Origin of the sequence: Dactylosporangium sp. NPDC049525, assembly GCF_040676755.1 — a bacterium.
Classification (GTDB): domain Bacteria; phylum Actinomycetota; class Actinomycetes; order Mycobacteriales; family Micromonosporaceae; genus Dactylosporangium.
In genome coordinates this window covers 338,811-395,257 of the sequence record NZ_JBFAPO010000003.1, presented here as the reverse complement: position 1 = coordinate 395,257, position 56,447 = coordinate 338,811, and the positions used below count along the sequence as shown (strand labels likewise).

At 72.5% G+C, this 56,447-nt stretch carries 50 protein-coding genes and 1 pseudogene (1 of these 51 only partly in view); 28 read left to right on the top strand and 23 right to left on the bottom strand.

The window, feature by feature from the left end:
- Positions 1-1,439 carry the 3' portion of a PLP-dependent aminotransferase family protein gene (locus tag AB0K00_RS08550; protein ID WP_363517441.1) on the top strand. It extends 25 nt beyond the left edge of the window, so only the last 1,439 of its 1,464 coding nucleotides appear in the window; its start codon lies beyond the left edge, outside the window; it ends in the stop codon at positions 1,437-1,439.
- Between the two features lie 322 nt (positions 1,440-1,761).
- Here AB0K00_RS08550 and AB0K00_RS08545 read toward each other — a convergent pair whose 3' ends face one another.
- Both AB0K00_RS08545 and AB0K00_RS08540 read right to left on the bottom strand, forming a co-directional pair.
- On the bottom strand, positions 1,762-3,597 hold the full coding sequence (locus tag AB0K00_RS08545; RefSeq protein ID WP_363517439.1) for a long-chain fatty acid--CoA ligase: 1,836 nt from the start codon (positions 3,595-3,597) through the stop codon (positions 1,762-1,764).
- A 171-nt stretch (positions 3,598-3,768) separates the two neighbouring features.
- Complete coding sequence (locus AB0K00_RS08540) at positions 3,769-4,392, bottom strand: TIGR03085 family metal-binding protein (protein ID WP_363517437.1); 624 nt, start codon at positions 4,390-4,392, stop codon at positions 3,769-3,771.
- Between the two features lie 124 nt (positions 4,393-4,516).
- On the opposite strand from AB0K00_RS08540, the gene AB0K00_RS08535 reads away from it, so the two are divergent.
- The 3 genes from AB0K00_RS08535 to AB0K00_RS08525 all read left to right on the top strand — a co-directional run bounded on the left by AB0K00_RS08535 (position 4,517) and on the right by AB0K00_RS08525 (position 9,440).
- Positions 4,517-6,346, top strand: a complete 1,830-nt coding sequence (locus AB0K00_RS08535; protein WP_363517651.1) for an ABC transporter ATP-binding protein — start codon at positions 4,517-4,519, stop codon at positions 6,344-6,346.
- On the top strand, positions 6,343-8,127 hold the full coding sequence (locus AB0K00_RS08530) for an ABC transporter ATP-binding protein (RefSeq protein ID WP_363517435.1): 1,785 nt from the start codon (positions 6,343-6,345) through the stop codon (positions 8,125-8,127). The genes AB0K00_RS08535 and AB0K00_RS08530 overlap by 4 nt, the downstream gene beginning before the upstream one ends.
- A gap of 875 nt (positions 8,128-9,002) precedes the next feature.
- Positions 9,003-9,440: a hypothetical protein gene (locus AB0K00_RS08525; protein ID WP_363517432.1), complete on the top strand. Its 438-nt coding sequence runs from the start codon at positions 9,003-9,005 to the stop codon at positions 9,438-9,440.
- Here AB0K00_RS08525 and AB0K00_RS08520 read toward each other — a convergent pair.
- The 4 genes from AB0K00_RS08520 to AB0K00_RS08505 all read right to left on the bottom strand — a co-directional run bounded on the left by AB0K00_RS08520 (position 9,437) and on the right by AB0K00_RS08505 (position 14,837).
- Positions 9,437-10,051, bottom strand: a complete 615-nt coding sequence (locus tag AB0K00_RS08520; protein ID WP_363517429.1) for a TetR family transcriptional regulator — start codon at positions 10,049-10,051, stop codon at positions 9,437-9,439. The two genes, AB0K00_RS08525 and AB0K00_RS08520, sit on opposite strands and share 4 nt — an antisense overlap.
- A 33-nt stretch (positions 10,052-10,084) precedes the next feature.
- On the bottom strand, positions 10,085-10,822 hold the full coding sequence (locus tag AB0K00_RS08515; RefSeq protein ID WP_363517426.1) for an ABC transporter permease: 738 nt from the start codon (positions 10,820-10,822) through the stop codon (positions 10,085-10,087).
- A 3-nt stretch (positions 10,823-10,825) separates the two neighbouring features.
- Entirely contained in the window at positions 10,826-11,569 is a 744-nt protein-coding gene (locus tag AB0K00_RS08510) for an ABC transporter ATP-binding protein (protein WP_363517423.1), read from the bottom strand.
- Between the two features lie 139 nt (positions 11,570-11,708).
- Positions 11,709-14,837 (bottom strand): hypothetical protein, encoded by a 3,129-nt coding sequence (locus AB0K00_RS08505; protein ID WP_363517420.1) that lies wholly within the window; start codon positions 14,835-14,837, stop codon positions 11,709-11,711.
- 290 nt (positions 14,838-15,127) lie between these two features.
- Between AB0K00_RS08505 and hisI the strand changes: the two genes are divergently transcribed.
- The 4 genes from hisI to ligD are packed head-to-tail and all read left to right on the top strand — an operon-like array spanning position 15,128 to position 18,809.
- Positions 15,128-15,481, top strand: a complete 354-nt coding sequence (hisI, locus tag AB0K00_RS08500; protein WP_363517417.1) for a phosphoribosyl-AMP cyclohydrolase — start codon at positions 15,128-15,130, stop codon at positions 15,479-15,481.
- Entirely contained in the window at positions 15,478-17,013 is a 1,536-nt protein-coding gene (locus AB0K00_RS08495; protein WP_363517414.1) for an anthranilate synthase component I, read from the top strand. The genes hisI and AB0K00_RS08495 overlap by 4 nt, the downstream gene beginning before the upstream one ends.
- Positions 17,010-17,534 carry a Trp biosynthesis-associated membrane protein gene (locus AB0K00_RS08490; RefSeq protein ID WP_363517411.1) on the top strand — a complete coding sequence of 175 codons (525 nt, stop codon included), beginning with the start codon at positions 17,010-17,012 and terminating at the stop codon, positions 17,532-17,534. The genes AB0K00_RS08495 and AB0K00_RS08490 overlap by 4 nt, the downstream gene beginning before the upstream one ends.
- 9 nt (positions 17,535-17,543) lie before the next feature.
- Positions 17,544-18,809: a non-homologous end-joining DNA ligase gene (ligD, locus tag AB0K00_RS08485; RefSeq protein WP_363517409.1), complete on the top strand. Its 1,266-nt coding sequence runs from the start codon at positions 17,544-17,546 to the stop codon at positions 18,807-18,809.
- Here ligD and AB0K00_RS08480 read toward each other — a convergent pair.
- Genes AB0K00_RS08480 through AB0K00_RS08470 form a run of 3 tightly spaced genes read right to left on the bottom strand, consistent with a single transcriptional unit; the run spans position 18,806 to position 22,348 of the window.
- On the bottom strand, positions 18,806-20,146 hold the full coding sequence (locus tag AB0K00_RS08480) for a hypothetical protein (RefSeq protein WP_363517407.1): 1,341 nt from the start codon (positions 20,144-20,146) through the stop codon (positions 18,806-18,808). The two genes, ligD and AB0K00_RS08480, sit on opposite strands and share 4 nt — an antisense overlap.
- Positions 20,147-20,150: 4 nt before the next feature.
- Entirely contained in the window at positions 20,151-21,248 is a 1,098-nt protein-coding gene (locus tag AB0K00_RS08475; RefSeq protein ID WP_363517404.1) for a serpin family protein, read from the bottom strand.
- Positions 21,249-21,262: 14 nt separating this feature from the next.
- On the bottom strand, positions 21,263-22,348 hold the full coding sequence (locus AB0K00_RS08470; RefSeq protein WP_363517401.1) for a serpin family protein: 1,086 nt from the start codon (positions 22,346-22,348) through the stop codon (positions 21,263-21,265).
- A 154-nt stretch (positions 22,349-22,502) separates the two neighbouring features.
- Here AB0K00_RS08470 and trpC point away from each other — a divergent pair, with 154 nt between their 5' ends.
- From trpC to metG, 5 genes are all read left to right on the top strand, one after another.
- Positions 22,503-23,306: an indole-3-glycerol phosphate synthase TrpC gene (gene trpC, locus AB0K00_RS08465; protein ID WP_363517648.1), complete on the top strand. Its 804-nt coding sequence runs from the start codon at positions 22,503-22,505 to the stop codon at positions 23,304-23,306.
- Complete coding sequence (gene trpB / locus AB0K00_RS08460; protein ID WP_363517398.1) at positions 23,303-24,520, top strand: tryptophan synthase subunit beta; 1,218 nt, start codon at positions 23,303-23,305, stop codon at positions 24,518-24,520. Before trpC ends, trpB begins: the two co-directional genes overlap by 4 nt.
- A 5-nt stretch (positions 24,521-24,525) precedes the next feature.
- The gene (trpA, locus tag AB0K00_RS08455; protein ID WP_363517395.1) at positions 24,526-25,323 is read left to right on the top strand and encodes a tryptophan synthase subunit alpha; all 798 of its coding nucleotides are present in this window, start codon (positions 24,526-24,528) and stop codon (positions 25,321-25,323) included.
- A gap of 84 nt (positions 25,324-25,407) precedes the next feature.
- Positions 25,408-26,646: a PQQ-binding-like beta-propeller repeat protein gene (locus tag AB0K00_RS08450; RefSeq protein WP_363517392.1), complete on the top strand. Its 1,239-nt coding sequence runs from the start codon at positions 25,408-25,410 to the stop codon at positions 26,644-26,646.
- A 150-nt stretch (positions 26,647-26,796) separates the two neighbouring features.
- Positions 26,797-28,290 (top strand): methionine--tRNA ligase, encoded by a 1,494-nt coding sequence (metG, locus tag AB0K00_RS08445; RefSeq protein WP_363517389.1) that lies wholly within the window; start codon positions 26,797-26,799, stop codon positions 28,288-28,290.
- A 17-nt stretch (positions 28,291-28,307) separates the two neighbouring features.
- Here the strand turns inward: metG and AB0K00_RS08440 are convergent, their stop codons facing one another.
- Together AB0K00_RS08440 and AB0K00_RS08435 are read right to left on the bottom strand one after the other, a co-directional pair.
- A complete protein-coding gene (locus AB0K00_RS08440) occupies positions 28,308-28,967 on the bottom strand; it encodes a GDSL-type esterase/lipase family protein (RefSeq protein WP_363517386.1) in 660 nt (219 codons plus the stop codon).
- 35 nt (positions 28,968-29,002) lie between these two features.
- Positions 29,003-29,491: an NUDIX hydrolase gene (locus AB0K00_RS08435; RefSeq protein WP_363517383.1), complete on the bottom strand. Its 489-nt coding sequence runs from the start codon at positions 29,489-29,491 to the stop codon at positions 29,003-29,005.
- 152 nt (positions 29,492-29,643) lie between these two features.
- On the opposite strand from AB0K00_RS08435, the gene lgt reads away from it, so the two are divergent.
- Both lgt and AB0K00_RS08425 read left to right on the top strand, forming a co-directional pair.
- Entirely contained in the window at positions 29,644-30,678 is a 1,035-nt protein-coding gene (lgt, locus tag AB0K00_RS08430; protein WP_363517380.1) for a prolipoprotein diacylglyceryl transferase, read from the top strand.
- A gap of 12 nt (positions 30,679-30,690) precedes the next feature.
- Positions 30,691-31,902 carry an NAD(P)/FAD-dependent oxidoreductase gene (locus AB0K00_RS08425; RefSeq protein WP_363517377.1) on the top strand — a complete coding sequence of 404 codons (1,212 nt, stop codon included), beginning with the start codon at positions 30,691-30,693 and terminating at the stop codon, positions 31,900-31,902.
- 70 nt (positions 31,903-31,972) lie between these two features.
- On the opposite strand, the gene AB0K00_RS08420 is transcribed toward AB0K00_RS08425, so the two are convergent.
- Both AB0K00_RS08420 and bioB read right to left on the bottom strand, forming a co-directional pair.
- Entirely contained in the window at positions 31,973-32,182 is a 210-nt protein-coding gene (locus AB0K00_RS08420) for a hypothetical protein (RefSeq protein ID WP_363517667.1), read from the bottom strand.
- Positions 32,179-33,162 (bottom strand): biotin synthase BioB, encoded by a 984-nt coding sequence (bioB, locus tag AB0K00_RS08415; RefSeq protein ID WP_363517375.1) that lies wholly within the window; start codon positions 33,160-33,162, stop codon positions 32,179-32,181. Before bioB ends, AB0K00_RS08420 begins: the two co-directional genes overlap by 4 nt.
- A gap of 107 nt (positions 33,163-33,269) precedes the next feature.
- Between bioB and AB0K00_RS08410 the strand changes: the two genes are divergently transcribed.
- From AB0K00_RS08410 to AB0K00_RS08395, 4 genes are all read left to right on the top strand, one after another.
- A complete protein-coding gene (locus AB0K00_RS08410; RefSeq protein ID WP_363517373.1) occupies positions 33,270-34,442 on the top strand; it encodes an 8-amino-7-oxononanoate synthase in 1,173 nt (390 codons plus the stop codon).
- A gap of 140 nt (positions 34,443-34,582) precedes the next feature.
- Positions 34,583-35,293 carry a dethiobiotin synthase gene (gene bioD / locus AB0K00_RS08405; protein ID WP_363517646.1) on the top strand — a complete coding sequence of 237 codons (711 nt, stop codon included), beginning with the start codon at positions 34,583-34,585 and terminating at the stop codon, positions 35,291-35,293.
- 94 nt (positions 35,294-35,387) lie between these two features.
- A complete protein-coding gene (locus AB0K00_RS08400; protein ID WP_363517370.1) occupies positions 35,388-35,552 on the top strand; it encodes a hypothetical protein in 165 nt (54 codons plus the stop codon).
- Positions 35,549-35,947, top strand: a complete 399-nt coding sequence (locus AB0K00_RS08395) for a PIN domain-containing protein (protein ID WP_363517367.1) — start codon at positions 35,549-35,551, stop codon at positions 35,945-35,947. The genes AB0K00_RS08400 and AB0K00_RS08395 overlap by 4 nt, the downstream gene beginning before the upstream one ends.
- A gap of 14 nt (positions 35,948-35,961) precedes the next feature.
- Here AB0K00_RS08395 and AB0K00_RS08390 read toward each other — a convergent pair whose 3' ends face one another.
- The 4 genes from AB0K00_RS08390 to AB0K00_RS08375 form a co-directional block, all read right to left on the bottom strand.
- Positions 35,962-36,657, bottom strand: a complete 696-nt coding sequence (locus AB0K00_RS08390; RefSeq protein WP_363517364.1) for a histidine kinase dimerization/phospho-acceptor domain-containing protein — start codon at positions 36,655-36,657, stop codon at positions 35,962-35,964.
- Between the two features lie 81 nt (positions 36,658-36,738).
- Positions 36,739-37,374 (bottom strand): dTMP kinase, encoded by a 636-nt coding sequence (locus tag AB0K00_RS08385; protein WP_363517361.1) that lies wholly within the window; start codon positions 37,372-37,374, stop codon positions 36,739-36,741.
- Between the two features lie 114 nt (positions 37,375-37,488).
- Positions 37,489-38,349 (bottom strand): L,D-transpeptidase, encoded by an 861-nt coding sequence (locus tag AB0K00_RS08380; protein WP_363517358.1) that lies wholly within the window; start codon positions 38,347-38,349, stop codon positions 37,489-37,491.
- 34 nt (positions 38,350-38,383) lie between these two features.
- A complete protein-coding gene (locus tag AB0K00_RS08375; protein WP_363517355.1) occupies positions 38,384-39,814 on the bottom strand; it encodes a PLP-dependent aminotransferase family protein in 1,431 nt (476 codons plus the stop codon).
- Between AB0K00_RS08375 and AB0K00_RS08370 the strand changes: the two are divergent.
- Positions 39,803-41,062, top strand: a pseudogene (locus AB0K00_RS08370) (amino acid permease); the annotation flags it as partial. The gene AB0K00_RS08375 and the pseudogene AB0K00_RS08370 overlap by 12 nt on opposite strands.
- Positions 41,063-41,139: 77 nt before the next feature.
- Here AB0K00_RS08370 and AB0K00_RS08365 read toward each other — a convergent pair.
- The 5 genes from AB0K00_RS08365 to AB0K00_RS08345 form a co-directional block, all read right to left on the bottom strand.
- Positions 41,140-41,583, bottom strand: coding sequence for a DUF5709 domain-containing protein (locus AB0K00_RS08365; protein ID WP_363517352.1), 444 nt, complete (start codon positions 41,581-41,583; stop codon positions 41,140-41,142).
- Between the two features lie 71 nt (positions 41,584-41,654).
- On the bottom strand, positions 41,655-43,025 hold the full coding sequence (locus tag AB0K00_RS08360) for a GH1 family beta-glucosidase (protein ID WP_363517349.1): 1,371 nt from the start codon (positions 43,023-43,025) through the stop codon (positions 41,655-41,657).
- A gap of 63 nt (positions 43,026-43,088) precedes the next feature.
- Positions 43,089-43,928, bottom strand: coding sequence for a carbohydrate ABC transporter permease (locus AB0K00_RS08355; protein WP_363517346.1), 840 nt, complete (start codon positions 43,926-43,928; stop codon positions 43,089-43,091).
- Positions 43,921-45,006, bottom strand: coding sequence for a sugar ABC transporter permease (locus AB0K00_RS08350; RefSeq protein ID WP_363517343.1), 1,086 nt, complete (start codon positions 45,004-45,006; stop codon positions 43,921-43,923). Before AB0K00_RS08350 ends, AB0K00_RS08355 begins: the two co-directional genes overlap by 8 nt.
- Positions 45,003-46,265 carry a sugar ABC transporter substrate-binding protein gene (locus AB0K00_RS08345; protein ID WP_363517340.1) on the bottom strand — a complete coding sequence of 421 codons (1,263 nt, stop codon included), beginning with the start codon at positions 46,263-46,265 and terminating at the stop codon, positions 45,003-45,005. The genes AB0K00_RS08350 and AB0K00_RS08345 overlap by 4 nt, the downstream gene beginning before the upstream one ends.
- A gap of 633 nt (positions 46,266-46,898) precedes the next feature.
- On the opposite strand from AB0K00_RS08345, the gene AB0K00_RS08340 reads away from it, so the two are divergent.
- The 5 genes from AB0K00_RS08340 (at position 46,899) to AB0K00_RS08320 (ending at position 53,078) form a co-directional block, all read left to right on the top strand.
- Positions 46,899-49,496: a discoidin domain-containing protein gene (locus AB0K00_RS08340; protein WP_363517644.1), complete on the top strand. Its 2,598-nt coding sequence runs from the start codon at positions 46,899-46,901 to the stop codon at positions 49,494-49,496.
- A gap of 144 nt (positions 49,497-49,640) precedes the next feature.
- Positions 49,641-50,468: an ABC transporter ATP-binding protein gene (locus tag AB0K00_RS08335; RefSeq protein ID WP_363517337.1), complete on the top strand. Its 828-nt coding sequence runs from the start codon at positions 49,641-49,643 to the stop codon at positions 50,466-50,468.
- Positions 50,465-51,253 (top strand): ABC transporter permease, encoded by a 789-nt coding sequence (locus tag AB0K00_RS08330; RefSeq protein ID WP_363517334.1) that lies wholly within the window; start codon positions 50,465-50,467, stop codon positions 51,251-51,253. Before AB0K00_RS08335 ends, AB0K00_RS08330 begins: the two co-directional genes overlap by 4 nt.
- Positions 51,250-52,398 (top strand): sensor histidine kinase, encoded by a 1,149-nt coding sequence (locus AB0K00_RS08325; protein ID WP_363517331.1) that lies wholly within the window; start codon positions 51,250-51,252, stop codon positions 52,396-52,398. The genes AB0K00_RS08330 and AB0K00_RS08325 overlap by 4 nt, the downstream gene beginning before the upstream one ends.
- 32 nt (positions 52,399-52,430) lie before the next feature.
- Complete coding sequence (locus tag AB0K00_RS08320) at positions 52,431-53,078, top strand: response regulator transcription factor (RefSeq protein ID WP_363517328.1); 648 nt, start codon at positions 52,431-52,433, stop codon at positions 53,076-53,078.
- A gap of 68 nt (positions 53,079-53,146) precedes the next feature.
- On the opposite strand, the gene AB0K00_RS08315 is transcribed toward AB0K00_RS08320, so the two are convergent.
- A complete protein-coding gene (locus tag AB0K00_RS08315) occupies positions 53,147-54,292 on the bottom strand; it encodes a low temperature requirement protein A (RefSeq protein WP_363517325.1) in 1,146 nt (381 codons plus the stop codon).
- 77 nt (positions 54,293-54,369) lie between these two features.
- On the opposite strand from AB0K00_RS08315, the gene AB0K00_RS08310 reads away from it, so the two are divergent.
- The 3 genes from AB0K00_RS08310 to AB0K00_RS08300 are packed head-to-tail and all read left to right on the top strand — an operon-like array spanning position 54,370 to position 56,287.
- Positions 54,370-55,041 carry a helix-turn-helix domain-containing protein gene (locus AB0K00_RS08310; protein ID WP_363517322.1) on the top strand — a complete coding sequence of 224 codons (672 nt, stop codon included), beginning with the start codon at positions 54,370-54,372 and terminating at the stop codon, positions 55,039-55,041.
- A 1-nt stretch (position 55,042) separates the two neighbouring features.
- Positions 55,043-55,777 carry an SRPBCC domain-containing protein gene (locus AB0K00_RS08305; RefSeq protein ID WP_363517319.1) on the top strand — a complete coding sequence of 245 codons (735 nt, stop codon included), beginning with the start codon at positions 55,043-55,045 and terminating at the stop codon, positions 55,775-55,777.
- A gap of 57 nt (positions 55,778-55,834) precedes the next feature.
- Positions 55,835-56,287, top strand: coding sequence for an SRPBCC domain-containing protein (locus AB0K00_RS08300; protein ID WP_363517316.1), 453 nt, complete (start codon positions 55,835-55,837; stop codon positions 56,285-56,287).
- Positions 56,288-56,447: the final 160 nt, after the last annotated feature.

Genomic DNA, 56,447 nt, shown 5'->3' with positions numbered 1-56,447 from the left:
AACTGGCCCGCATGCTCAACGCCTGGCAGGTCGCCGTCGGCGTCCGCGGCCCCGCCGGCCGCCGCCCCGAATACGTGGTGCTCGCCAACGCCGTCCGTGGCCTGCTCATCGACGGCCGCCTGGCACTGGGCGTGCGGCTGCCCGCGGAGCGGGAGCTCGCCGCCGCGCTCGGCATCAGCCGGACCACGGTCACCGCCGCCTACCGTGAGCTGCGCGACAGCGGCCACCTCAGCAGCCGCCGCGGCGCCGGCAGCTGGACCGCGCTGCCCGCCGGCCACCGCGTCGGCACGTCCGGACTGTGGACGCCGAGCGACGACGCCGACCTCATCGACCTCGGCTGCGCCGCGATGCCCGCCCCCGCGGAGCTCGCCGAGGCCGCCACCGAGGCGGTCGCCGCCCTCGCCCCTTACACACTCGGCGCCGGATACCAGCCGATGGGCCTGCCGGTGCTGCGGGAGGCGATCGCACAGTGCTACACCGAGCGGGGCCTGCCGACCGACCCTGACCAGGTCATGGTCACCGGCGGCGTGCAGCAGGCCCTCGACCTGCTGCTACGCCTGCTCGTCGCGCCCGGGCAGCGGGCCCTGGTCGAGACACCCACGTATCCGAACGCGTTGAGCGCGTTCACCGCCAGCCGGGCCCGGATCAGCGCCTACGCGATCGGCCCCGACGGCTGGGAGGAGGACCTGCTGCTGTCGACGGTCCGGGCGGCGCAGGCGCGCGTCGCGTACCTCATCCCGGACTTCCACAACCCGACCGGCCACCTCATGCCGACGGCCCTGCGGGAGCGGCTGCCGTCCGCCGCGCACGCCGCCGGCACGGACCTGATCATCGACGAGTCGTTCGTCGACCTTGCCCTCGACGATGTCACGATGCCGCCGTCGGTGGCCGCGTTCGACCGCAGCGCGCGGGTCCTCACGATCGGCGGGATGAGCAAGCCGTACTGGGGTGGCCTGCGCATCGGCTGGGTGCGTGGCGCGGCGCCGCTGATCGCCCGGCTCGCCGCCGCCCGGGTCGGCGTCGACATGGCCTCGCCGGTGCTCGACCAGCTCGTCGCCGTGCAGCTGCTGCGCCGCCGGGAGGCGATCGTCGCCGCGCGTCGCCGGCAGCTCCTGGCCCGCCGGGACACGCTCGCCGCCGCGCTGCGTGCCGAGGTGCCGGACTGGCGGTTCGTGCTGCCGGGCGGTGGCATGGTGCTGTGGGTCGAGCTGGACGCGCCGGTGTCCAGTGCCCTCGCCCGGGCCGCGGAGGAGCTCGGGGTGCGGGTCGCGCCGGGGCCGAGGTTCGGTGCGGACGGGACGATGGAGCGGTTCCTGCGGCTGCCGTACACGCTGCCGGAAGCCGATCTGGTCGAGGCGGTCCGCCGCCTTGCCGCCGCCCGCGCGGACCTGGACCGCCCGCGCCGCCACGCCTGGTCGTCCCCGGTCGTCGTCGCCTGAGCCGACCAGTTGACCTTGGAGACTTTGACTGGTTATAGGCAGTCAAAGTCTCCAAGGTCAACTGGCTTCGGGGTGTTCGCGGCCGGCAGGTCGCGTCGCGGCCGGTCACGGCCGCGGGTTTGTCGCGGCCGGCAGGTCGCGGCGGCGCAACTGTGCGCGGAGGTGGCAGGGAAGGCCGTCAAGGCCTGACCGGTGGCTGACGGGAGCGGCGGTCGCGCCCACGACGGACCGGAGCCATGCGGTTTGGCGCTGCGTTTGGCGCTGAAAGCGTCATGGCCTCCGGGGTGGCGGATCCCGGAGGCCATGACACTGTGGGGTGTGATCAGAGTTCGGCGAGCGACCCCGCGTACATGCGGTCGATGTCCGATGCGAAGGACTTCTCGACCACGCGGCGCTTGACCTTGAGCGACGGTGTGAGCTCGCCGTCCTCGATGGAGAGGTCGCGGCTGAGGATGGTGAACTTCTTCACTGTCTCCCAGCGGTTGAGCTTGGCGTTGAGCTCCTTGACGTAGCCCTCGACGAGGGCGTGCGCCTCGGGTGAGGCGGCGATCTCGTCATAGGACCTGCCGGCGAGCGGGGTGCCGTCCGCCCAGCCCTTGATGGCGTCGGGGTCGAGGGTGACCAGCATCGTGACGTAGTTGCGGGCCTGGCCGACGACGACGCATTGGGAGGTGTACGGGCAGACCGACTTGAACAGTCCCTCGATGTGGCTCGGCGCGACGTACTTGCCGCCGGAGGTCTTGATCAGGTCCTTCTTGCGGTCGGTGATGCGCAGGTAGCCGTCGGCGTCGAACTCGCCGATGTCGCCGGTGCGGAACCAGCCGTCGTCGGTGAAGGAGGCGGCGGTCTCGTCGGGCAGGTTGTGGTAGCCGCGCATGATCGGGGTGCCCTTGAGCAGGATCTCGCCGTCGGTGTCGAGCTTGGCCTCGAGGTCGCCGAGGGCCTGCCCGACGGTGCCGATGCGGGGCGCGTCCTCCCGGTTGACGAACGAGCCGGCGGACGTCTCGGTCAGGCCGTAGCCCTCCAGGATCGGCAGGCCGGCGGCGAAGAAGAACTCGCCGATCTCCTTGGACAGCGGCGCGGAGCCGGACACCATGGCGCGCATCTTGCCGCCGAGGCGGGCGCGGAGCTTGCTGAAGACCAGCTTGTCGGCGATGCCGGCCTGGACCTTGAGCATGCCGCCGGGCTGGCGGCCGGCGAGGCGCTCCGCGGAGGCCTGCTTGCCGACCTTCACCGCCCAGGTGAAGATCTTCAACTTGGCGCCGCCGTCGGCCTGGGCGCCGGTGACGACCCGGTTGTAGACCTTCTCGAAGACGCGGGGCGCGGCGCACATGATCGTCGGCTGGATCTTGCCGAGGTTGTCGATGAGCTTGTCGACGCGGCCGTCGACGTAGGTGGGGAGCCCGACGTAGACGATCCCGCACAGCAGGGTCTTGCCGAACGAGTGTGACAGCGGCAGCCACAGGTATTGCAGGTCATCGGCGGTCAGCAGGCCCATGTCCATCTGGGTGTAGCCCTGCCAGACCCAGCCGAGGTGCATCAGCTCGACGCCCTTGGGACGGCCGGTCGTGCCGGAGGTGTAGATCAGGGTGGCGAGCTGGTCGCCCTGGATGCCGGCGACGATCCGCTCGATGAGCTCGGGGTCGTTGTCGATCGCGGCGCGCCCGGCCTCCTCCAGCTGGGCCAGGGACAGCGTCTTCTTCTGCTCGGCGCCGCTGGGGACGCCGTCGATGAGCACGATCGCGACCAGGTCGGGCAGGTCGGCGCCGTCGACCTTGGCGGCCTGGGCGGCGTTCTCGGCGAACAGCACCTTCGAGCCGGAGTCGGTGACGATGTAGACCGCGTCCTCGGGCTCGGTCGTCGGGTACACCGTGGTGGTGGCCGCGCCGGCGAGCATGATGCCCAGGTCGGCGAGGATCCAGTCGAGCCGGGTGTTGGCGAGGATGCCGACGCGGTCCTCGGGCTGCACGCCGAGGGTGGTGAGACCGGCCGCGATCGCGCGGGCCTGCGCGTCGACCTCGCGCCAGGTGAGCCAGACGGGGTCGCCCGCGTCGTCGGCGGCGGGCTTGCCGAACGCCCGCTTGTCCGGGGTCTCGGCCACGCGGTGCAGGAACATGTCCGGGATCGAGCGGTAGGGCAGTTCGAGCCGCTTGGTCATGTGGAAGGCCTCCGAGGCTGGCGTGGACGTAACGGTGACTGGCATCACGTCCCGTCGGTTACTGGAGGGTAAATGGTTGGTCGCGTTACCGGCTAGACCCGAAACCGAAACGTAGTGGAATGCTCAATCCCTTATCTGGAACCAGATTCAAGACCCAGCGGGTGTGCCGCGTCACAATCCGAGGCGGGCACCCTTGAGCTTGTCCGCGAGGGCGTCCGGACCCGTCACGGTGACGTCCGCTTCCGACTGCCTGCCGGTGAAGAACAGGAGCAGTTCCGACGGTTTCCCGTGTACGTGCAGCGCGTCGCCGCCCTTGCCGACGGTGAACGGTGTGCCGTGCTGCGGCTGGACCGTGATCGCGGCCGGGAAGCGGCGGGTCGACAGGCGCGCCGACTGTTTGACGCGGCCGGCGAGCGCCTGCTCGTAGGCGGCGTCGAGGGTGCGCGGGGTCCAGCCCGGCACGGCGCGGCGCACGTCCTCGTGGTGGACGAGGAACTCGGTGATGTTGACGGCCTCGTCGGCGAAGGTCGGGCGCACCCACAGGGCCGGCCTGCGGACCTTGTCGACCAGTGCCGCGTAGTCGCCCGCGGCCAGGCGGTCCTGGACCTTCTTCGTGTGATGCTTCACCGCCGTGATCAGGATGCCGGCGGCCGCGTCCGGGCGGCGCTCCCGCAGCACGAGGTGCGCGGCGAGGTCGCGGGTGGTCCAGCCGTCGCAGAGCGTCGGTGCGTCGGGACCGGCGGCGAGGAGGGTGTCGGCGAGCGCCAGGCGTTCGGCCCGGGCGAAGGAAGTCATGCACGTAACGCTAGCGGGGTTCCGTCGGGGCCGGTTTCTGTCGTACCCCGTCGGTAAGGTTGCAGACGGTCGGGGCGACTTACCGGCCGGATGCTACGGAGGGCGGAACGTGACCAGCGGCAAGGTGCTCCTCAAGGGGCTGTGGGTGCTCGGCCGGGCCGTTCGTGACGAGCCTCACATGTTCGCGATCTCGGTCGTCGGCAGCGTGGTGTTCAGCCTGCTCACCATCGCCACCGCGTTCGTCTCCGGCTGGGTGGTCGGCGAGATCGCCCTGCCCGCGATCGACGAGCGGCACGTCACGTTCGGCACGCTGCTGCTCGGCGGCGTCGCGATCCTCGCGGTCAGCCTCGGCAAGATCATCGGCATCTTCGGCCGCCGGCTCGGCGCGGGCGCGATGCAGTTCCGCCTCCAGGCGCGCTACCGGCAGGCCGTCACCCGGCGCTACCTGCGGCTGCCCCTCGAGTGGCACCAGCGGCACGCGACCGGCACGCTGCTGTCCAATGCCAACGCCGACGTCGAGTCCGCGTGGTATCCGATCGCGCCGTTCCCGATGGCGGTCGGCACCGTCGTCATGCTCGTCGCCGCGATCGTCTCCCTCTTCGCCACCGACTGGGCCCTCGCGCTGGTCGGCGTCGCGATCTTCCCCACGCTGCTCGGGGTCAACGTCGCCTATTCGCGCCGGATGGCGCCCCGCGTCGCCAGAGCCCAGCAGCTGCGGGCCGAGGTGAGCGCGGTCGCGCACGAGAGCTTCGACGGCGCGCTCGTGGTCAAGACGATGGGCCGGGAGGCCGCCGAGACCGAGCGGTTCTCCGCCAAGACGGTCGAGCTGCGCGACGCCACGATCCAGGTCGGGCGGGTCCGGGCCGCGTTCGACCCGGTGCTCGACGCGCTGCCGAGCATCGGCACCCTCGCCGTGCTCGTCGTCGGTGGCCTGCGCTTCCGGCAGGGCGCGGTCGACGTGTCCGAGGTGGTCAGCGTCGCGTTCCTGTTCACGGTCCTCGCGTTCCCCGTCCGGGCCATCGGCTGGGTCCTCGCCGAGCTGCCCCGCAGCGTCGTCGGCTGGGAGCGGATCCGGCACGTGCTGGACGCCGAGGGCGATATGGTCTACGGCTCGACCGCGCTGCCGGAGCTGCACAAACCGGCCGCGCTGCGCTTCGACGACGTCCACTTCGCCTATGCCGGCGCCGACGGCGAGCGCGGCGCCGACGTGCTCAGCGGCGTCACGTTCGACGTGCCGGCCGGGCGCACCGTGGCGCTCGTCGGCTCGACCGGCTCCGGCAAGTCGACGGTCGCCGGTCTCGCCGCCCGCCTGGTCGACCCGCACCGCGGCGCGGTCCGCCTCGACGGCGTCGACGCCCGCGAGCTCACCCAGGAGGCGCTCGTCGGCACCGTCGCGCTGGTCGCCCAGGTGCCGTTCGTCTTCGACGACACCGTGCGGGGCAACGTGACGCTCGACCGGCGCACCGCCGCTGGCGACCCCGTCGACGACGAGGCCGCCTGGTCGGCGCTGCGGCTCGCCCAGGCCGACGGGTTCGTCGGCCAGCTCGGCGACGGCCTCGACACGAAGGTCGGGGAGCGCGGCACGTCACTGTCCGGCGGGCAGCGGCAGCGGCTCACCATCGCCCGGGCCCTGGCCGGCGCGCCGCGACTGCTGGTCCTCGACGACGCGACCAGCGCCGTCGACCCGCGCGTCGAGGCGGCGATCCTCGCCGCGCTGCGTCGCGACGACGACCGGCAGGCCTCGATCCTCGTGGTGGCGTATCGGCGGGCCACGATCGCCCTCGCCGACGAGGTCGTCTACCTGGAGCGGGGCAGGGTCGCCGCCCGCGGCACCCACGCCGACCTGCTCGCCACCGTCCCCGGCTACGCCGACCTCGTCACGGCCTACGAGAAGGCCGAGGCGGAGAAGGAACGGGAGCACGTCTTCGACGACGAGGAGAGCGTGACCGCATGACCACGGTTCTGGACGCCAAGGGGACCGAGGTCGCCAAGCCGGGGGTGTTGCGGCGCGGGCTGAGCCTGTCGCCGGAGCTGTTCACCGGGCTGGCCGGCACGCTCGGGCTCGCCGTGCTCGCCACCGCCGGCCGGGTCGCGATCCCGGTCGCCATCCAGCAGGGCATCGACAAGGGGCTGCGCGCGCCCGGCGGGCCCGACGTCGGCATGCTCACCGTCATCGTGTCGATCACCGCCGGCGTGCTGTTCCTGACGATGCTCAGCGCGGCCATGATGAACGTGCGGCTGTTCACCGTCAGCGAGACGGCGCTCGCCGGCATCCGCACCCGCACGTTCCGGCACATCCACGATCTGTCGATGCTGCACCAGCAGTCGGAGCGGCGCGGCGCGCTGGTCTCCCGGGTCACCGGCGACGTCGACCAGATCAGCCAGTTCCTGCAGTTCGGCGGCCTGATCTTCCTGATCAGCCTCGGGCAGCTGATCGTCACCACCGCCGTGATGTTCTTCTACTCGTGGCAGCTGACGCTGGTCGTCATCGTCGCGTTCGCGCCGCTGGTCATCGTCGTGCGGCACTTCCAGCGCCGGCTCAGCGTGCTCTATCTCGACGTGCGGGAGAGCATCGGCGCGATGCTCGGCGCGATCGCGGAGAGCGTCGTCGGCGCCCCCGTCGTGCGGGCCTACGGCGTGCAGCACCGCACCGCCGAGCGGCTCGACACGGCCATCGACCGCAGCCGCCGGGCCCAGTTCCGCGCGCAGACGAACAACGTCATCAGCATGAGCTTCGGTGAGTTCGCGGCCGGGCTCGCGCTCGGCAGTGTGATCGTCATCGGCACCCTGCTCGGCGTCGACGGGCAGCTGAGCATCGGCCAGCTGACCGCGTTCCTGTTCCTCGCCACGCTGTTCGTCCAGCCGGTGCAGGTCGCCACCGAGGTGCTCAACGAGGCACAGAACGCGATCGCCGGCTGGCGCCGCGTCCTGGACATCATCGAGACGTCACCGGACGTCGCCGACCCCGGCGCCGCCGGCCGGGACCTGCCCGAGGGCGCGGTCGACGTACGGTTCGACCACGTGCACTTCGCGTATCCGGACGGCCCCGAGGTCCTCACCGACGTCGACCTGACCGTGACCGCCCGCACCCGCGTCGCCGTCGTCGGGGAGACCGGCAGCGGCAAGACCACGTTCGCCAAGCTGCTGACCAGGCTCATGGACCCCAGCACCGGCAGCGTGCTGCTGTCCGGGGTGCCGCTGACCGAGGTGCGGTTCGAGTCGCTGCGCAGCCGCGTCGTCATGGTCCCGCAGGACGGGTTCCTCTTCGACGCGACCGTCGCCGACAACGTCCGCTTCGCCCGGCCCGACCTCAGCGACGTCGACCTGGAGCTGGCGTTCACGGAGCTCGGCCTGATCGACTGGGTCGACGGGCTCAGCGACGGGCTGCAGACCGAGGTCGGCGAGCGCGGCGAGGCACTGTCGGTGGGTGAGCGGCAGCTGGTCGCCCTGGCCCGCGCGTATGTCGCCGACCCTGACCTCCTCGTGCTCGACGAGGCCACCAGCGCCGTCGACCCCGCGACCGAGGTCCGGCTCCAGCGCACCCTCGACGCGGTGACCCGGGGGCGGACGACGATCGCGATCGCGCACCGGCTGTCGACCGCGCAGAGCGCCGACGAGGTCATCGTCGTGGACAAGGGGCATGTGGTGCAGCGGGGGCCGCACGCCGAGCTCGTCACCGACGCGGACTCGATTTACGCCCGGCTGTACGCGTCCTGGCTCGAACAGACCCGCTGACCGTTTCCATCGTTCGCGATGCCTTTGGTCGCGTTCTTTTGGTCGCGGCCGGCTGCCTTGGGTCGGTTCGGGCTTGGAGGCTGCCGGGTCCGCGGGGCGCCACGGGGGCGCTGTGGGTGGCCGCGTGATTTCGCTGCGCTAGTCGCTATGCGGGTTCGCCGTGGGCGGCGGCGGAGGGGGCCGGCTGGCCTTGGAGCGTTGCGCCGGCGGTTCGCGGGTGCTGAGCGTTCGTGTTTGGGCCGGTTCGGGACTCGGAGGCTGCTGGGTCCGCGGGGCCGCTGTGCCGGGTCGCCGTGCGATTTCGCTGCGTGGGTTCGCTGCGTGATTTCGCTGCGTGGGTTCGCCATGGGCGAGCGGCGGAGGGGGCTGGCTGGCCTTGGAGCGTTGTGTCGGCGGTTCGTGCCGGTGTCGGCGGAGCCCGTGGTCGCCGCACGCCGTGCGGGGCTTGCGCGGTGCGGGCTGCGATGCTGCGGTGCTTGTGTTGGGCGGGCTGCCGGGGCCTGTGTCGGGCGGGCTCATGCAGTGCGGGGCAGCGTGAGCCCGTGCTGGGCAGGGCGGCGTGGCCTTGTGCTGGGCAGGGCGGTGCGGGCGGCGTGGGTTCGTGCCGGGTAGGGCGTGCAGGCAGTGCGGGCTCGTGCCGGGCGGTTTGCGGAGGCTTGTATTGGGCGGCCCTTGCATCGGGGCTTCCGTGGGTGGGGCTTGCGGGACTTCCCACAAACCCGGCGGATTGCTGTTCGCCGGCGACCACCGATCCACCGGGTTGTCGAAGATTCGGCGGCACGGTGGCGCTGGGAGTACACGTGCGGGCCGGCGATCGATGGAGGTGCCGCGCGTCGAGGGTGATGACGTGGGGCGCAGGACCTACAGTGGCTGTTGTGCCAGCCGGGGGGCGTCGATACGTGCCGATGCAGGTCCGGGTCGCGGTGACAGGGTTCAATGCGATCGGCGGCGTCATGCTGACCCTTGCGCTCACCGCGCTGGGGGTGCTGCTGTCCGGGATGCAGGTCGATCCGGCCAACCAGGGCGGCACCGGATACCTCGACTTCGTGCTGTTCTTCAACGCGGTGCTGTTCCTGTTTCCGCTTGCCGTGGTGCTGGTGTTTCTCGGTACGCGGATCAAGCGGGGCGAGCACTGGGCGTGGCTGGCGAGCCTGGTGTTCTGGACGTTCGTGGGCACGATGGCGCCGCTGCTGACATGGCTGCTACCGGCGCCGCTGCCGTTCGCGGTGGTGCCGATGTGCTGCGCCGCCGGGCTGGTCGGGCTGCTCCTGACGCCGCAGGCCAGAGTGCATTGCGCCGACGTCGACGACTAGTCGCCGGCGACCGGTGCGGGCGTGTGCAGCGGCTCGGTGAGGTACCGCTGGATCGTCGGCGCGATGCTGTACACGATCTCGTCCTGCGACATGGATGCCATCGGCTCGACCTTCAGGATGTAGCGGACCATGACGATGCCCGCCATCTGCGACGCGACCAGCGCGGCGCGGCGCGGGGCCTCGGCGGGGTCGAGCTGCAGGTGACCGATCGCCCGGCGCAGGACCTGGGTCACCAGGAACTCGCGCAGCATCCGTGCGGACCACTCGTGCTGCAGCGCGCTGCGGAACAGCGCCGCCGCCGAGGAGCCGGCAGGTGAGTCCCACACGCCCAGGAACGTGCGGACGAGCCGCTCGCCGATGCCGTCGAGGCCGGCCTCGAAGATCTTCGGGATCAGCTCGCCCGGGTCGATCGGGGCTTCCATCGTGGCGAGGAAGAGCTTGTCCTTCGCGCCGAAATAGTGGTGCACCAGCGCCGGGTCGACCCCGGCGCTGGTGGCGATCTGGCGGATGGACGCCCCGTCGTATCCACGCTCGGCGAACGCCTGGCGGGCGGCGCTCAGGATCGCCTGGCGGGTGTCCTGGTTGCCGGGGCGTCGTCCGGTGCGTGCCATGTGCCTCTTTCCGTCCTTGGTGGTGCCGATCGCTCAGGGGGTACGCCGGCGGAGCGTTGCTGCCCCGAGCAAGAGTGCCACGATGACGCATCCGACGATGACGCCGAGGTCCCGCCACATGACACCGGTAGGTTCGGTGTGCGCGCCGAGCTCGGTGAGTGCCTGTACCGCGTAGGACATGGGCAGGACGTCACTGATCGCCTGCAGCCAGCCGGCCATCTGGTCGCGGGGCTGCAGCAGCCCGCAGAGCAGCACCTGCGGCAGGACCACCGCCGGCATGAACTGCACCGCCTGGAACTCACTGTTGGCGAACGCGCTGACCAGCAGGCCGAGCGCCATGCCGAGGACCGAGTTGCCGACCGCGATCACGCCGACGAGCCACGCCGGCCCGAGCGTGTCGAGGCCGAGGATGAGGTACGCGAGTGCCGACGCGATCGTTGCCTGCACCGCTGCGGCGACGGCGAATGCGATGCCGTAGCCGACGAGGATGTCGACCTTGCCGATCGGCGTGGTGAGCAGCCGCTCAAGGGTCCCGGTGGTCCGCTCCCGCAGCATCGCCACGCTGGTCAGCAGGAACATGATCACCAGCGGGAACACGCCCAGCATGATCAGGCCGACGCGGTCGAACAGCAGCGGGTTGGTGTCGTACAGGTAGCGCAGGAGCGTCAGCAGCACCGTCGGCACGACAATGATCAGCGCGATCGTGCGCCGGTCGTGCCTGAGCTGTCGCAGGATGCGGCCGGCGGTCGCGAACGTCAAACGAGCGGACATGACTCAGGCCACCTTCTCTTTGTCTGATTCCTGCACTGATTCCTGCGCCTGCACCAGCCGCAGGAACGCCTCGTCCAGATCGTCGGTGCCGGCCCGCTCCCGCACCGCGGCGGGGGACTCGTCGGCGATGAGCAGCCCCTCGCGGATCAGCAGGAGCCGGTCGCAGCGCCCCGCCTCGTCCATCACGTGGCTCGACACCAGCAGCGTCGAGCCGGCCTTCGCCAGGGCGTGGAACCGCTGCCACAGCTCGTTGCGCAGCACCGGGTCCTGCCCGACGGTGGGCTCGTCCAGCACCAGCAGTTGCGGCTTGCTCACGATCGCGCAGGCGAGCGAGGCACGGGCCCGCTGCCCGCCCGACAGGGTCCCGACCAGCTGGTCCTTCGCCTGGCTCAGGCCCACGTCGGACACGGCCGCGTCGGCTTCGGCGGCGCCCAGCCCGTACAGCGAGGCGAAGTATCGCGCGTTCTCCTTGACGGTCAGGTCGGCGTAGACGCTCGGCGCCTGCGTGAGGTAGCCCACCTTGTCCCGCAGCGGCTTCGACCCGGCCGGGTGCCCCAGCACCGTGACCGTGCCACTGACGATCTTCTGCACGCCGACGACCGCGCGCATGAACGTGGTCTTGCCGCTGCCGCTCGGTCCGAGCAACCCCGTGACGCTCCCGCTGGGCACCGAGCAGGTGAAGTCGTGCAACACCCGCCGTTTGCCGCGCGCGATGACGAGGTGTTCCACCTCGATCGCGTTGGTCATCTTCGATTCCTCCGGTCAGGGAAATAACTCAACGGTTGATGAACTCAACGGTAGATGAAATCTTGGACGTGCGTCAAACACGAAAATCGGGGCGGACCGATGACCGGTCCGCCCCGTTGTCGCCTTGCTGGGTTGGTGGCTAGAGCGCGAGCACGCGCTCCAGGAACTCCTTGTACTGCCGCAACGCCACCCGCAGCGCCTCGGTGTCGGGGTTCTTCGACGACCGGTGCGGGTCGATCGCGAGCTGCTGCTCCTGCAACTTCTCGGCAAGTGTCTCGATGGCGTCACTCACCACCGCGGACGCCCGCGTCAGCGCCTTCACCGGGTCGTCGACGAACTTCGACTCCGCCTTCACCAGCCGCGAACGGAACTTGTCCGCCCGCTTCGGCTTCCACAACACGATCCGCTGCTCGGCGATGTCACCGGGACGGAGCGGGAGGGCAGCGGCGGCCGCGTACTCGAGCTCCTCGTCGACCTCGTCCACGTCTTCGTCGTCGTCGTCGGCGGCCGCTTCTGCGACGGGCGCGTCGTCCTCGTCCTCATCGTCGTCGGTGTCGGTCGCCTCGGCGGCCGGCTCGTCGTCGGTGTCGTCGTCGGACTCGTCGTCATCGTCGCTGTCGGCTTCGGCGGCCGGCTCAGCGTCGGCTTCCGCTGCGGGCTCGTCGTCGGTGGCTTCGGCGTCCTCGTCGGCGGCAGCGGCTTCGGCGGCCGGCTCGTCGTCGGCTTCGTCGCTTGCCTCAGCTTCGTCGCTTGCCTCGGCTTCGGGCTCGGCGGTCAGCTCGTCGATGTCGGCAACCAGGTTGACGTCGTCGGCGGTGGCTTCGTCGGAGTTGTCGACGCCGGCGTCGATCGCGTCGGCCAGGACATCGGCGGGGGTTTCGTCGTCGCTCGCCTCGACCTCTGCCGCTGCGTCCTCGACCTCGGCGTCGGCGGTGGGTTCGGCGGCGGCCTCGTCCGTGTCGGCCTCAGCGTCGGCAACCTCAGCGTCGGCGTCGGCGTCGGCGTCGGTCTCGGCGACCTCAGCGTCGGCGTCGGCAACCTCGGCGTCGGCGTCGGTCTCGGCGACCTCAGCGTCGGCATCGGCAACCTCGGCCTCGGCAACCTCGGCGTCCGCTTCTGCTTCGGGCTCGGCGGTCAGTTCGTCGATGTCGGCAACCAGGTTGACGTCGTCGGTGCTGGCTTCGTCGGAGTTGTCGACGCCGGCGTCGATCGCGTCGGCCAGGACATCGGCGGGAGTCTCCGCCTCCGCGGCCGGCTCGGTGCTGTCCGGCTCGTCGTCCGTCTCGGCAGTGGCGTCGGCCTCGTCGCCGGCTTCCGCCACGACGTCCTCGGCGGCGTCTCCGTCCGCGTCCTCGGTGGCCTCGGCTTCGGCCTCGAACGCTGCCTCGGCCTCCGGCTCGTCGTCGCCGGCCACGTCGGCTTCAGCGGCCGGCTCGTCCTCTGCGACGGCGTCCTCCGCGACCGCGTCCTCCGCGACCGCGTCCTCCGCGACGGCGTCTTCGGCAGCGGCTTCGGGTTCGGCGGTGTCGTCGTCGTCGGCGGCGGCTTCGGCTTCGGGCTCGTCCTCGGCGGCTGCCGACTCTTCCTCGACCGCGGCCTCGGCTTCGGGCTCGGCGGCCTCGTCCTCGGTGGTGGCCTCGGCTTCGACGGCGGCCTCGGCTTCAGGCTCGTCGGTAACCGATGCGTCGTCTTCGGTGACTGCTTCGGCGGCGGGCTCGTCCTCGGCGGACTCGTCCTCGGTGACCGCTTCCGGCTCGTCGGCGGAGGCCTCTTCAGCAACTGCTTCGGCGGCGGGCTCGTCCTCGGCGGGCTCTTCGTCGGCGGCAGCTTCCGGTTCGTCGGCGACCGCTTCGTCGTCGGCGGTGGTCTCGTCGACTACTGCCTCGGGCTCTTCGTCGGACTCGGCCTCGGCGGCTGGCTCCTCGGCGGCAGCCTCGTCTTCGACGGTCGCTTCCGCTGCGGGCTCCTCGTCCTCGGCGGGCTCCTCGTCGGCAGCGGCCTCTTCGAGGGCCTCGGGCTCTTCAGCGACTGCTTCGGCGGCGGGCTCGTCCTCGGCGGGCTCTTCGTCGGCGACAGCTTCCGGTTCGTCGGCGACCGCTTCGTCGTCGGCGGTGGTCTCGTCGACTACTGCCTCGGGCTCTTCGTCGGACTCCGACTCGGCGGCTGGCTCCTCGACGGCAACCTCGTCCTCGACGGCCGCTTCCGCTGCGGGCTCCTCGTCGTCGTCGGCGGTCTCGTCGGCGGAGACCTCTTCAAGGGCCTCGGGCTCTGCGGTTTCAGCCTCTACGGTGTCGGCTTCCGCGGCGGGCTCGTTCTCGACGGCGGCCTCCTCGGCGGAGACTTCTTCGAGGGCCTCGGGCTCTGCGGTCTCGGTCTCCTCGACGGCTGCTGGCTCGTCGATCGCCTCGACCGTGTCGAGGGCTTCGGGCTCGTCGACCGCCTCGGACGCTTCGACCGCTTCCGGCTCCTCGGCTGCCTCCGCCTCTTCGACCGTCTCGACGGCTTCAGGCTCGATCGTTTCGAGGGCCTCCGCCTCCTCGACCGCGTCGATGGCTTCCGGCTCGTCGACCGTCTCGGACGCTTCGACGGCCTCCGGCTCTTCGGCTGCCTCGGCGTCTTCGACCGTGTCGAGGGCTTCGGGCTCGTCGACCGTCTCGGACGCTTCGACGGCCTCCGGCTCTTCGGCTGCCTCGGCGTCTTCGACCGTTTCGATGGCTTCCGGCGCTTCGACGGCCTCGGACGCTTCGACGGCCCCAGGCTCTTCGCCCGCCTCCACCTCTTCGACGGCTTCCGGCTCTTCGACGGCCACTGGCTCTTCGACCGTCTCGACGGCTTCCGGCTCTTCGGCTGTCTCGGCGGCTTCGAGGGGTTCGGCTTCGAGGGTGTCCGTCGCTTGGAGGTCGGCGGTCGGGGAGGACTCGGCGGCGTCTGCGTCGACCCCAGCGGCCGGCTCCTCGTCGGTGGAGGCGGAAGCGTCCTCGGTGGCCGGGCCGACGATGTCGGAGATGTCGTCCGGCACGGCGACCGTGATCGCGTCGGTGTCCGCGAGGGCAGGCTCGGCGTCCGCCTCGGTGACCACCTCCGCGGCCGGCTCGTCGGTGAGGACGTCGGCGGGGTCGGTGAGGGTGTCGGCCTCAGCGGCGGCGGTGGCCTCGACGGGTGGGGTGATGTCCTCGACGGGCTGGCGCTGCTCGGGTACGCCCGGTGGGGGTGTGACTTCCGGGGAGGGGCTCGACTGGTCGTTCGGCGGGGTGAAGTTGGGATGCATGGCGGGTCCTCCGTCCGCTCGGTCGGAACGGGGGGAGGGGCCACCCGTTCAGACTGCTGTGGGCTCAGCGCTGGGGTCGCGGACGCCGGGAGGCCAAACGGCGCCCGGCCCGGTGCCGCCAAGCCAACGGCAGGCGGGACCCCCGGGCGAGGAGGGTCGGCCGACGGCAGGCGGGGAGGGATGAGCGACCGCCCAGACTTCCGTGCGGCGCACCGTCAAGGTACTCCGCAAACACGACCAGCCATAGACCCCAAACCGACGAGAGAGGGCCGTGCGGGAGAATTACGGTTGTGTCGTCGAACCTTGATCCAGAAGTCGCGGACCGTTTGCTTCGCAACGAGGCCGGGTTGGTGCCCGCGGTCGTGCAGGAGCACGGCACCGGGCAGGTGTTGATGTTGGCCTGGATGGACGATGAGGCGTTGCATCGGACGTTGACGACGGGGCGGGCGACGTACTGGTCGCGCAGCCGCAACGAGTACTGGGTGAAGGGCGAAACGTCCGGTCACGTCCAGCACGTGCGGTCGGTGGCGATCGACTGCGACGGTGACACGCTGCTGGTGACGGTCGAGCAGACCGGCGCCGCCTGCCACACGGGCAACCACAGCTGCTTCTACACCCCGCTGAGCTTGGAGAGCGCACAGTGACGACAGGAGCGGTGTCGCCGGACGAGTCGACGTTCCGTGAGCTTGCCAGGAAGCGCCGGGTGGTGCCGGTGACGCGGCGGCTGCTCGCCGACGGGGAGACGCCGGTCGGGGTGTACCGGAAGCTGGCCGGCGGGCCGGGCACGTTCCTGCTGGAATCCGCCGAGCAGGGCGCGGGTGCCGCGGGTGCGGTCTGGTCGCGCTACAGCTTCATCGGTGTACGCAGCGTGGCGACCCTGGTCGAGCGGGACGGCGGCGCGCACTGGCTCGGCGACCCGCCCGCCGGCGTACCCGTCGAAGGCGACCCGACGCAGGTGCTGCGAATGACCATCGAGGCGCTGACCGCCGACGACGCGGACCTGCAGGGGCTCGACCTGCCGCCGCTGTCCGGCGGGCTCGTCGGGTTCCTGTCCTACGACGCAGTGCGGCGCTTCGAGCGGCTGCCGGAACTGGCGGTCGACGATCTCGGGCAGCCCGAGCTCGGCATGATGCTGGCGACGGACCTGGTGGCCCTGGACCACTTCGAGGGCGCGGCGCTGCTCATCGCCAACGCCGTCCTGCCTGAGGTAGGCGCCGACGAGGCGACCGTCGCCGCGGCGTACCACCAGGCGATCGGCCGGCTCGACGCGATGACGACGGCGCTGTCCCGGCCGACGCCGCCGATGGTGTCCACAGTGGACCGGGTCGGGCCCGGTGACGTGGTCAGCCGGACGCCGGCCGGTGGCTACCCGAAGGCGGTCGAGGTCGCGAAGGAGGCGATCCGGGCCGGCGAGTGCTTCCAGATCGTGGTCGCGCAGCGCTTCGAGCGGGCCACCGACGCCGACCCGATCGACGTGTACCGGGTGCTGCGCTCCACGAACCCGAGCCCCTACATGTACCTGCTGCGCTTCGACGGCTTCGACGTGGTCGGCTCGTCACCGGAGGTGCACGTCAAGGTCGACGGGCGGCGGGCGCTGCTGCACCCGATCGCCGGCACCAGGTGGCGGGGTGCGACGCCGGAGGAGGACAACGCCCTGGCCGCGGACCTGCTCGCGGACCCGAAGGAGCGCGCCGAGCACGTGATGCTCGTCGACCTGGCCCGCAACGACCTGGGCCGGGTCTGCAAACCGGGGACGGTCGAGGTGCCGGAGTTCATGACCGTGGAGCGCTACAGCCACGTCATGCACATCGTCTCCACCGTGGTCGGCGAGCTCAACGACGACCGGACCGCGTTCGACACCCTGGCGGCGACGTTCCCGGCGGGCACGCTGTCCGGGGCGCCGAAGGTCCGGGCGATGGAGATCATCGAGGAGCTCGAGCCGACCCGGCGCGGCCTGTACGGCGGTGTCGTCGGCTACTTCGGCTTCGGCGGCGACATGGACACGGCGATCGCGATCCGGACCGCGCTCATGCGGGACCGGATGGCGTACGTCCAGGCCGGCGCCGGCATCGTCGCGGACTCCGATCCGCTGTCGGAGGAGGCGGAGACGCGCAACAAGGCCGCCGCCGTCCTCGCCGCCATCGCGACGGCCGAGACCCTGCGGCCCGCCCGATGAAAGGACGCAGGGGGCTGACCGTCACGGCCCTCGCGACCGCGCTCGCGTCGGCGGTCGTGCTGTTCGCCGCCACCCGCAACTGGGACGCGATCATGACGCACCAGGTGTCGCCGCTGCCGCCGACGACGAAGTACCGCACGGGCTCGGAGATGTCGCCGTGGCTGCCGGCGCTCGGGGCGGTCGGCCTGGCCGGCGCCGGTGCCCTCCTGGCGACCAGAGGACGGTTGCGGACCGTCGTCGGCGGACTCCTCGCCGTCGCCGGCATTGGCATCATCGGTGCGGTGATCGAGGCCCTGCGGCACCGCATCGGCGTGGGCTGGCCGGTCCTGACGATCGTCGCGGCGGCGGTCGTCGTCGCGGCGGGGGCGCTCACCATCCGGTACAGCGACACCTGGCCGGAGATGAGCGCCCGCTACGACCGGCCGCAGGCCGGGCACACCGACAAGACCACAACGAAGGCCCCGCAGACCGAGCTCTGGGACGCCCTCGATCGGGGCGAGGATCCGACCGCCGACAAGTAGGGTTCGCCTATGGCGAGCAGCAGCAAGGAAGTCCTCGAGGTCGCCGGGCGTGAGGTGACCGTCACCAACCCCGACAAGGTGTACTTCCCGAAATCCGGCCGCACCAAGCTCGACGTCGTCCGCTACTACATCGCCGTCGCCGACGGTGCCCTGCGCGGCGCCGGGGGGCGGCCGATGGCGTTGAAGCGGTATGTCAACGGCATCGAAGGTGAGGCGTTCTTCCAGAAACGGGCGCCGGAGAAACGCCCCGAGTGGATCGAGACGGCACAGCTGCGGTACCCGTCGGGCCGCACCGCCGAGGAGGTCGTCCTGCGTGACGCCGCCCAGCTCGCGTGGGTCGTCAACCTCGGCTGCCTGGAGTTGCACACCCACTCGGTCCTGGCCGAGGACGTCGATCACCCCGACGAGCTGCGCATCGACCTGGACCCGGTGCCGGGCGTGCCGTGGGAGCAGGTCGTCGAGGTGGCGCTCGTCGCGCGGGACGTCCTCGCCGACCACGGGCTGGTCGGCTGGCCGAAGACCTCCGGTTCGCGCGGGTTCCACGTGTACGCCCGGATCCACCCCAACTGGACGTTCGCGGAGGTGCGCCGGGCGGCGGAGGGCTTCGCCAGGGAGGTGGCCCGCCGCGCCCCGGACATCGCGACCGGCGCCTGGTGGAAGGAGGAGCGGCACGGCGTTTTCGTCGACTACAACCAGAACGCGAAGGATCACACCACGGCGTCCGGGTATTCGGTGCGCCCCTCCGAGGAGGCCCGCGTCTCCATGCCGCTCACCTGGGACGAGGTGCCGGGGTGCGACCCCGCGGCGTACACGATGGAGTCCGTGCCGGGCCGCCTGCAAACCGGCACTGACGCGTGGGCCGGCATCGAGGACGCCCGCGGCGACCTGACGGCGCTGCTGGAGCTCGCGGCGACGTACAAGAAGCAGGCGCCGGCGAAGAAGGGCACGGGCCGCCGCGCGCCGAGCATGCCGCTGATCGAGATCGCCCGGGCCGCGACGAAGGACGAGGCCCTGGAGGGTCTGGAGCGGTGGAAGGCCCGGCACCCGGCGGTGTGGCCGCTGCTGGAGCCCGCCGACGTGCTCGTCGACTCGATGCGCGGCATCAACAGCCTGTGGACCCGCATCCGGCTCAACCTCGTGCACGTCCCCGAGGCCGACCGCCCGGAGCAGGAGCCCCTGGAGGTCGACTACGACCCGTTCGCGAAGTGGAAGGAGATGCAGGCCCGCGGCGAGATCCCGGCCCGCTGGCGCCGCCCCACGGACGAGCCGGTCTAGACCCGCAGCAGGTGGCCGTCGCCGAGGTTGGTCCCGGCGTCGCGTTCCACCGCGCCACCCCAGACGAACACCATGTCGGGCCCGGCGACCAGGGTCGCGGCGAGGCGGCGGCCGCCGGGCGGGTCCTGCAGGCGCAGCCAGCCGCCGGTCGCCGGGTCGAGCAGGTGGCCGCCGACCGTGACCCGGCCGCCGGTGCTCAGCGCCGGGTCGATCGGCAGCGGACCGGCCGGCCGCGGCGGCTGCGGCAGGGGACGCCACTGGCCGGTGGCGACGGTGAGCATGCCGCCCTCGGGATAGGAGCGGCCCCAGTTGCCGACCTGCCCGCCGTCGGCGCGGCCGGTGCCGGTCCAGACGACCGTGCCGGCCGCCACCGCCAGGCTGGAGTGCAGGAGCTCGGTGCCGGTGGGTGCCGCCCACGTCGTCAGCGCCGGGTCGAGCGTGGCCAGCCGCACCAGTGACGGCTTGGTGGCGCCGGGGTCCGGGACGAGGTCCTCCGCGGCCAGCAGCAGCCGGTCACCGGTCCACACCGCGATGCGGTTGAACGACGGGCCGAGCGGGTCGTCGGGCAGCACCCGCCACGCGCCGGTCGCGGCGTCGAACGCGGCGTCCACGGTCGCGCCGTGCTCGTCGGTCCCGGCCACGACCACCGGCGTGCCGCCCGCGTCGAGCAGCTGCCCCGCACCCGGCGGTGGCGGAAGCCTCGTCCACGCGGCGCCGTCGTACACGAGGAAGGCCGCGTCCCGGGTCAGCGCGTAGACCCGGCCTTGGGCGGCGACGAGCTGGTCGCCGGGGCCCAGCGGCGTGGGTGCGGCGGCGATCGGCTGCCAGGTGCCGCTCGCCGGGTCGTAGGCGGCGCCGTCGGTCAGGGCGGGGCCCGGCGCGCAGTCCGCGTTGGGTGGGCACGGCAGGTCCGCCGATCCGCCGACGACGAGGAACCGCCGGCCGTCCCACACGCCGAGCGCGTCGTGCCGCGCTGAGAGTGGTCCCGCGGCCACCGCGGTCCAGGAGCGGTCGGCCGCCGCGGAAAGGCCGCCGGGAGCACAGCCCGCCACGGCGGCCAGGACCGTCACCGCCGCCAGGATCCTGCGCATGCGAGCAGTATGTCGCGGCTCAGGTGGGGGCGTGTACCGGTCGGGCGGTGCACGGTGAGGAAGGTCCGCCTGGTCGAGGAGGTCGTGTCCGGCGTCGACGGTGAACCGGGGCAGCCGCAGTGCGGTGCCGCCGGGGCCGAGCAGCAGCACCACGTCGATGTCGTCGCAGCCGCGGACGGTGACGCTCGTCAGTGCGCCGGTGACGCGGACCGCGTCGAATGCCGGAATTGTCGCTGATGCGGGCACCGGTTCAGAGCCGGGTGCCGTTCGGCGCGCGGACGGCCTGCCCGTCGACCCAGCCGGCGAACAGGACGAGGCCGGTCGGCCGGTGCACGGTCAGGAACCCGAACGGCCGGTCCAGCACGACGTGGACCTGCTCGTGGTCCTCGGGCATGCGCCCGCCGGCCCTGGTGCCGAGCGCGGTGACCGCGGCGGCCCGGAACCCGAGCGCGGTGAACGAGGCGGTCGCTGCCTGCGCGCCCTGCGACACGGCCAGGGGTTGCGGGCCGATGCCGGGAAAGTGCCCGCGGCCGGCGTCGGTGGCGGTGCGCAGGCCGAACAGTGCGGCGTGGGCGAGCAGGTCGTGCCCGCCGTCGACGGTGAAGCGCGGTAGCTGCAGGAACAGCCCGGGCGGGCCGCCGCCGCGGCCGACGCTGATCCCGGGCCCCCACAGGGCCCCCGGCGCCGTGCGCGGCGTCTCGATGCCGGCGGCGAGGACGTCACCCGCGGCGGCGCCGGGCTCGCCGAGCAGCAGCACCACGTCGATCCCGTCGCCGCCGCGGACGGTGACCGTGGTCAGCGGACGGCCGGCGAGGGCGCCCGCGGCGGGGGTGACCACGGCGACCGGGTCGGTCGTGGCCTGGAACCGGTGCAGGCCGGCCAGCCACGCCCCGCTCCATGGCCCCGCGCCGCCGCTCAGGAGGCCGTCGGTGAACGGCTGCTCCCAGGTGGTCGTGACGGTCAGGGCGCTGGCGAGCACCAGCAGCGTGTCGCCGGTGACCTGGACCGGCATGGCGGGGATGAGCCCGCCGGTCTGCTCGGCGGCCCACGCGTCCAGGGGCGCCCGGTCGCCGCTGAGGACGCCGGCGACGAGGTCCTGCCAGGCCGGGTTGAGGGGCACGCCGGCGCGGGGCCACAGGCCGACGGCGGCCCGCACCGCGTCGCCGACCGGCAGCGCGAGTGGCGCCGGCGCGACCGCCTGGAGCTCGTCGCGGGCTGGGCCGGCGGCGGCGGTGGCGAGGAGGTGCAGCAGCGGGTACACGCCGGCGCCGGACAGCACCGTCGGGCCGGTGACCGTGGCGGCCCACGCCGCGGTGAGGGTGTTCGCGGCGGGAGTTCCGGACGTCATGTGGGCATTCTGGGTCACGGCCGCCAGCCGGTGGGGTCCGTGACCCAGCCGGCGACGAGGACGAGACCGGTGGGGCGGTGCACGGCGAAGAACCCGAACGGCCGGTCGAACGCGACCGTCACCCGCAGCCGCCGCGTCCGGGGCGGCTGGAACGCCAGGGGGTGCATGGCCAGGGACGTGACCGTCGCGGCCCGGAAGCCCAGGGCGGTGAACGAGGCCACGGCCTGCTGGCGGGCGCTGGACACGACCAGGTCGACGGGGCTGATGCCGGGGAACGTGCCGTCGCGGGACGCGGTGCGCAGCCCGAACAGGCCGGCCTCGGCGAGGAGGTCGTGGCTCGCGGACACGTCGAACGACGGCAGGCTCACCATCAGCTCGGGTGCGGGGTCGGTGGCGTCGACCTCCTCGGCGGTGACGCCCGGTCCGTGCGTCGACGGCGACGAGCGGGCCCAGCCGTCGATGCCGGCGGCGAGGACGGATCCGGGGGCGGCGTCGCCGGCGCCGATGGCGAGCCGCACGTCGATCTCGTTCCGGCCGGCGACGGTGAGCAGGGTGACCGGACCGCCGGGGGCGGCGAGGACCCGCAGCGGCGACAGGGCGTCGGCGGCGGCGTGCCTGCGGTGCAGACCGGCGAGCCGGCGGCCCGACCACGGCCCGGCGGCGGGGGACAGGATGCCGTCGTCGAACGGCTGGACCCACTCGGTGCGCACCGACAGCGCCGAGGCGAGCACGACGCCGGTGTCCTCGTCGACGGCGACGGGCATCGCCGGGATGAGCCCGCCGGTCCGCTCGGCGGCCCACGCGTCCAGGCGCGGCTGGTCGACGGCGGGGTCGCCGCTCAGCTGGGACCCGGCCGTCCAGGCGGGGTTGAGGGGCAGGTCGTGGCGGGTCCAGACGCCCAGCGCCGAGCGCACCCCGTCGGTGTCCGGCAGGTCGAGGGGCGACGGCGCGACGGCCAGGAGCTCGTCGCGCGCCGGGCCGGACGCGACCCCCGCGAGCAGGGCCAGCAGCGGATAGACCCCCGCGCCGGAGAAGACGGCCGGGGCGTCGGCGGCGGCCGCCCAGCGCGCGGTGAGGGCGTTGCCGGCCTGTACGGTCATGGCCCCAACCATACGAACGGCAAGGCATTATGCCCTAGTCCATTAGGTGACGTCGGCCATACCCCCACGGCCATCCACTGACCGGGGGGCTCCTAGCATCGGATGCATGACCACCGGAGAGGGGAGCTCCTTGATCAACGCGGAATCTGGCCGTGTGCTCGACGAGATCCTCGCCGGCGTGCGCGAAGACTTGGCCATCCGCGAGGCACAGGTGCCCCTGGACGAGATCAAGCAAGCAGCGGCGCAGGCGTCACCGCCACAGGATGCCTACGTCAAACTGAGGGCCCCTGGGGTGGGGGTGATCGCCGAGGTCAAGCGCGCCTCGCCGTCGAAGGGGCAGCTCGCCGAGATCCCCGATCCGGCGGAGCTGGCCAAGGAGTATGCCGCCGGTGGTGCCCGCGCGGTCAGCGTGCTGACCGAGGGCCGCTGGTTCGGCGGCAGCCTCGACGACTTCGCCGCCGTGCGCGCCGCCGTCGACGTGCCGCTGCTGCGCAAGGACTTCATCGTGTCCTCCTACCAGGTGCACGAGGCCCGGGCATACGGCGCCGACCTTGTCCTGCTGATCGTCGCCGCGCTGGACCAGAACACCCTGTCGGGTCTCCTCGACCGCATCGAGAGCCTGGGCATGACCGCCCTGGTCGAGGTGCACGACGAGGAGGAGACCGACCGCGCCCTGGAGGCCGGCGCCAAGGTGATCGGGATCAACGCGCGCAACCTGCGGACCCTCGAGGTCGACCGGACGGTGTTCGAGCGGATCGCGCCCGGCCTGCCCAACGACGTCGTGAAGATCGCCGAGTCGGGTGTCCGCGGCCCGCACGACCTGATCCGCTACGCGTCCGCCGGCGCCGATGCGGTCCTCGTCGGCGAGGGCCTCGTCACCCAGAAGAGTCCGCGCGACGCGGTCGCCGAGCTCGTCACGGCGGGCAGTCACCCGGCGACGCCGCGGCCGGCGCGATGAACGCGTTCCTGTCCGCCGCCGGCCTGCTGCCGGACCAGTCCGGGCATTTCGGCACCTACGGCGGCCGTTTCGTCCCCGAGGCGCTGATCGCGGCGCTGGACGGGCTGGACGCCGCCTACCGGCACGCGCAGGCCGACGAGGCGTTCCAGGCCGAGTTCGGCCGGCTGCTGCGCGACTACGCCAACACGCCGTCGCCGCTGTACCGTGCCGACCGGCTCTCCGCGCACGCCGGCGCCCGGGTGTTCCTCAAGCGTGAGGACCTCAACCACACCGGCGCCCACAAGATCCGTAACGTGCTCGGCCAGGCGCTGCTCACCAAGCGGATGGGCAAGCACCGGGTCATCGCCGAGACCGGCGCCGGCCAGCACGGCGTCGCCAGCGCCACCGCCTGCGCCCTGCTCGACCTCGAATGCATCGTCTACATGGGCGAGGAGGACACCCGTCGGCAGGCGCTCAACGTCGCCCGCATGCGGATGCTCGGCGCCACCGTCGTGCCCGTGACGACCGGCAGCAAGACGCTCAAGGACGCGATCAACGAGGCGCTGCGGGACTGGGTCACCAACGTCGACACCACCCACTACCTGCTCGGCACCGCCGCCGGCCCGCACCCGTTCCCGGTGATGGTCCGCGACTTCGTCAGCGGCATCAGTGTCGAGGCGCGCCGGCAGATCCTGGAGCAGACCGGGCGGCTGCCCGACGCGGTCGCCGCGTGCGTCGGCGGCGGCTCCAACGCGATCGGCGCGTTCCACGCGTTCGTCCCCGACGAGGGGGTGCGCCTGTACGGCTTCGAGGCGGGCGGCGACGGCATCGACACCGCCCGGCACGCGGCGAGCATCACCGGCGGCTCCACGGGTGTGCTGCACGGCGCCCGCACGTACCTGCTGCAGGACGAGGACGGCCAGACCATCGAGTCGCACTCGATCTCCGCGGGCCTGGACTACCCGGCCGTCGGGCCGGAGCACGCGTATCTGCACGACACCGGCCGCGCGACGTATGAGCCGGTCACCGACGCCGAGGCGATGGACGCGTTCAAGCTGCTGTGCCGGGTCGAGGGGATCATCCCCGCGATCGAGAGCGCCCACGCGGTCGCCGGCGCGCTGCGGGTCATCCCGAAGCTGTCGGCCGACCTGGGCCGCGAGCCGGTCGTGGTGATCTGCCTGTCCGGCCGCGGTGACAAGGACATGGACACCGCGCGCGACTTCTTCGGGGTGTGACGACAGTGAGTGTTTCGGTCGCGTTCGAGAAGGCCCGCGCGGAGGGCCGCAGCGCGCTGATCGGCTACCTGCCGGCCGGGTTCCCGACCGTGCCCGGCGCGGTCGACGCGATCAAGGCGATGATCGACAACGGGGTGGACATCGTCGAGGTCGGCCTGCCGTACTCCGACCCGGTCATGGACGGCCCAGTCATCCAGCGCGCCACCGAGGCGGCCCTGGCGGGCGGCTTCCGGGTCGCCGACGGGCTGCGCACCGTCGAGGCGGTCGCCGCCGCGGGCGCGCCGATCCTCGTCATGACCTACTGGAACCTCGTCGAGCGTTACGGGGTGGACCGGTTCGCCGCCGACCTCGCCGCCGCCGGCGGTGCCGGGCTCATCACGCCCGACCTCATCCCCGACGAGTCCGCGCCGTGGCTGGCCGCCTCCGACGCGCACGACCTCGACCGGGTCTTCCTGGTGTCGCCGTCCTCGACCGACGCCCGGATCGCGATGACCGCCGGCCGGTGCCGCGGCTTCGTCTACGCCACCAGCGTCATGGGCGTCACCGGCGCCCGCAGCAGCACCAGCACCGCCGCGCCCGCCCTCGTCGAGCGGATCCGCAAGGCGGACGCGACCCTGCCGGTCGCGGTCGGTCTCGGCGTCTCCAACGGTGACCAGGCCGCGGAGGTCGGCGCGTTCGCCGACGGGGTCATCGTCGGCAGTGCCCTCGTGCGGTGCCTGCAGGACGCCGCGACGCCGGCCGCCGGGATCGCCGCGATCGCCGCGCTCAGCGCCGACCTCGCCGAGGGCGTCCGGCGCCGGTGACACCGGCGTGAGTCACCGGGCCCGACCCGCGTCGTTGAGCCCGACGTGCGCCGATTTTTCCGTTTGGTACCTGTAGCGCTCCTGTTGTCCGCTGCCCCTGCCGGCCTCGCCCTTGCCTTTCCCGGCGCGGTGCGGCCCCCGGCGTCGGCGGTGACCGAGGCCGACGCCGGCTGGCGGCAGGACGGCAACGGGCCCGGGCGCGCCGGGTACCAGCCGGTCACCCCGTACCTGACCACCGCGTCCGCGACCCGGCTCGACACGGTCTGGATCGCGCCCGCGGCCCGGCCCGAGGAGCAGGTCGGCGGCGCGGTCGTCGCCGACGGGACCCTGCTGCGCTCCTCCGGCGGCCCGACCGGCCAGGTCCGCCGCTACGACGCGGTCACCGGCGCCGACCTCGGCCCCGTCCTCGACGTGCCCGGCCGGTGGTTCGGGCAGCTCGCGGCGCCGCCCGCCGGCCGGCGGGGCGGGCTGCTGGTGGAGTCCCAGACGTACGACAGCGGCACCGGCAACCTGCTCGAGCGCCACCTCAGTGCGTACACCACCGGCGGCGAAGCGGTGTGGGACGTGCCGCTGCCCGACGAGGTGTCCGGCGGCTTCACCGTCGCGGGAGACCTGGTGCTGCGCGCCGCCGGCACGACCCTGACCGCGCTGCGGCTCGCCGACGGCACCACGGCGTGGACCGCGCCCCTGGACGGCGAGGTGGGCCTGCACCCGCCGGTCGCCGACGCCGGCCTCGCCCTGCAGACGTTCGAGGCCGGCCGCACCGGCACCGGGCTCGCCGCGTTCGACCTGCGCACCGGCACGCGCGTGTGGCGGCAGGACGTGAGCGGCCCGTGGCTGATCGCGGCCGGTGGCGTCGCCTACACCACCGGCACCGGCGGGGTCTGCGCCCACACCGCCGCCGACGGCGCCCGCCGCTGGTGCGACACCGGGGCCCTGCGCGACCCGCGGTCGGCGACCACCGACGGGCAGACGCTCATGGTCTTCGACGCCAACGGCCGCGCCGCCGGGTTCGACGCCGGCGACGGCGCGGTCCGCTGGACCCGCGACTGGGGCACCGCCGGCGCGGAGGTCGCCACGTCCTACTGGTCGCCGGTCAACGGCGGCGGCGTCCTCTACGGGGTCGTGTACCAGTTCCTGCTCCGCGACGGCGCCCCCGTGCACCGGGTCGAGCTGCTCGCGCTCGACGCCGCCGACGGGACCGTCCTGACCCGGCGCGACCTCGCGTTCGACGCCCTGCACGGCGCCGAGCCGCTGTTGCTGTCCGGCGATCACGTGTACTTCGCGGCGCTCGAGAAACTCATCGCCCTCGGAGTACAGTGAGCGCATGCACACCGGCCGAATGATGCGCCCCTTCACGGGGTCCGTCGGCGTGCGCTAGTCCCGCTCACCACTCGCCCCTGCGCTCAGGGGCGGTTGTGCGGATCAGGTCCGTCCCTGTCACGGCAGGGCACCGCAGACCGGAGATCCGACATGAGCTTCTACGTCACCACCGCCATCCCCTACGTCAACGCCGCCCCGCACCTCGGGCACGCCCTGGAGCTCGTCCAGGCCGACGTCCTGGCCCGGCACCGGCGGCTGCGCGGGCAACAGGTCAGGTTCCTCACCGGCACCGACGAGAACGCGTTCAAGAACGTCACCGCGGCCGCCGCCGCGGGCGTCGACGTGGCCGACTTCGTCACCGCGAACGCGGACCGGTTCGCCGCCCTGCGCGGCGTGCTCGAGCTGTCGTTCGACGACTTCATCCGCACCTCCCGGGATCCGCGGCACGCCCGCGGCGTCGCGGAGCTGTGGCGGCGCACCGCCGAGCGCGGCGACTTCTACCAGCGCAGCTACACCGGCCGGTACTGCCAGGGCTGCGAGCAGTTCTACGAACCCGCGGAGCTGCCCGGCGGGCGCTGCGCGGAGCACGGCACGGTCCCGGAGACCGTCACCGAGTCCAACTGGTTCTTCCGGCTGTCCGGGTACGCCGACCGCGTCCTCAAGGCCCTGGAGACCGGTGAGGTGCGGGTCGAACCGGCGGCGAAACGCAACGAGGTCCTCGCGTTCGTCCGGGCCGGGCTGCAGGACATCAGCGTGTCCCGGCCCGCCGCCCGCGCCGGCGGGTGGGGCATCCCGGTGCCCGGCGACCCGTCGCAGGTCGTCTACGTCTGGTGGGACGCCCTCGCCAACTACGTCACCGCGCTCGGCGACGTCGGCGGCGACCTGCACCGCGAGTGGTGGCAGGACACCGCCGAGCGGGTCCACGTGATCGGCAAGGGGATCGTGCGGTTCCACGCCGTGTACTGGCTGGCGCTGCTGCTGTCCGCCGGCCTGCCGCTGCCGACGGCGATCTTCGTGCACGAGTACCTGACCGTCGACGGCGCCAAGCTGTCCAAGAGCGCCGGCAACGCGATCGATCCGGCGGTCCTCGCCGACCGGCACGGTGGCGACGCGCTGCGCTGGTGGCTGCTGCGCGAGGTCGCGCTGCTCGGTGACACCGACTTCACCGAGGAGCGGCTGCTGCAGCGGTATCACCAGGACCTGGCCAACGGCCTCGGCAACCTCGTCAACCGCACGATCAGCCTGGTGCACCGCTACCGGGGTGGCACGGTGCCCTCCGCTGCTGGCGCGGACCCGGCGCTCGCCGGCGTCGGCACGGACCCGGCGCTGGCCGGTGCCGTCGACCGGGCCCTGGCGGGGTTCGACTTCCGGGCCGCGACCGACGCGATCTGGGCCGCCGTCGCCGCCGGCAACCGCCTGGTCGAGGAGGCCCGGCCGTGGGAGCTCGCGAAGCGGGAACAGGCCGGCGACACCGCCGCCGGGGCCGAGCTCGACACCGTCCTGGCCACCCTGGTGGCGTCGTGCCGGGCGGTGACCCGCGAGCTGGCGCCGTTCCTGCCGGCGGGCGCGGCCCGGCTCGCCGCGCAGCTCGGCGACGGCGAAAAGGTCGGCACCCCGGAGCCGGTGTTCCCGCGCCGGCTCTGATCCTCGCTCGGGGGCGGTCAGCCGCGCAGGGCCGCCCGCCAGGCGTCGCGGACGGCCTGGGCGCCCCACGCGTTGGGTTCGATGTGCCCGCACAGCCACAGGTCGCGGTTGTCGGGGCGGGGGTCGGCGGCGGTCACGTCGCCAGCCTTCGCGCCGTGGCCGAGGAACGCGGCGTGCAGGTCGGCGACCCCGGCCCCGTGGCCGGCGGCCGCGGCGCGGATCGCGTCGTTGAGCGACGCCAGGATCTCCAGGCCGCCTTCCCAGGCCGGCAGCCCCAGCCAGGACAGGTCGCCGGTGCCGTCGGTCGGGTCGTACACGGTGCTGAGCACCACCCGGGCGCCGGTCGCGGCGAGGGCGGGCATGACGATCGCGTAGTTGGCGGCCACCTGCGCCACCGTGCGCCGGGCCGCGTCCAGGTCCGGCGGCAGCCCGAGCTTGGCGGGCGTGAACAGCGCCGTGAGCAGGTCGTTGCCGCCCATGGTCAGGGTGATCAGGGCCGGCCGGCCCGCGATCTTGTCGAGCTGGAACCGCACGACGTCCTCGCTGGTCGCGCCGTCCCGGGCGAGCAACGTCAGGTCGATGCCGAAGTCGTCGGCCAGCAGCGAGGCGGCGCCCAGACCTGGCCCGCCGGCATAGTCGTCGATCGAAATGGAGTCGCCGAGCGCGTAGTAGGCCACAGGGTCAGTAGATCACCCGGAGGCGCGTGCACGTTTCACGCGTCTATGGCCTCACGCGCGACCTCACGCAGCACGTCGCGCTTGATCTGGCGGATCACCCCGGCCCGGCCCGCGCCCGCGTCGGCGATGGCGGTGCGGGTGGTGGCGGTCAGCGGCTCCGGCAGCGACGCCGGGTCGTGCCACGCCACGCGGCTGATCCGGCCGGGCGCGTTCAGCGCCGGGCCGCCGCCCTCCAGGCGGCCGCTGAGACGGCCGCGGAACACGTGGACGAACAGGTCGGGGACCGCCTCGCCGCAGCCGTCGCCGGTCAGCTCGTACATGCCGACGAGCTCGACGATCTCGGCTTCCAGGCCGGTCTCCTCGAAGATGTCGCGGACCGCTGCGTGCACGGGGCTCTCCGCGGCGCGGACCCGCCCGCCGGGCAGCCCCCACAGCTGGTGGCCGCCCGCCTGCTGGCACAGCAGCACGCGGCCGGCGGCGTCTTCGATGATCGCGGCAACGGCAGACGTGACTTGGTAGCTCATATTCGCACTCTAGGCGCCATAGCGGACCGTTGCGATACCTTCGCTGGTGGTGATCTTCGCCGGTCGGAGTGGGGTTCCGTGCACCGCCGGGTGGCGAATTGGGCGAACCCAGGGCATCGCGTTTCGGCGGATCGGCGGTAGCGTGTGCACCCGTGGATGCTGCCCTTACCCCGCTGGCCGTGATCCCCAGCCCTACGCAAGGTGTCTGGGACCTCGGACCGGTGCCGTTGCGCGCCTACGCGCTGTGCATCGTGCTCGGCATCGTCGCCGCGTGCTTCATCGCCGACCGGCGGCTGCGCCAGCGCGGCGCCCCGCCGTGGGTGATCCTCGACATCGCGGTGTGGGCGGTCCCCGCCGGCATCATCGGTGCCCGGATCTACCACGTGATCACCTCACCGGAGGCATATTTCGGTGAGAACGGCGACCTGATCAAGGCCTTCAAGATCTGGGAGGGCGGCCTCGGCATCTGGGGCGGCATCGCGGGCGGCGCCGTCGGCGCCTACATCGCCTGCCGCCGGCTGAACCTGCCCTTCGCGATGGCCGCCGACACCCTCGCCGTCGGCCTGCCCGTCGCGCAGGCCCTCGGCCGCTGGGGCAACTGGTTCAACAACGAGCTCTACGGCAAGGAGACCAGCCTGCCGTGGGGTCTCAAGGTCTACAACTGGGACGCGAGTGCCGGGCACGCCCAGACGGTCAACGGTGAGCCGATCGTGCTGGGGGTGTTCCACCCCACGTTCCTCTACGAGTTCCTGTGGTGCCTCGGCGTCGCCGCCGCCGTCTACTACGCCGACAAGCGCTGGACCCTCGGCCGGGGCCGGGCGTTCGCGCTGTACGTCGCGCTGTACTGCGTCGGCCGGTTCTGGATCGAGGCGCTGCGCATCGACGACGCGCACCACTTCCTCGGCATGCGGCTCAACAACTGGACCGCGATCGTGGTCTTCGTCGCTGCCGTCGTCTACTTCCTGCGGGTGAACGGCCCGCAGGAGCGCGTCACGTATGACGAGAACGGGCGCATCACCGTCGTCACCGGTTCGCCCGCCGCGGACCCGTCCGAGGCCGAGGTCGTGGCCGAGGCGGACACCGTCGCGGAGCCCACGGCCGAGGAGGACGACCCGCCAGCGGCTGACGACGCCGACGCTGACAGCTCCTCCAACAGCTCATCCAACAGCTCATCGAGCAAGGGCTGAGGTAGCGACCGGATGCGCACCGCTGTCGTGGTGGGCGCCGGCATCGGCGGGATCGCCGCGGCCGGCGCACTCGCCCGGACCGGCTGGCAGGTCACCCTCCTCGAACGCGACGACCGGCTCCGCCCGGGCCGCGGGGCGCTCGTCCTGTGGCCCAACGGGGTCCGGGCGCTGCGCGGGCTCGGGCTCGCCGGTGGCCTCGACGGCATCGCCACCCCGGTCCCGCCGGTCGGCATCCGCCGCCCCGACGGGCAGTGGCTGGTCCGTCCCGGCGCCGGGACCGGCGACGGCGAGGACGTCGAGCCGCCGCCGGTCGTCGTGCACCGCGAGGACCTGCACGACGCGTTCATCGCCGGGCTGAGCGACCAGGTCGACATCCGCAACGCCATCGAGGTGCAGCCCGCCAGGGTGCACCGGGAGCGTCCCGCCGTCGGTGACGGCCGCACCACGTTCGAGGCGGATCTCATCGTCGCCGCCGACGGCGTGCAGAGCGCGGTCCGCCGCCGGCTCGCCCCGGTCACCAGCTTCACCAGCGGCGGCTTCGCCGCGTGGCGCGCCGTCATCCCCTGGTATCGCATCCCGGACCTGCCGCCGGGCCTCCCGCCGCACGGCGAGACCCTCGACGGGGGGCACCGCTTCACGTTCGCGTCCCTCGGCGAGCGCGGTTCATCCGGCGGCTCGACCCGCGGCGGCATCTCCTGGGTCGCGACCGTCCCTGGCGCGCTGCGCCCCGAGCCTCCCGCGGGCCAACTGGCGCTGCTGCGCCGGTGGTTCGCCGGCTGGCACGCGCCGATCCCGCAGCTGCTCGCCGCGACCGAACCCGACGACCTCGTCCAGGAGCCGATCGGCGAGCTGGCCCCGCTACCGGAGACGTTCGGCGTGAAGGCCGGCAGCGGCGGCTACGCCCTGATCGGCGACGCCGCCCACGCCATGCCGCACCACCTCGCCCAGGGCGCCTGCCTGGCCCTGGAGGACGTGGCGACGCTGCAGGCCGTGCTCGCCAACGTGCGGGGACCCCTGGCGCCGGCCCTGGACGAGTACAGCCGCCTGCGCCGCCCCCGGGTGACCCGGGTCCTGCAGCAGACCCGCAAGGCGTCCACCGTCCTGCAGCCCCGCAGCGGCCTCACCAGCCGCGCGATGGGCGCCGCGCTCGGTCGCGCCAACCCGCGCACCCTGGACCGGGCCGCCGCCGCGGCCACCGAGTGGGCCGGCCCGACGTCGTCCTAGCCGCCAGGTCGGTGACGGCGTGCGACCACCCGCGCGGCGCGGATGGGTCGCCCGCCGTCCGTGCGGCCGGTCAGGACGCCAGGTGGCCGTGTTCGACGCAGGTGGCGGACCAGCCCTGCGGCAGGACCTGCACCTTCATCCGGCGCCGGCAGTGCGGGCAGAACCGGGGCGGCTCGAGCTCCCGCGCCGCCGCACACGCCGGGTGCGGCGCGCCGGCGGTCAGCGCCTCGCCGCAGCGGTCGCACCAGAGGCCGGTGCCGGCGGTGTCCACGGCGTTCACAGCGTCGCCGAGAGGGCTTTGACCGGCATGCGCAGCTCGTCGAGCAGGGCGAGGTCCTGGTCGGGGGAGCGGCCCAGCGTGGTCAGGTAGTTGCCGACGATCACCGCGTTGACGCCGCCGAGGAGGCCGTCGCGGGTGCCGAGGTCGCCGAGGGTGATCTCGCGGCCGCCGGCGTAGCGCAGCAGGGTCCGCGGCAGGGCCAGGCGGAACGCGGCGACGGCCCGCAGCGCGTCCTTCGGGTCGAGCACCGGCTGGTCACCCAGCGGCGTGCCGGGGCGCGGGTTGAGGAAGTTGAGCGGGACCTCGTGCGGGTCGAGCTCCTGCAGCTGGATCGCGAACTCGGCGCGCTGCTCGACGGTCTCGCCGAGGCCGAGGATGCCGCCGCAGCAGACCTCCATGCCGGCGTCGCGGACCATGCGCAGCGTGTCCCACCGCTCCTCCCACGTGTGGGTGGTGACGACCTGCGGGAAGTGCGACCTGGCGGTCTCCAGGTTGTGGTTGTAGCGGTGGATGTTCAGCGCCGACAGCTGGTCCACCTGCTCCTGGGTGAGCATGCCCAGGGACGCGGCGATGTTGATGTCGACCGCCGCGCGGATCGCCGCGACGCCGTCGGCGAGCTGCGACATGAGCCGCTGGTCGGGGCCGCGCACGGCGGCGACGATGCAGAACTCGGTCGCCCCGGTCGCGGCGGTCTGTTTCGCCGCCTCGACGAGTGACGGGATGTCGAGCCAGACGGCTCGCACCGGGGACGTGAACAGCCCCGACTGGGAGCAGAAGTGGCAGTCCTCGGGGCAGCCGCCGGTCTTGAGCGAGACGATGCCCTCGACCTCGACCTCCGGGCCGCACCACGTCATCCGCACCTCGTGCGCGATCGCGAGATATTCGGGCAGCTCCTCGTCGGAGCAGCGCAGCACCGCGAGGACGCCTTCGAGGTCGAGCCCGACCCCGGTGTCCACGACAGCCTTGGCAGCATCAAGCATGCTCGTACCTTACAAAACGTTAGGGCCGCACGGGTGGACGGTGAAATTGTGCACACCAGACAATCGATGTGGTAGGAGTTCCACAACGGCGGTGCGAGGATATGGCGATGGAAGACGGATCGTGGCTGTCCACACTGGACGGTGAGGCCGCCGGACGGCAGGCCGCCGGGCTGCGCCGCGAGCTGCGCCCGCGCGCCGCCGGCGACGACGTGATCGACCTCGCCGGCAACGACTACCTCGGCCTGTCCCGGCACCCCGCCGTGCTCGCCGCCGCGGCGCGGGCCCTCGCCGACTACGGGCTCGGCGCGACCGGCTCGCGGCTGGTGCGCGGATCCACCGACGCGCACCACGCCCTGGAGGACGGCCTCGCCCGGCTCCTCGGCGCGCAGACGGCCCTCGTCTACTCCTCCGGCTACCTCGCCAACCTCGGCGCGATCCGGGCCCTCGTGCGCCGCGGCACGCTCGTCGTGTCCGACGCGCACAACCATGCGTCGATCGTCGACGGCTGCCGGCTCGCCTGCGCCGGGCGCGCCGCCCGGGAAGGCGCCGCCACCGTCGTCGCGCCGCACGCCGACCCCGGCGCGGTCCGGGCGCTGCTCGCCGCGCACCCGGACCGGCCCGCCGTCGTCGTCACCGAGAGCGTGTTCTCCGTCGACGGCGACCTCGCGCCCCTCGCCGAGCTGCACGCCGCGTGCCGGGCGCACGCCGGCGGCGCGCTGCTGCTGGTCGACGACGCGCACGCCCTCGGCGTCATCGGCCCCCGCGGCGCCGGCGGGGTCGCCGCCGCAGGCCTGTCCGGCCGCCCCGACGTGGTCGTCACCGCGACCCTGTCGAAGTCCCTCGGTGCCGCCGGTGGTGTCGTCGCCGGGCCCCGGCAGCTGCGCCGCCACCTCGTGGACACCGGCCGCACGTTCATCTACGACACGGCCCTGCCGCCGGTCGTCGCCGCCGGCGCCCTCGCCGCCCTGGACCTGCTGACCGCGGGCGAGGATCTGCGGGCCGACCTCGCCGCCCGGGCCGCCCTCGCCGTCGACCGGCTGCGCGCCGAAGGCCTCGACGTCCCCACCCCCGACGGCGGCGTCATCTCCGTCGCCGCGCCCAGCGCCGACGAGGCGTTCGCGTGGGCGGCCGCGTGCCGGGACCGGGGCGTCGCGGTAGGCTGCTTCCGCCCACCGTCCACACCGGACGGTCGGTCGCGCCTCCGGCTCACCGTCAACGTCGGCGTGCCACCGGCGGCGTTCGAGCATGCGCTCGACATCGTCGTCAAAGAGCGCCCGTGAGGGGCACCCGAGGACCCTGAAGGACGGCCGTGACCGACGACCCGCGCCCCGAGCCCCGTGACGTCCTGCCCGCCGAGGCCCTCCTGGCCGAGGCGCTGCGGTCCGAGGCGCTGCTGTCGGAGGCCGCGACCCCGGCCGCGATCGAGCCGATCACCGGGGCCGTCGTCGTCACCGGCACCGACACCGGCGTCGGCAAGACCATCGTCACCGCCGCCATCGCCGCCGCCGCGACCGCCGCCGGGCGCCGCGTCGCCGTCGTCAAACCCGCGCAGACCGGCACCGCCGAAGGCGACGAACCCGACGCCGCGACCGTGTCCCGGCTGGCCGAACCCGTCACGGTGCGGACCCTCGCCAGCTTCCCCGACCCCCTCGCGCCCCTCGCCGCGGCGCGGGTCGCCGGGGAGGACCCGCTGACCGCGGTCATGGCGCAGCTCGCCCTGCGCACCATCGTCGAGGACCACGACATCACCCTCATCGAAGGCGCCGGCGGGCTGCTCGTGCCGATGGGTGAGGGCGGCTGGACCGTCCTCGACCTCGCCGCCGCGCTCGGCGCCACCGCGGTCGTCGTCGCCCGGCCCGGCCTCGGCACGCTCAACCACACGGCCCTGACGCTGCAGGCCCTCGCCCACCGGGACGTGCCGGCCGCCGTCGTGCTCGGTTCGTGGCCGGCGGAGCCGGAGCTGGTCCACCGCACGAACCTGCACGACCTCGCCGGTGACCTCGCCGGCGCGGTCCCGGAAGGGGCCGGCGCGCTCGCCCCGGCGCTGTTCCGCCGGGAGGCCGTGCACTGGCTCGCGCCGATGCTGCACGGCCGCTTCGACCCCGTCGCGTTCAGATCCCACAGTCGCTGACCGGTCCCACAGCCGCTGACCCGGCTCGCGGCCGGGGGGAAGGTCGGCGTTTCGGGGGACCGCGGCGATCAATGTGACGCGGTACGGTCACGCCATGACCGAGATCGACCCCGGTGCCGGCGCGGCCGCGGCGCCCGCACCGGACGAGGAGCGCCACGCCCGGGCCCGCAAACGGCTCGACGACGCCGGCGCTCACGTGACCGCGGAGGCCCGCACCGAGTCCCGCGAGCAGGTCCGCGAGCTCATGGGCTGGTCATGAACGACCGGCCCGGGACCGTCGGCCTGGTGCTCGACCCGTCCGCGGTCCTCGCCTACACCCAGGGCGACGACAGCGTCGACGCCATGGTCGCCACCGTGCTCGCCGACGGCGGGACCGTGGTCGTCCCGGCGGTGGCGCTCGCCGAGACCCGCAGCGAGCTCGCCTACGCGGAGGAGCTCGGCCGGCTCGACACCCTGATCGGCGTGGTGACCGTCGCCCCGCTCGGCGGCGACGACGCGATCGGCCTGGGACGGCTCGCGTCCCGGCTCAACAGCGGTCTCGGCCTCGCCCACGCCGTCGCCGAGGCGCACCGCCACCAGGCCCGCCTGCTCACCGCGCACGGCTCCGCCGTGCGCCGCAACATCGGCGAGCTCGACGGCATCGTCGACCTCTGAGACCCCGGCACGCTTCAGGGCGTGCGCTGGCTCACCGTCGCCAGGACGCTCGCGGGCAGGGTGAGGCGGAACGACGTCTCGTCGAGGCGGACCTCGCCGCCGCACAGGCTCGCCACGGCCCGGGCCACCCGCAGGTCCGCGGGCCGCTGCGGGTCGCTCGGGCGCGGCTGCGGCGCGGTCAGCTCGCCGTGCGCGACGATCTTCGCGTCGATCGCCGGGACCGGGTCCGCCCGCAACGCGATCTCGATGTGCGCGCGGCTCGGCGCGCTCGTCGCCAGCCACAGCACCAGCTGCCCGACGAGATGCCGGCAGACGAGGTCGTCGACCGCGACGAGGACCGTCGCCGGGGCGTCGGCGTGGATGCTCACCGCGCCGGCGACCGCCACCCGCCGGGCCAGGTCGACGGCGTCGCGCAGCACCGCGACGAGGTCCGTCGCGCCCAGCCGGTGCGACCCGCCGCCGTCGCCGGCCGCGTCGCCGGAGCCGTCGGCGGCGGCGAGCGGCAGGACGACACCGTCGACGTAGCGCTGCAGCCGCACCGCGTTGCGGTCGATCGCGTCGAGGCACGCGACCCCGTCGGTCAACGCGTCCGCCGCGGGAGCGCCGGCCAGGTCGTCGCGCAGCAGCCGCGTGTACGCGAGGATCGACGTCAACGGGGTGTGCAGCTCATGTCGCAGCCGTGCCGCGGGATCGTCGCCGGTGGAGAACACGCGGGCTCCTAACCTTGTCGCTGCCCGGGACATCGACGCTAACCGGCGTCCGAGCGGTCGGGTCCGCGACAGGGGATCAGGTCACCCGATCGGGAGCAGGTGCTGCGCGGCGCGCGACGGGTGGCGCGGCGCCGCGCCGGGCAGCGGGTCACGCCGCAACGCCTCGCGCAGCGACGCCTGCACCGCCGACGGGTCCGCGCCGGCATCGACGAGGGTGAACCGGGCCGCCTCGGGCAACCCCCGGTACGCCGCGTCCGACGCCGTCAGGTAGTCGAGGTCCTCGTGGTCCTTGCCCCGCGCCTCGACCCTGGCCTGCGCGACCAGCGGCGGCACCGCCAGGTAGAAGACCAGGTCGGGCTGCGGCAGCCAGCGGAACAGCAGCCGTGCGATCCCGGGCCGGCCGCCTCGGACGGTGATGCTGGTGTACTGGCAGTAGGTGTACCTGTCCATGACGGCCACCGTGCCGGTCAGCCGCGACAGCAGCAGCGCGCGGGTGATGACAAGGCCCCGCAGCAACGTCTCCACCAGCAGGAACAGCCGCACCCCGAGCAGGTGCTCGGCGTCGCGCCGGCCGAGCCGCTGGGCCACCCGGCCGAAGAAGACCCGTCCGGCGGCGTTGCGGTGGTAGCGGGCGGGCGTGCCGCTCGCGTCGAGCCAGTCGGCGAGCCACCGCGCCTGGGTGGACTTGCCGGCGCCGTCGATACCAATCAGTGCCACTGTACGGATCACCTCCCCAACGGTAAGCCGTCGGGCGTGAAATACCAGTGAAGATGATTGGATCTGACTGTGACCGTGGTCGGCGGTCGATGTTCGGCGGTCGATGTTCGGTGCTCAGGGCAGGACGACGACGCTGGTGCCGCTGGGGATCGCGTCGAGAAGGATCTTCTGGGCGGCCGGGGGCATCCGGACGCAGCCGTTGGACCTGCGGAAGCCGAACTCGTTGCGATACCAGGCGTGGATGCCGGTGTGGGCGTCCGCCAGACCCTCCGCGACGGCACTCTTGTCGTCGGGGACGGCGCCGAGGGCGAGGACGTCGAGACCGGCGTACACCTTGCTGGGCAGGCTCGAGCGGCCCAGGACGAACGTGCGGCCCAGCGGGGTCTGGGTCGCCGCCGCGCCGACGGTGACGGTCCAGGTCTGCTGGGTGACGCCGTCGCGGACCCAGGTGAGCGTGAACGCGCCGCGCCGCACGACCAGCTGGTCGCGCAGCGGCACGGTGGTCCAGGCGCCGGCGGGGAGCCAGCCGACGCTGCGGTTGACGGTCGGCAGCAGCACCGCGACCCAGCCCGCCCGCCGCGCCACGATCGGCATGACCAGCTGCACGCCGCTGATCTCGGGGGTCAGGTAGGCGCGGGCGGTGCCGCCGGGCGCGTCATACGCGGCGAGCTTCGCCGTCGGGTGCAGCGCCTCGGTCAGCGGCACCGTCGAGGACTGCTCCGGGTCGGCGGGGAAGCCGGACGCGGCCCGCGTGTAGGTGATCGTCGGGATGCCGGCCGGGGCGGCGGCGGCCGGTGCCGTGGTCTCGGGCGCGGCCGATGACGGCGCCTCGGCCGACGGCGACGGCGCCGCGGTCGTCGCGGCGGTCGTCGGCTGGGCCGTGGCCCGCGGTTTCGACGTCTTCCCGCAGGCGGTGGCCCCGCCGGTCAGGCAGACCGCGAGCGCGGTGAGGGCGGCGACGCGGCGCACGAGCATCCGTACACCGTAGCGGGCACCGCCGGGCGCGCTGTCACCCCAACGGGCGGGAGACGCGATCCAGCAGCTCCAGGGCGGCCGGCAGGTCGGCGGCGGTGACCGTGCCGTAGCCGACGACGAGCCCGTCCGGGGTCGCCGCCGACGCCGCGAACGGCCCGGCGTGGAAGTCGGCGAGCCCCTCGAGCGCGACCCCGGCCGCGCGCAGCCGCGCCACCACGCCCGGCACGTCGACGTGCGCGGCCGCCAGCAGCGTCACGTGCAGCCCCGCCGAGGACGGCACCAGCGTGAACCGGTCGGCGAGCACCCCCCGCGCGGCGGCGGTCACGAGGTCGTGGCGGGCGGCGTACACCCGCGTCACCGTCCGCACGTGCCGCCGCAGCAGACCCTCGTCGATGAAGTCCGCCAGGGCCGCCTGCGCGGCGGGCTCGACGTGCCAGTCCACCAATCGCTTCGCGGCGAGCAACGCCGGGCGCAGCGACGCCGGCGGCACCAGGAACCCCAGCCGCAGCGCGGGCAGCAGCGTCTTGGCGAACGAACCGACGTAGACGACCCGGCCCGCCCGGTCCAGGCTCTGCAGCGGCTCGAGGGGCCGGTCGGAGTAGCGGAACTCGCTGTCGTAGTCGTCCTCGGCGATCGCGGCGCCGTGCCGCTCGGCCCACGCCAGCAGCGCGGCGCGCCGGGCGAGCGACATGGGGACGCCCAGCGGGTACTGGTGCGACGGTGTCACGTAGACGAGCCGCGCCGAGCGTGGCAGCGCCTCGACGACCAGGCCGGACGCGTCGACCGGCACCGGGACGACCTTCGCGCCGAGCGCCTCGAACGCCAGCCGCGCCGGCCGGTATCCGGGCTCCTCGACGGCGACGACCGTGCCGGGCTCGATCAGGACCCGGCCGATAAGGTCCAGGCCCTGCTGCGCGCCGTGGGTGACGATCACGTCCGCCGGGGACGCCCGCACCGACCGGGACAGGCCGACGGACCGGGCGATCGCCGCCCGCAGCGGCTCCAGGCCGGCCGGGTCGCCGTAGTCGGGGGACCCCCGCAGCGACCGGGCAAGCAGCCGCCGCCACGTGGCCAGGGGGAACAGGGTCCCGTCCGGATGCCCCGGGCGCAGGTCGAACCTGGCCGGCGGGACCGGTGGCAGCCGGGCCAGCTCGGCCGCCGTCGCCGCCCAGCGGGCCGAGGGCAGCAGCGCACCCACCGGGGCCCGCCGCGACCCCGCCGCCGACGGTGGCATCGCCACGAACGTGCCCGCGCCGGCCCGGCCCCGCAGGAACCCGTCGCCGACCAGGCGGTCGTAGGCGGCGGCGACCGTGTTGCGCGACACTGCGAGGCTGCGGGCGAGGTCCCGGCTCGGCGGCACCCGCTCACCCGCCCGCAGCCGCCCGTCCAGGATCGCGTCGCGGACCTGCCGGTAGATGCGGTCCGTGCGGTCGCCGCGGCCCTCGAGGCTGATGTGCAGATCCAACTTGGCCCAACGCAATCGGAGATCAATTGGCACTTCAACCATGCCAAGACGGAGCCTAGCGTCATCTTCGTGCTCACCGTCAAGCAAGGCGCCGCCCTGTCCGTCGGCGCTGTCCTCGGCACCGGCGTCATCGCCCTGCCGGCCCTCGCGGCGCAGGCCGCCGGCCCCGCGTCGCTGGTCGCGTGGCTGGCCCTCATCGTGCTGTCCGCGCCGCTGGCCGCCACCTTCGCCGCCCTCGGCGCCCGGTACCCCGACGCCGGCGGCATCTCCACCTACGTCGCGAAGGCGTTCGGCCCGCGCGCCGCCGCAGTCGTCGGCTGGACCTTCTACCTCGCCGTTCCCGTCGGGGTGCTCCCCGCCGCCACGTTCGGCGGCGCCTACGTCACCGCGGCCGTCGGCGGCGGCTACCGCACCACCCTGCTGACCGCCGGCGCCCTCGTCGTCGCCGTCGCCGCGATGAACTTCGGCGGCGTCAGGCTCTCCGGGAAGGTCCAGCTCGGCTTCGCCGCCGTGCTCGTCGGGCTCCTGCTCGTCGCCACCCTCACCGCGCTGCCGCACGCGAGCCTGGCGAACCTGCGACCCTTCGCCCCGCACGGCTGGCTCGCCGTCGGCTCGGCGGTCACCGTCCTCGTGTGGGGGTTCGCCGGCTGGGAGGCGCTCACCTCACTGGCCGCCGACTACCGCAACCCCCGCCGCGACGTGCCCCGCGCCACCTGGATCGCCGTCGCCGTCGTCGGCGTGCTCTACCTGCTCGTCGCCACCACCAGCCAGCTCGTCCTCGGCCCCCGCGCCGGCACCGTCGAGGCGCCCCTCGCCGAGCTGCTCACCATCGGCCTCGGCCACGACGTCAAGATCCTCACCGCGGTCGTCGCGCTGCTGCTCACCGCCGGCGCCATGAACGCCTACTTCGCCGGCGCCGCCAAGCTCGGCGCGGCGCTGGGCCGCGACGGCGCCATGCCCGCCTGGCTCGCCAAGGGGGCCGGCGCCGGCCAGGTGCCCCGGCGGTCCCTGGCCGTGGTCGCCGGGCTCGCCGGCACCTGCCTCGCCGTCGCGGGACCCCTCGGCGTCGGCGCCAAGCCGCTGCTGCTGGCCACGACCGCGTCGTTCGTCGTCGTCTACGTGCTGGGCACCGCCGCCGCCGTCCGGCTCCTGCCGGCGGGCAGCTGGTCCCGGCGCACCGCGATGGTGGCGTTGCTGTGCGTAGTCGGGCTGCTCGCCCTCACCGGGTGGTATGTGGTGTGGACGGTGGGGGTGGCGGCGGTCGCCCTCGGTTATCAGGCGGCCACCACCCGCAGCCGTCGGCGGTCTCAGCCCCTGTCGGAGTCTCAGCCCCTGTCGGAGTCGATGATGTGCATTGCGGCCTCCTCCGCGGACGCGGCGCCGCCGTCGATGCCGACGTCGGAGCCGATCTCGTCCTTCTCCTCGTCCTCACCCCAGCCCTCGTCCGGGGCGACGAGGCGGCCGGCCCGCCGGTCACCGACCTCCCCGGCGTCGAAGAACTCGTCGGACTCGGTCGTGGTGCCATAGTCGTCCAGGTCGGGGCGGGTCGACGGGTCGGGCTCCTCCTGCGCGATGCGCTGGTCCCAGGACTCACCCCGCTGCGCCTCGGCCTGGGTGACGCCGAACGCGTTCAGGCCCAGCGGCTTCTCCGGCGGCGAGTATCCCTCGTCCAGGGCGTCGACGAGCCCGCGGTCCGACAGTGTGTCCTCTGCGGACAGCTGGCCCTCCTCGTCCGGCGCCGGGTCCCAGCTCGCGGTGTCAGAGCTCATGATCACGTCTCCTCGGTGGCAGATGCGGTGGCGCTGCCGTACTGCTTACCCCGGCAGCGCCACATTCGACCCTAGATCACCGATTCGGAAGAAACAGGATGTGCGGCGCGATGGGCCCGGATCAGCTCCGCGTACCGGTGGCCGCTCGCCTTGATCGTGCGCAACTGCGTGTCGTAGTCGACCCGGACCAGGCCGAACCGCTTGTCGTAGCCGTAGCCCCACTCGAAGTTGTCCAGCAGCGACCACGCGAAGTAGCCGTCGACCGGCGCGCCCCGCACGACGGCGTTGCGCACCGCGTCCAGGTGCTGCTCCAGGTAGTCGACCCGCTCCTTGTCCTGCACCTCACCGGTCGGCTCGACGGTGTCGGCCCAGGCCGAGCCGTTCTCCGTGATGAGGATGCTGCGCGGCTGGTATGTCTGCGCGACCCGGACGAGGATGTCCTCCAGGCCCTTGGCGTAGACCTCCCACGGCATCGCCGTCTCCACCGACCCCGGCACCGGGATCTGCCGCACGAACGGCGCGTGCCCGTCCGGGTCGTCCACGATGATCTGCCGGAAGTAGTAGTTGATGCCGAGGAACTCCGTCGGCGCCGCGATCAGGTCCAGGTCGCCGTCGCGGACCGGCAGGTCCACCTGGTACGTGTCCAGCATGTCCGCCGGGTAGCCGAGCCCGTGCAGCGGGTCCAGCCACCAGCGGTTGACGTGCCCGTCCGCGCGCCGTGCCGCGGCCACGTCCTCCGGCCGGTCGCTGCCCGGCTCGATCGGGCTCAGGTTCAGCACGATCCCGACCGCGGGCGGCAGCTGCGCCGACGCCCGGATCGCCTGGTTCACCAGGCCGTGGCCGAGCAGCACGTGATGGGACGCGTGCACGGCCCGGGTCAGGTTGCGCTCACCCGGCGCCATCCGCCCCTCGAGGTGACCGATCCAGCACACGCACAGCGGCTCGTTGACCGTGTTCCAGTCCGCGACCCGGTCGCCGAGCCGGCCCGCGACGACCGCCGCGTAGTCGGCGAACGCCTCCGCCGTCTCGCGCCGGGGCCAGCCGCCCGCGTCCTGCAACGCCTGCGGCAGGTCCCAGTGGTACAGCGTCGCGAACGGCCGGATGCCCGCCTCCATGAGGCCGTCGACGAGCCGGTCGTAGAAGTCCAGGCCGGCCTCGTTCACCGGGCCCGTCCCGGCCGGGACGACCCGCGGCCACGCCACCGAGAACCGGTACGCCTCCAGGCCCAGCCGGCGCATCAGCGTGATGTCCTCGGGCCAGCGGTGGTAGTGGTCGCAGGCCACGTCCCCGGTGTCGCCGTTGTCGACCGCGCCGGGCAGGTGGCTGAACGTGTCCCAGATGGACGGTCCGCGGCCGTCTTCCGTGACGGCGCCCTCGATCTGGTACGCCGCGGTGGCGGCGCCCCAGATGAAGTTCGATGGGAGGTTGGACAGATCCAGCACGGGTCGGTTCTCCTCTGGGTGCTTGCGTGAGGACGGTTTCCTTGACGGTGTTGCTCGGCCGCTCTACTTGACCGCGCCGGCGGTGAGGCCGGCGACGAAGTACCGTTGCAGCGCCAGGAACCCGGCCACGACCGGGATGCTGACCACCAGGGACGCGGCCATCACCTGGTTCCAGTACACCTGGAACTGCGTCGAGTACGCCTGCAGGCCGACCGCGAGGGTGCGGCTGTCCTGGTCCGTCATGATCGAGGCGAACAGCACCTCGCCCCACGCGGTCATGAACGCGTATACGGTGACCGCGACGATCCCGGGCACGGCCGTGGGCAGGATGACGGTGAACAGGGTGCGCATCGAACCGGCGCCGTCGACCTGCGCCGCCTCGTCGAGCCCCCGCGGGATCGAGTCGAAGTAGCCGACCAGCATCCAGATCGAGAACGGCAGCGAGAACGTCAGGTACGTGATGACCAGGCCGAGGCGGGTCTGGTACAGCTCGATGCCGGTCGCCGTGCCCAGGTTCACGTAGATCAGGAACAGCGGCAGCAGGAACAGGATGCCGGGGAACATCTGGGTCGACAGCACCGCGACGGAGAACACGCCGCGGCCGCGGAAGCGGTACCGGCTGATCGCGAACGCCGCGAACACCGCGATCGCCACCGAGAACACCGCCGCGACCGACGACACGATCACGCTGTTGATCAGGTAGTTGCCCAGCGGGACGGTGCTCCACATGTCGACGAACGCCTGGAACGTCAGCGTCGAGGGGAACCAGGTGAAGTCGTCCTGCACGTCCTGCAGCGGCTTCAGCGCCGAGCTCACCATCACGAACAGCGGCGTGAGCACGAACAGCGCCAGGAAGCTCAGCACGATCCAGCGGGCGATCCGCTCGCCCCTGCCCTCACGCATGGATCCTCCTGCGGTTCGTGATCATCAGGTACACGGCCGTCACCAGCAGCAGGAACAGCAGCAGCACCACGGACATCGCCGAGCCCATGCCGAAGTCCCACGTGCTGAACGAGCTGTTGTAGATGTGGATCGAGATCAGGTCCGCCTCCTGCGGCGCGGACCCGCCGAACAGCACATACGGGGTGTTGAAGTCGTTGAACGTCCACAGGAACAGCACCAGCAGCAGCACCTGGTTGATCGGGCGCAGCGACGGCAGCGTCACCGAACCGATGCGCCGCCAGAAGCCGGCACCGTCGATCGCGGCCGCCTCGTACATCTCCGTCGGCACGTTCTGCAGTCCCGCGGTGATGCACAGCAACGCGAACGGCCACGTCCGCCACACCGACACCACCAGCAACGCCCAGAAGCTGTTCTCCCCGATGAGCCAGAACGGCCGCTCACCGTCGACGAGCCCGAGCTGGTCGACGAGGACGTGGTTGACCAGGCCGGTGTCCCGCTGGAACAGGAAGCCCCAGGTGATGACGGCGGCGTAGACAGGCAGCGCGTACGGGGTCAAAAACAGGGTCCGCAGCAGCGCCCGGCCCCGGAACGGCCGTTGCAGGAACACCGCCGCGGACAGCCCGAACAGCCACGACAGGAACACCGACAGCGTCGTGTACAGCACGGTGATGCCGAACGACCGCAGCAGCGCCTTGCCGGTCTCGCTGTTGAAGTCGACCGTCGCGGCGTAGTTGTCGAGGCCGACGAACGGCGCCGTCGTCCAGTCCTGGATGTGGAACTGGGTCAGCTCCAGCATGCTCATCCACACGCCGGTCAGCATCGGCACCACGTGGATGCCGATCTCGAGGATCACGGCGGGCGCCACGAGCAGGTAGGGCAGGTATTTCGTGCGCAGCCGGTGCCGCCGGCGGCGCTGCCGCTCGTTGCCGCGGGGCCTGCTCGGCGGGGCGCCGATCGCGCGGGCGTGGTGCTGGCGCACGTCCGGCGCGGCGTGCATCGGGCGCCGGACCGGTACCGCCGCGGACCCCCGCGCGCTCATCGGGGTTGCTGGGCCGCGGTCCCAGCGGGGGCGGGTCATCCCTTCATCCGTTGCTCGACGGCCCGCAGCTTCGCGCGGATCGCGGCCTCGGTGATCGGCTTGTTGTTCGCCGCGTTCGCGAACTGTTCCTTCATCACCGCGCCGACGAGGGTCTCGAACTGGCTCTCCGTGGTGACCTGCGGCAACGGCGACGCCGTCTTGCCGAGCACCTCCGCGAGGACCTTCTGCTCGGGTGCGGCGAACGCGGGGTCCGCCAGGGCCGCCTTCACCGACGGCAGCGAGCCGTACACCTTGTTCAGGGCGACCTGCTCGGCGTCACTGGTCATGAACTTCACGAACTCCATCGCCCCCTCCAGGTTTCTGCTGTGCCGGAAGACCGCGATGTTGATGCCGGCGACCATGCTGTTGACCCGCTTGCCGCCCGCGGGCGGGTTCGCCGGGAACGGCACCTGGGCGATGCCGTACTCCTCGGGGCTCATGCCCTGCGCCTGGAACGCCGACCCGGCCGCCTGCCACAGCAGCATCGCCGCCTTGCGGTTGGCGAAGTCGGACAGCGACTCGTTCTTCGCGTACTCGGCGTTGCTCGGGTTGACGATCTTGTCGACGGCCATGAGGTCGATGTACCGCTTGATCGCCTTGACGTTCTGGTCCGTGTCGAACGTCGGCTTGCCGCTGGTGTCGAACCACTCGCCGCCGTACTGCTGGCTGAACGTGAACGCGTGGTGCGCGTTCTCCGACGGGTTGGCCCCCTCGATCGCGAGGCCCCACTGCTTGCCGTTCGTGAGGCGCTTGCCGACGTCGACGAGCTCCTCCCACGTCGCCGGGGGCTTGCTGATGCCGGCGTCGGCGAACATCTGCTTGTTGTAGTAGAGCGCGTAGGACAGCGAGTACAGCGGCACCGCCGCCGGCGCCTTGCCCGGGGCGCCCGCCGCGGCGAGGGCCGCCGGCACGAACCGGTCCCGGCCGCCGATGCGGTCGAACGCCTGCGGGTCGAACGCGATGAGCGCGTTCGTCGCCTGCAGCGACGCCGACCACGTGTTGCCGATGTTGACCACGTCGGGGCCGCGCCCGGAGGTGGCCGCGGCGAGGAGCCGGTTGAGCAGGTCCGACCACGGCACGACCTCGACCTTGACGTGGATGCCGGTCTTCTGCTCGAACCGTTCGAGGACCGGCGCGAGGGTCTGCTTGTCGAACTCGAGACTGCTGCCCTGGTTGCTCGCCCAGTACGTCAGGGTCTTGGCGTCCGCCACGGGTTCCCCGCACGCGGCCAGGGAACCGGTCAGCAGGGCGGCCGCCATCAGTAATGCGAGCCTGTGTCGTCTCGACACGGTGTCTGCCCTTTCGATGGGGTGCCGACCGGCGTGCCGAAGCGACCGCAGGGGTTGGGACTGCGGTGTGACGGTCGCGCGCTCGACAGGGGTGGGGTGGTGCTGGTCCCAGCCGAACGGGGGGTGTATTGCCGCGACCAGTTTCTATCGAGACTTAAATAATGTCGTCATTAAAGTGGGACGCTTTCACCACGTCAAGGTCGGTGCCGTCGCGCCGCCGCTTCGCAAATGCCGCATAACAGGATTGTTCACGTCGCGATAGAAGTTTGTCTTGACGGCGACGCAACCCCGGCGTAACACTCGTGGTTCTGAGAGAGCGCTCTCTCATCCGTGCCCTGGTCGGCATCATGATGTCGACGATCGTCGATGCACCGCCTTGCGTCGCCGCATCACCGCACCACTGTCCCGTTCCAGCCCAGATCACGACCGGGAACCGCCAACCCGCCCGGTCTGGATCCCAGCCACGTCCCCCGACTGACAGGCAGGATCATGAAATTTCCGCGTATATCGCGTTATGCCTCGGCGCATGCCGGGCCCGCACCCGAAGGGAGGCGCCGCTCCTCTGCCCTGCGGCGCTGGCTCCTCGGCGGGGCCGCGACGCTGATGCTGTCCACCGCCATCGCCGCGATCGCGCTGCCCAACGCGAGCGCCGCACCCACCCTGCTGTCGCAGGGCAAGCCCACCACCGCCTCGTCCAGTGAGAACGCCGGTACCCCCGCCACCGCCGCCACCGACGGCAACACCGGCACCCGCTGGGCCAGCGCGTTCAGCGACCCGCAGTGGATCCAGGTCGACCTCGGCGCACCCGCCACGCTGTCCCAGGTCGTGCTCAACTGGGAGGCCGCGTCCGGCAAGTCCTTCCAGATCCAGGTCTCCTCCGACGCGGCCACCTGGACGTCGGTCTACACCACCACGACCGGCGCCGGCGGCGTGCAGACGCTCAACGTGACCGGCACCGGCCGGTACGTGCGGATGTACGGCACCGTGCGCAACACCGCCTACGGCTACTCGCTGTGGGAGTTCCAGGTCTTCGGCGAGATCTCCCCGACCGGCCAGACCTGCGGCCCCGTCAACCGCGCGATCACCCGCCCGGTCACCGCCTCCTCGACCGAGAACGCCGGCACGCCCGCGAGTGCCGCGGTCGACGGCAACACCGGCACCCGCTGGGCCAGCGCCGCCTCCGTGCCGCAGTGGCTCACCGTCGACCTCGGTGCGACGTACCAGGTCTGCCGGGTGATCCTGCGCTGGGAGGCCGCCTACGCCAGCGCCTACCAGATCCAGGTCTCCAGTGACGGCAACGCCTGGACCTCGATCTACTCGACCACCAGCAGCACCGGCGGGGTCCAGACGGTCGACGTGACCGGCACCGGCCGCTACGTGCGGGTCAACGCCACCGCCAAGGCCACCCAATGGGGCGTCTCGCTGTGGGAGTTCGAGGTGTACGTCCTCGGCGGCGGCTCGACCTCGCCGTCCAGCAGCCCGTCCAGCAGCCCGTCGACCAGCACCGGGCCGATCGAGCCGACCGACCCGAAGAACCCGAACTTCGGCCCGAACGTCTCCGTCTTCGACCCGTCGCAGCAGGCGGCCGCGCAGGCCCGGCTGAACCAGATCTTCGCCGGCCAGGAGACCAACCAGTTCGGCACCGAGCGCTACGCGGTGCTGTTCAAGCCCGGCAACCACACGATCGACGCCAACATCGGCTTCTACACGCAGGTCGCCGGCCTCGGGTTCTCGCCCGACGACGTCAACATCAACGGCCACGTCCGGGCCGAGGCCACCTGGTTCGGCGGCAACGCCACCCAGAACTTCTGGCGCGGCGCGGAGAACCTGTCCGTGACGCTGCCCGGCACCGGCAACGGCGTGCAGGTCGAGCGGTGGGCGGTCTCGCAGGCCGTGCAGTACCGCCGCATGCACCTGCGCGGCGCCAACAACGAGATCCAGCTCTGGAACGGCGGCGACGGCTGGTCCTCCGGCGGCCTCATGGCCGACACGAAGATCGACGGCCGGGTCGTGTCCGGTTCGCAGCAGCAGTGGTACACCCGTAACAGCCAGCTCGGCAGCTGGGCCGGCTCGGTGTGGAACATGGTCTTCCAGGGTGTGCAGGGCGCCCCGGCGCCGAACTTCCCGAACCCGTCGCACACCGTCATCAACCAGACGCCGCTGGAGCGGGAGAAGCCGTTCCTGTACATCGACGGCACCGGCACCTACCGGGTGTTCGTCCCGGCGCTGCAGGCCAACACGACCGGCACCAGCTGGTTCGGCAAGACCCCGGCCGGCTCGTCGATCTCCCTCGACCAGTTCTTCGTGGTGCGCCCCGGGCACACCGCCGCGCAGATCAACGCCGCCCTCGCCGCCGGCCGGCACCTCCTGGTGACCCCCGGCGTCTACCACCTCAACCAGGCGCTGCAGGTCAACAACCCGAACACGGTCATCCTCGGGCTCGGCCTCGCCACGTTCGTCCCGGACAACGGCGTCACCGCGATCAAGGTCGCCGACGTCGACGGCGTGAAGCTCGCCGGCATCCTCATCGACGCCGGCACGGTCAACTCGCCCACCCTGGTCGAGCTCGGCCCGGCCGGCTCGTCGGCCTCGCACGCCGCGAACCCGACGTCACTGCACGACGTGTACTTCCGCGTTGGTGGCGCCCACGTCGGCAAGGCCACCGTCAGCCTGCAGGTCAACAGCAACAACGTGATCGGCGACCACATGTGGATCTGGCGCGCCGACCACGGCAACGCCGGCACCTTCGGCTGGACCGTCAACACGGGCCAGAACGGCATGGTCGTCAACGGCAACAACGTCACCATGTACGGGCTGTTCGTCGAGCACTACCAGCAGTACCAGGTCATCTGGAACGGCAACGGCGGCCGCACGTACTTCTTCCAGAACGAGATGCCCTACGACCCGCCGAACCAGGCCGCCTGGATGAACGGCTCCACCCGGGGCTGGGCCGCCTACAAGATCGCTGACGCCGTCAACACCCATGAGGCGTGGGGGCTCGGCAGCTACTGCTACTTCAACGTCAACCCCGCCGTCGTCGGCGAACGTTCCTTCGAGACGCCGGTCAAGTCCGGCATCGCCTTCCACAACATGGTCAGCGTCTCCCTCGGCGGCGTCGGCACGATCAACCACGTCATCAACAACACGGCAGGACCCGCGAACACGGCCAACCAGATCATCTATGTGACCAGCGGGCCGTAACACTTTTCCGGAAAAACAGTCGAGCCGGAAGACCTACCCGCCCAGGTCTTCCGGCTCGACGCTGTCTGTCCACCGGTCGGTTGACAGCCGGGTTCAGTCGTCCGGTCGTCCTTTTGCGGGGGCGGCAAGCAGTTCGATGGGTCCATGACACCGATCGAAGTGCACGGGCTGCGCAAGACGTACGGGGGTGCCACCGCCGTCGACGGGATCGACCTGTCCGTCGGCGACGGTGAGATCTTCGCGCTCCTCGGGCCCAACGGCGCCGGCAAGAGCACCACCATCGAGATCCTGGAGGGGCACCGGCGCCGGGACTCCGGCGACGTGCGGGTGCTGGGGGAGGACCCGCACGTCGCCGGGCCACGGTGGCGGTCCCGGATCGGGATCGTGCTGCAGACCGCCACCGACGCCGCCGACCTCACCGTCCGCGAGACCGTCCGGCACTTCGCCGGGTTCTACCCCTCGCCCCGTGACCCGTCCGAGGTGATCGACCTCGTCGGGCTGTCCTCGAAGGCCGGCGCCCGGATCCGGACCCTGTCCGGCGGGCAGCGGCGCCGCGTCGATGTCGCGCTGGGCATCATCGGCCGCCCGTCGCTGCTCTTCCTCGACGAGCCGACCACGGGGTTCGACCCGGAGGCGCGGCGGCAGTTCTGGGGGCTGATCCGCTCCCTCGCCGCCGACGGGACCACGATCCTGCTCACCACCCACTACCTCGACGAGGCCGCGGCCCTCGCCGGCCGGCTCGCGATCATCGCCGCCGGCCGGATCGTCGCCGCCGGTACACCATCCGATGTCGGTGGACTCGCCCAGGCGCAGGCGACGGTCACCTGGCGCGACGGCACCGGCCTGCACGAGGTCCGCACCGACACGCCCAACACCGTCGTCGCCGCCCTGCCGCCCGACGCGCTCGACCTGCAGGTGCGCCGCCCCAGCCTGGAAGACGTCTACCTCGACCTGATCGGAGCCCGGTCATGACCTCTGTGCTTGCCAACGGCCGCTCCCGCGGCTACGTCGAGATCCTGCAACTGGTGCGGCAGAAGGACGCGGTCATCTTCACGTTCGCGTTCCCGGCGCTGCTCACCGTGCTGCTCGGGCTCATCTTCGACACCCCGGTCATGCCCGGGTCGCCGACCACGCACAGCCAGGTGTTCGCCGCCGGCATGATCGCGTACGGGATCCTGTCGACCGCGTTCATCAGCATGGGCGTCGGCATCGCCGTCGACCGCGAGGACGGCACACTGAAACGCCTGCGCGGCACGCCCATCACCGCCGGCGCCTACTTCCTCGGCAAGGTCGTCCTGGTGTTCTTCGCCGCGCTCTTCGAAGTGCTGCTGTTGCTGCTGGTCGGGGTGCTCATGTTCGACCTGCCGCTGCCGTCCGGTTCCCGCTGGCTCACGTTCGCCTGGCTGCTCGTGTTGTCGGTGGTCGCCTGTACCCTGCTGGGCATCGCCGCGTCGTCCCTGGCCCGCTCGGCCCGCAGCGCCCCGGCGGTGCTCAACCTGCCCGTCCTCGTCCTGCAGTTCACGTCCGGCATCTTCGTCCACATCGCCACGCTCCCGCCGGCGATGGTCAACGTCTCGGCGCTGTTCCCCGTCAAATGGATGGGCCAGGGATTCCGCTCGGTGTTCCTGCCCGACGCCCTCGCCGCGCAGGAGGTGGCAGGCTCATGGGAGCCCGGCAGGACGGCCCTGGTGCTGGGGGCGTGGTGCGTGATCGGCCTGGTCCTGAGCCTGCTGACGTTCCGGTGGTCGCGTTCGTGAAACGCTGGCAGTGGGACCTGGGGTTCACCGTCGTGGCCGGCGCGGTCATCGCGTTCATGGCCTTCGACGACGGCCCGGGTCCCCGCGCCGCGTTCGTCTCCTCGCTCCTCGTCGCCGCCGCCCTTGCCTGGTACTTCCTCTACGGCCGCCGCCACATCTTCCGCACCGTCACCCCGCGCGGCGCCTGGATCTTCGTGTCCGTCCTCGCGGTGCTGCACCTCGCCGCCGTCTGGATCGACCACACCGCTTCATTCGCCCTCTTCGCCTGGGGCACCATGATCTTCGCCTCGGTGCCCCGCCGCCCCTCCGTCGCGATCGTCGCCGCCCTCACCCTGCTGCCCGTCCCCATGACCTACCTGCGCGACGGCACCCTGTCCCTCGTGCACGGCCTGCTCCCGCTCACCGCGCTCGGCCTGGCGTTCGCGCTCCTCCTCGGCACCTTCGTCTCCCACCTCGTCGAGCAGAACGAGGAACGCGCCGCGATGATCGCCGAGCTGTCCGCCAGCCGCGCCGAGGTCGCCCGCCTCTCCCACGAGGCCGGCGTCGCCACCGAACGCGCCCGCCTCGCCGCCGAGATCCACGACACCCTCGCGCAGGGCTTCACCAGCATCATCACGCTCGCCCAGGCGGCCGAGTCGGCCACCGACCCCGACACCGTGCGCCGCCGCCTCACCCAGGTCGCCGGCACCGCCCGCGAGAACCTCGCCGAGGCCCGCGCCCTCGTCGCCGCGCTCAGCCCCGCCGACCTGCACACCTCCGGCCTCGGCGACGCCGTGCGCCGGCAGCTGTCCCGGCTCGCCTCGCAGACCGGCATCCGCACCGCCTGCCACCTCGACCGGCACTTCGACCCCGGCCCGGCCGACCTGCCGACCGCGCTGCAGGTGGTGCTGCTGCGCTCGCTGCAGGAGGCCCTCACCAACGTCCGCCGGCACGCCCGCGCCACATCCGTCGAGGTCCGGCTCGCCCTGACCGGCACCACCGTCGTCCTGACGGTCACCGACGACGGCGTCGGCTTCACCACCACCGCCCCCGGCTCCGGTTTCGGCCTCGCCGGCATGCGCTCCCGCGTCGAACAGGCCGGCGGCGTCTGCACCGTCGACAGCCACCCCGGCACCGGCACCACCGTCAAGGTCGAACTGTCATGACCCGCGCCGGCCTGCCGCCCCACGGAGCTGCCATGATCCGCATCCTGCTGGTCGACGACCACCCCGTCGTCCGCGACGGCCTGCGCGGCATGCTCGAGTCCGAACCCGACCTGACCGTCGTCGGCGAGGCCGGCTCCGGCGACGAGGCCGTCACCGCCGCGCACACCCACCGCCCCGACGTCATCCTCATGGATCTGCGGATGCCCGGCCTCGACGGTGCCGGCGCCACCGACCGCATCCTTGCCGCGCTCCCGCAGACCCGCGTCGTCGTCCTCACCACCTACGACACCGACGCCGACATCCTGCGCGCCGTCGAAGCGGGCGCCAGCGGCTACCTGCTCAAGGACGCCACCCGAACCGACCTCACCGCCGCCGTCCGCGCCGCCGCCCGCGGCGAGACCGTCCTCGCCCCGTCCGTCGCCGGCCGCCTCGTGCAACAGGTCCGCAACCCGCCCCGCCCGGCCACCACCCCGATCCTCTCGGCCCGCGAGCTGCAGGTCCTGTCCCTCGTCGCCACCGGCCACACCAACGCCGACATCGGCCGCACCCTGCACATCACCGAGGCCACGGTGAAGACCCACCTGCTGCGCGCCTTCAACAAGCTCGACGTCAGCGACCGCACCGCCGCCGTGACCACCGCGATGGCCCTGGGTCTCCTACCGTCGACTCGGACCACGTAGCGGCCGCAGGTTCCCGGCTACCCCAGCGCCCCCTTGTTTCTGACCGCCGGAGGTCGGACGACGCGATGTCAGCGGCCGAAGTCGTGGATGGCGGTGGTGTGCTCGGCCCGGACGATCCTCAGATCCCTGGCGATGACGGCGGCCGCCATCACGACCAGGACCGCGGCGAGCTGGGCGACGGCCCGCCAATGACCTAGCGGGATCGCTGCCAGGACACCGGCCGCCGCCACGACGCGATACCAGGCGCCGGGCAGCTTCAGGACCGACAGGAACAGGGCGTGGCCGAGCAGGAACGTGGCGGCGCCGGCGCTCAGGACGATGGCGCTCGGCCAGTGCAGCGGCTCGAGGGCGTGCCCGACCGACAGCTTCACCCCGACAGCGGTGAACACGATGCCGGCGATCAGGAAGTAGTGCGCGTAACCCCAGGCCTGGACCGCGACGCGGGCCTTGCGGGCCGGGTCGGTGATGGCGTGCAGCGCGTGCTCGGCGCGGGTCTCGTCACCGGAGAAATAGTTCCAGTACAGGTAATACGCGATGCACAGGCCGAGCATCGCCACGATGAGCGTGGACGGGCTGAGGCGCAGGCCGGCGAAGGCGAGGCCGATCGCGACGACCGACTCGCCGATCGCGACGATGACGACCAGGCCGTGCCGTTCCGCGAAGTGGCCCGCCTCGATCGTCCAGGTGCCCATGCTGCGTTGCAGGTATGGCGCTGCGATGACCAGCACGAGTGCCGCGGTCCACAGGCCGTAGCGCCACGGGCCGTCGAGGAATCCGCCGACCAGCACCAGGAGCGCGGCGGTGCCGTTGATCGGGGCCAGCCCGGCGATCGCGGCGCCGATCGAGGCGTTGTCGTCGGCCTGCAGGAACAGGGCGGAGTGGACGACGGTGACGATGACATAGCCCACGCCGAACGCCCAGCCGTCGCCGTCGAACGCGAACGGGATCGACAGGGCGATGACCATGAAGCCGGCCATGCCGGTGAGCAGCAGCGTGCGGCGCAGGGTGCTGCTCGGGGCCACCGCGTTGGTGAGCCAGGCATAGCCCGCATACATCCACCAGATGATGCCCAGCATCAGCAGCACCCGGAGGACGTGGACCACGTCGACGTGCTTGACCAGCACAGTGGCGAGCTGGGTCACGGTGAAGACGAACACGAGGTCGAAGAACAACTCGATGGTGGAGACCCGTGGTCCCCGCACCTGGGATGTCACAGCGGTCACTGTAGCGATGGGCACCGACAATTTTTCTTGTCTTGACAGAAGAAGTTGTCGGCGGTTACGGTTCTCGCATGTTCGAAGTGGGAGTCATCGAGGAGCCGGGCGCCGCGGAGGTGGCGCTGGACCCGATCCGGGCGCGGCTGCTGGCGCTGCTGGTGGAGCCGCACTCGGCGACCAGCCTCGCAGCGATCGTCGGCCTGCCCCGGCAGAAGGTGAATTACCACCTCAAGACGCTTGAAGCGCACGGCCTCGTCGAGCTGGTCGAGGAGCGGCGCAAGGGCAACGTCACGGAGCGGTTGCTGCGAGCCGCCGCCGCGTCGTTCGTGATCTCGCCGACCGCGCTCGCCGCCGTGGCACCTGACCCGGAGAGATCGCCCGACAAGCTGTCGGCGCGATGGCTGCTCGCGGTCGCGGCCCGTCTCGTCAAAGAGGTCGGCACGCTCATCACCGGGGCCGCCCGGGCGGGCAAGCCCGTCGCCACGTTCGCGCTCGACGGCACCGTGCGGTTCGCCTCGGCGGCCGACCGGGCCGCGTTCGCCCAGGAGCTGACCGCGGCGATCGCCGGACTGGTCAGCCGCTACCACGACGAGCGCGCCGAGGGCGGCCGGGACCACCGCGTCATCGTCGCGATCCATCCCAGCCTGCGCCCGGAGGCCACGCGTCCGATGGACGCCGCGGCCGTCGACGCCGACATCGACGTTCAGATCGAAAGCCAGCATCGTCCCGAGACCAAGGAGTCCTGACATGTCGCACGAATTCGAGCTCACCCACGACATCGACATCGCGGCCACGCCCGAGCAGGTCTGGGACGCGATCGCCACCGGACCCGGCATCGACTCGTGGTTCATGGGCAGGAACGAGGTCGAGCCCCGGGTCGGCGGGCGCGGGTCACTCACGATGCCCGGTTTCACCGCCGAGTCGACGGTCACCGCGTGGGAGCCGCCGCACCGCTTCGCCTACCGGGGCACGCCTGACGAGAGCGGCGCGTTCATGGCGTTCGAGTATCTCGTCGAAGGCCGCGACGGCGGGAGCACCGCGCTGCGGCTGGTGCACAGCGGCATCATGACGGGCGACTGGGAGGAGCAGTATGACGCGCTGCGCCAGGGCAACCCGCTCTACCTGCGCACCCTCGAGCAGTATCTGCTGCACTTCCCGGGCCGCACCGCGGTGCCGGTCACCGCGTTCGGCCCGCAGCAGTCCGACCAGGAGCAGACGTGGGCCGGGCTCGTCGCCGCCGTCGGTCTGACCGGTCCCGTCAGCGAGGGCGACAAGGTGCAGTTCACCATCGACGGGCAGGACGTGTCCGGCGTGGTCGACGTGGTCCTGGAGCCCGGCTTCCTGGGGGTGCGCACCGACGACGCGCTGCTGCGGTTCGTGGGCGCCGGCATGATCTTCACCGGTCACCACGTGTTCGCCGACATCGACCAGGAGGCCGCCCAGCGGACCTGGTCCGAGTGGCTCGCCGCCGTTTACGCCTGACCGCGCCGCGGGAGCCGGCGACCCCGCCGGCTCCCGCGTTCTGGCAAGGAGCGCCCCGTGCAGACCGCCGCCGAGTATTCGATCACCCGTAAGCTCGCCGCGGACCCGAAGCGGGTCTACCGGGCGTGGACGACGCCCGCCGGCTTCAGCCGGTGGTTCGGCCCCCGCGAGTTCACCACGCCGGAGGACCGCATCGTCATGCAGACCCGGCCGGGCGGCGCCTGGCGGGTCGTCATGCTCGACGACGCCGGCAATGAGCACCCACTCGGTGGTTTCTACCGCGAGCTCGACGCCCCGGCCCGGCTCGTCATGACGACCGGCGACGCCGACGACATGACCGGCGGCGCCGCCTCGACGGTCAGCGTGATGTTGAGGCCGACCGGTGACGGCGGCACCGAGATGACTGTGCGGCAGCAGGGCGTCCCCACCGACGCCGCCCATGCCGAGGGCGCCGTCGCCGGCTGGCGCCAGTGCTTCGACCGGCTCGCGGAGCACCTGGAGCACCGATGAACCGCGCCCGTGCCGCTACCGCCACCGCCACCGTCAGTGCTGCCACCGCCACCGCCGCTGTTGCGGCCACCGCCGCTGTTGCGGCCACCGCCGCTGTTGCGGCCACCGCCGCTGTTGCGGCCACCGCCGCTGTTGCGGCCACCGCCGCTGTTGCGGCCAC

What these genes read in the sequence shown, in the direction of transcription:
- AB0K00_RS08515 (WP_363517426.1), bottom strand. Translation starts at nt 10,822, where the DNA reads ATGTCCGCTCGTTTGACGTTCGCGACCGCCGGCCGCATCCTGCGACAG.
- AB0K00_RS08510 (WP_363517423.1), bottom strand. Translation starts at nt 11,569, where the DNA reads ATGACCAACGCGATCGAGGTGGAACACCTCGTCATCGCGCGCGGCAAA.
- AB0K00_RS08320 (WP_363517328.1), top strand. Translation starts at nt 52,431, where the DNA reads ATGATCCGCATCCTGCTGGTCGACGACCACCCCGTCGTCCGCGACGGC.
- AB0K00_RS08490 (WP_363517411.1), top strand. Translation starts at nt 17,010, where the DNA reads ATGAAAGGACGCAGGGGGCTGACCGTCACGGCCCTCGCGACCGCGCTC.
- AB0K00_RS08365 (WP_363517352.1), bottom strand. Translation starts at nt 41,583, where the DNA reads ATGAGCTCTGACACCGCGAGCTGGGACCCGGCGCCGGACGAGGAGGGC.
- bioB (WP_363517375.1), bottom strand. Translation starts at nt 33,162, where the DNA reads ATGCTTGATGCTGCCAAGGCTGTCGTGGACACCGGGGTCGGGCTCGAC.
- AB0K00_RS08470 (WP_363517401.1), bottom strand. Translation starts at nt 22,348, where the DNA reads ATGACCGTACAGGCCGGCAACGCCCTCACCGCGCGCTGGGCGGCCGCC.
- AB0K00_RS08355 (WP_363517346.1), bottom strand. Translation starts at nt 43,928, where the DNA reads ATGCGTGAGGGCAGGGGCGAGCGGATCGCCCGCTGGATCGTGCTGAGC.
- AB0K00_RS08505 (WP_363517420.1), bottom strand. Translation starts at nt 14,837, where the DNA reads ATGCATCCCAACTTCACCCCGCCGAACGACCAGTCGAGCCCCTCCCCG.
- AB0K00_RS08350 (WP_363517343.1), bottom strand. Translation starts at nt 45,006, where the DNA reads ATGACCCGCCCCCGCTGGGACCGCGGCCCAGCAACCCCGATGAGCGCG.
- AB0K00_RS08305 (WP_363517319.1), top strand. Translation starts at nt 55,043, where the DNA reads ATGTCGCACGAATTCGAGCTCACCCACGACATCGACATCGCGGCCACG.
- AB0K00_RS08475 (WP_363517404.1), bottom strand. Translation starts at nt 21,248, where the DNA reads ATGACGTCCGGAACTCCCGCCGCGAACACCCTCACCGCGGCGTGGGCC.
- AB0K00_RS08410 (WP_363517373.1), top strand. Translation starts at nt 33,270, where the DNA reads ATGGAAGACGGATCGTGGCTGTCCACACTGGACGGTGAGGCCGCCGGA.
- ligD (WP_363517409.1), top strand. Translation starts at nt 17,544, where the DNA reads ATGGCGAGCAGCAGCAAGGAAGTCCTCGAGGTCGCCGGGCGTGAGGTG.
- AB0K00_RS08395 (WP_363517367.1), top strand. Translation starts at nt 35,549, where the DNA reads ATGAACGACCGGCCCGGGACCGTCGGCCTGGTGCTCGACCCGTCCGCG.
- AB0K00_RS08435 (WP_363517383.1), bottom strand. Translation starts at nt 29,491, where the DNA reads ATGAGCTACCAAGTCACGTCTGCCGTTGCCGCGATCATCGAAGACGCC.
- AB0K00_RS08380 (WP_363517358.1), bottom strand. Translation starts at nt 38,349, where the DNA reads ATGCTCGTGCGCCGCGTCGCCGCCCTCACCGCGCTCGCGGTCTGCCTG.
- AB0K00_RS08530 (WP_363517435.1), top strand. Translation starts at nt 6,343, where the DNA reads ATGACCACGGTTCTGGACGCCAAGGGGACCGAGGTCGCCAAGCCGGGG.
- AB0K00_RS08545 (WP_363517439.1), bottom strand. Translation starts at nt 3,597, where the DNA reads ATGACCAAGCGGCTCGAACTGCCCTACCGCTCGATCCCGGACATGTTC.
- AB0K00_RS08345 (WP_363517340.1), bottom strand. Translation starts at nt 46,265, where the DNA reads ATGGCGGCCGCCCTGCTGACCGGTTCCCTGGCCGCGTGCGGGGAACCC.
- metG (WP_363517389.1), top strand. Translation starts at nt 26,797, where the DNA reads ATGAGCTTCTACGTCACCACCGCCATCCCCTACGTCAACGCCGCCCCG.
- AB0K00_RS08330 (WP_363517334.1), top strand. Translation starts at nt 50,465, where the DNA reads ATGACCTCTGTGCTTGCCAACGGCCGCTCCCGCGGCTACGTCGAGATC.
- AB0K00_RS08540 (WP_363517437.1), bottom strand. Translation starts at nt 4,392, where the DNA reads ATGACTTCCTTCGCCCGGGCCGAACGCCTGGCGCTCGCCGACACCCTC.
- AB0K00_RS08425 (WP_363517377.1), top strand. Translation starts at nt 30,691, where the DNA reads ATGCGCACCGCTGTCGTGGTGGGCGCCGGCATCGGCGGGATCGCCGCG.
- trpB (WP_363517398.1), top strand. Translation starts at nt 23,303, where the DNA reads ATGAACGCGTTCCTGTCCGCCGCCGGCCTGCTGCCGGACCAGTCCGGG.
- AB0K00_RS08400 (WP_363517370.1), top strand. Translation starts at nt 35,388, where the DNA reads ATGACCGAGATCGACCCCGGTGCCGGCGCGGCCGCGGCGCCCGCACCG.
- AB0K00_RS08335 (WP_363517337.1), top strand. Translation starts at nt 49,641, where the DNA reads ATGACACCGATCGAAGTGCACGGGCTGCGCAAGACGTACGGGGGTGCC.
- AB0K00_RS08520 (WP_363517429.1), bottom strand. Translation starts at nt 10,051, where the DNA reads ATGGCACGCACCGGACGACGCCCCGGCAACCAGGACACCCGCCAGGCG.
- AB0K00_RS08340 (WP_363517644.1), top strand. Translation starts at nt 46,899, where the DNA reads ATGCTGTCCACCGCCATCGCCGCGATCGCGCTGCCCAACGCGAGCGCC.
- AB0K00_RS08310 (WP_363517322.1), top strand. Translation starts at nt 54,370, where the DNA reads ATGTTCGAAGTGGGAGTCATCGAGGAGCCGGGCGCCGCGGAGGTGGCG.